The organism is Burkholderia sp. D-99, assembly GCF_011605345.1.
In the GTDB taxonomy this organism is placed as follows: Bacteria; Pseudomonadota; Gammaproteobacteria; order Burkholderiales; family Burkholderiaceae; genus Burkholderia.
The window spans coordinates 112,845-170,515 of the sequence record NZ_JAAOXM010000001.1; the positions used below are offsets into that span (position 1 = coordinate 112,845).

The window sequence follows — 57,671 nt, forward strand, 5'->3', positions numbered from 1 at the left end:
CGCGCGGTGCAGCACACGCTGATCGAGGCCGTCGTGCTGGTCGTGCTCGTCGTGATCCTGTTCCTGCAGACGTGGCGCGCCTCGATCATTCCGCTCGTCGCTGTGCCCGTCTCGGTGGTAGGCACGTTCGCGTGGCTCTACCTGCTCGGCTATTCGATCAACACGCTGACGCTGTTCGGGCTCGTGCTCGCGATCGGGATCGTCGTCGACGATGCGATCGTGGTCGTCGAGAACGTCGAGCGCAACATCGCGCAGGGCTTGAGCCCGCGCGACGCCGCGCACCAGGCGATGCGCGAGGTGTCGGGGCCGATCGTCGCGATCGCGCTCGTGCTGTGCGCGGTGTTCGTGCCGATGGCGTTCATGTCGGGCGTCACCGGGCAGTTCTACCGGCAGTTCGCGGTGACGATCGCGATCTCGACGGTGATCTCCGCGATCAACTCGCTGACGCTGTCGCCCGCGCTTGCCGCGAAGCTGCTGCGTCCGCACGACGCGCCGAAGGATGCGCTCACGCGCGGGCTCGACCGTGCGTTCGGCTGGCTGTTCCATCCGTTCAACCGCTTCTTCGACCGTAGTTCCGATCGTTATCACGGCGTCGTCTCGCGCACGCTGAAGCGGCGCGGGGTGGTGTTCGCGGTCTATGCGGCGCTGCTCGGGGCAACCGCGCTGCTGCTCAATGCGGTGCCGGGCGGCTTCATCCCGGTGCAGGACAAGCTGTACCTGTTCGCGGGCGCGAAGCTGCCGGAAGGCGCGTCGCTTGCGCGCACCAGCGAGGTGACCGAGCAGATGACGAAGATCGCGCTCGGCACCGACGGTGTCGAGATGGTGCCGGCGTTTGCCGGGCTGAATGCGCTGCAGGGCGTGAACACGCCGAACATCACGAACTCGTACGTGATCCTGAAGCCGTTCGACCAGCGCCACCGCAGCGCGGCGCAGATCAACGCGGACCTGAACGCGCGCTTCGCGGCCATCGGCGGCGGTATTACCTATGCGCTGATGCCGCCGCCGATCCAGGGCCTCGGCAACGGCTCGGGGTATTCGCTGTACCTGGAGGATCGCGGCGGGCTCGGCTACGGCGCATTGCAGAACGCGCTCACCGCGTTCCAGGCCGCGGTCGCGAAGACGCCGGGGATGAGCTACCCCGTCAGCTCGTACCAGGCGAACATCCCGCAGCTCGAGGTGAAGGTCGACCGGTTGAAGGCGAAGGCGCAGGGCGTTGCGCTGACCGACCTGTTCAGCACACTGCAGGTCTATCTCGGCTCGATGTACGTGAACGACTTCAACCTGTTCGGCCGCGTGTATCGCGTGATGGCGCAGGCGGATGCCGGCCACCGGCAGACGGCCGCCGACATCGCGAACCTGCGCACGCGCAACGCGAAGGGCGAGATGGTGCCGATCGGCTCGATGGTGACGGTGGTGCCCGCGTACGGGCCCGACCCGGTCGTCCGCTACAACGGCTATCCGGCCGCCAACCTGATCGGCGACGCCGATCCGAAGGTGATGTCGTCGTCGCAGGCGATCGAGAAGCTGCAGCAGATCGCGAAGGAAGTGCTGCCGCCGGGGATCGTGCTCGAGTGGACCGATCTCAGCTATCAGCAGGTCACGCAGAGCAACGCGGCGATCGTCGTGTTCCCGCTCGCGGTGATGCTCGTGTTCCTCGTGCTCGCGTCGCTGTACGAGAGCTGGACGCTGCCGCTCGCGGTGATCCTGATCGTGCCCGTGTGCATCTGTGCGGCACTGTTCGGTGTGTGGCTGTCGGGAGGCGACAACAACGTGTTCGTGCAGGTCGGTCTCGTCGTGCTGATGGGGTTGGCGTGCAAGAACGCGATCCTGATCGTCGAGTTCGCGCGCGAGCTGGAAATCCAGGGCAAGGGCGTGATCGAATCCGCGCTGGAAGCGTGCAAGCTGCGGCTGCGTCCGATCGTGATGACGTCGGTCGCGTTCATCGCGGGTTCGGTGCCGCTCCTGATCGGCGGCGGCGCGGGCAGCGAAGTGCGGGCGGCCACCGGCATCACCGTGTTCGCGGGGATGCTGGGCGTCACGCTGTTCGGGCTGTTCCTGACGCCTGTGTTCTATGTGGCGATCCGCAAGCTCGCGGGCGGCACACCGGCCGTGTGGAGCGAACACCACGGCACCCTCGAAGGAGAAAACCGATGAGCGCCGCTTTCCGTCTTTCCGCGCTCGCGATGTCGGTGACGCTCGCTGCATGCGCGGTCGGCCCCGATTTCAAGCGACCCGACACGGCTACGACCGCGCGGTTCGCCCGCGATGCGCATCCGGCAGCGCAGCGCGATGCGTCGCCGTCCGGTACGACGCGGGATACGCCGCCCGACGCGTCGGCCGATGCCGATGCCGCGTTCTGGCGCGGTTTCGGCGATCCGCAACTGACGCAGCTGATCGACACGGCACTCGCGGCGAACCAGGACCTGCAGGTCGCCGTGTCGCGCTACGACGCATCGAATGCGCTGCTGTCGCAGGCCACGTTCGACCGCTATCCGACTATCACCGCGAGCGGGACGATCGGCCATCAGCTGATGAGCAAGGACCAGGCGTTCGGTGCGCCGCGCAGCCAGCGCGATACGCCGACGTCCAGCGTCGGGATCAATGCGGCGTGGGAGCTCGACCTGTTCGGCCGCGTGCGTCGTTCGATCGAGTCGCAGCGTGCGGAAACGGCTGCCAGCGCGGCGGACGTGCGCGCGGTGCGCGTTGCGATCGCCGGCGAGGTGGCGAGCACGTACGTCGATCTGCGCGGCTCGCAGGAGCGGCTGCGGATCGCGCGCGAGAACGCCGACAACCAGAAGCAGACGCTCGCGCTGATCAATGCGCGCGTCGGCGCGGGGCGCGGCTCCGAACTCGATGCGGCGCGGGCGCGCGCGCAGTACGAATCGACGACGTCGCGGATCGCGGTGTACGAAGCGGCGATCGGCGTCGACGAGCATCGGCTCGCGGTGCTGACCGGGCAGACGCCGGATGCGCTGATCGGCCGCTTCGATCTCCCGAAGGCAGCCGCGCCGGCGGGCACACCCGTGCCGCTGCCGGCGCTGGCAGCCGACATCGATCCCGGCACGCCGGGCGACCTGCTGCGCCGGCGTCCCGATGTCGCAGCCGCCGAGGCACGGCTGCACGCGGCGACCGCGCGCGTCGGCGTCGCGACGGCGGACCTGTTCCCGCGCTTCACGCTGTCGGGCCTGCTCGGCAGCGCGACGAGCAGCTACGGGTTCTTCCGCGCGGGCAGCGACACGAACCTGATCGCGCTCGGCATCGACTGGTCGTTCCTCGACGTCGGCCGCGTGCGTGCGCGGATTGCCGCGAGCGACGCGGAAGCGGCCGGGCAACTCGCGCAGTACCGGCAGACCGTGCTCGGGGCGCTGGAGGAAACGGAGAACGCGCTGCTGCGCGCGGCACGCACGCGTGACGAGACGGACCATCTCGTGCGGGCCGCGACCGACAGCGCGCGTGCCGCGCAACTGGCGCAGGCGCGGTTTTCGGCGGGCGCGATCGACTACTACGAAGTGCTCGACGCGCAACGCACGCTGCTGCAGGCGCAAGATGCGGCGGCCGACGGGCAGATGCGCAGTGCGGCGTCGACGGTGGCGCTGTACAAGGCGCTGGCGGGCGGCTGGCCGTCGGGAACGGCGCAGGGTTCGCAAGGCCCGCTCGCGCAAGCGGGGCAGTAGTAGTCCGGGTACGGCGGCGCGGCAGGCCGGAGCATTCTTGCCTGCCGCCTGCCGCCTGCCGCCTGCCGCCTGCCGCCCGCCACCCGCCACCCGCCACCCGCCACCCGCCACCCGCCGGGTGACTACACGCTGGCCGGATCGATCTTGTCGATGTCGATGCCGTAGCGCCGGATGGCTTCGCCTACGCGAACACGCGGTATCGCGCCGTCGTCGGCGAGCGCCTTCAGCGCCGCGATCACGATGAAGTGCCGGTCGACCTCGAAGAACGTGCGCAGCGCGTCGCGCGTATCCGAGCGGCCGAAACCGTCGGTGCCTAGCGACACGAAGCGCCGGCCGTCGACGAACGCGCGGATCTGGTCGCCGACGATCTTCATGTAATCGGTCGCGACGACCACCGGCCCCGTGCGGCCGTCGAGGCATTGCTGCACGTACGGCACGCGCGGCGCCTGCTCGGGATGCAGCAAGTTCCAGCGTTCCGCGGCCAGCCCGTCGCGGCGCAGTTCGTTCAGGCTCGTCGCGCTCCACACGTCGCTCGACACGCCGAAGTCCTGTGCGAGCAGGTCGCTCGCGGCGATCACTTCGCGCAGGATCGCGCCGCTACCCATCAACTGCACATGCGGCACATCGGCCGCGCGCGACGCGCCTTCGCGCAGCAGGTAAAGCCCCTTGAGAATGCCGGCCTCCGCGTTATCGGGCAGTGCCGGATGCGGGTAGTTCTCGTTGAGCAGCGTGATGTAGTAGTAGATGTCCTCCTGTTCCGCGAACATCCGCCGCAGGCCGTCGCGCACGATCACCGCGAGTTCGTACGCATAGGTCGGGTCGTACGACACGCAGTTCGGAATCACTGACGACAGCACGTGGCTGTGTCCGTCGTCGTGCTGCAGCCCTTCGCCCATCAGCGTCGTACGGCCCGACGTCGCACCGAGCAGGAAGCCGCGCGTACGCGCGTCGCCGGCCGCCCACGCGAGATCGCCGACGCGCTGCAGCCCGAACATCGAATAGAAGATGTAGAACGGGATCGCTGGCAGCCCGTGATTGCTGTACGCGGTGCCGGCCGCGATCCACGACGCGATCGCGCCCGATTCGTTGATGCCTTCCTGCAGGATCTGCCCGTCCTTCGCTTCCTTGTAGTAGCTGAGCTGGCCCGCGTCCTGAGGCGTATAGAGCTGGCCGAGATGCGAGTGGATACCGATCTGGCGGAACAGGCCCTCCATCCCGAACGTACGCGATTCGTCCGGCACGATCGGCACGACGAGCTTGCCGAGCGCCGGATCCTTCAGCAGCGTGCCGAGGATGCGCACGAACGCCATCGTCGTCGACAGCCCGCGCTCGCCGCTGTCCTTGAGCTGCACGTCGAATGCGGCGAGCGGGGGCACCGGCAGCGGCGCCACACGGCTGAAGCGGGCCGGCACGTGGCCGCCGAGCGCGGCACGGCGTTCCGCGAAGTAGCGTGCCTCGGCGCCGCCGGGTTCGGGTCTCAGGTACGGCAGGTCGTCGAGCTGCGCATCGCTGACCGGCAGCGCGAAGCGGTCGCGGAACGCGCGGATGGCGTCCGCGCTCATCTTCTTCAACTGGTGGTTCACGTTCTGGCCTTCGCCGGCTTCGCCCATCCCGAAGCCCTTGACCGTCTTCGCGAGCACGACGGTCGGCCGCCCGTCCGCGCGCATCGCCTGCGCATAAGCCGCATGCACCTTTTCCGGATCGTGGCCGCCGCGCGCCAGTTTCCAGATGTCGTCGTCGGACAGGTCGGCGACGAGTTCGAGCAGCTCGGGGTACTTGCCGAAGAAATGCTCGCGCACGTACGCGCCGCTCTGCGACTTGAAGGTCTGGTAGTCGCCGTCGACGCATTCCATCATGCGCTGACGCAGCAGGCCCGTTGTGTCGCGCTCGAGCAGGCGATCCCAGCCGCCGCCCCAGATCACCTTGATGACGTTCCAGCCCGCCGCACGGAACGTGCCTTCGAGTTCCTGGATGACCTTGCCGTTGCCGCGTACCGGGCCGTCGAGGCGCTGCAGGTTGCAGTTGACGACGAAGATCAGGTTGTCGAGCCGTTCGCGCCCGGCGAGCGAGATCGCGGCGAGCGATTCGGGCTGGTCCATTTCGCCGTCGCCGAGAAATGCCCAGACCTTGCGGCCCTGGTGCGCTTTCAGCCCGCGATATTCGAGGTAGCGCATGAAGCGCGCCTGATACGCGGCCGTGAGCGGCCCGAGCCCCATCGACACGGTGGGGAATTGCCAGAAATCCGGCATCAGCCGCGGATGCGGATACGACGACAGCCCGTCGCGTCCCGCTTCGCGGCCGGTCTCGCGGCGGAAGTTGTCGAGTTGCGCATCCGTGATGCGACCTTCCAGATACGCGCGGCCATAGATGCCGGGCGCCGAATGACCCTGGATGTAGACCATGTCGCCGTCGAAGGCATCGGTGCGGCCGCGGAAGAAGTGATCGAAACCGACGTCGTACAGCACCGCGGCCGACTGGTAGGTCGCGATATGGCCGCCGACGTTCGAATGCCGGCCGGCACGCAGCACCATCACCATCGCGTTCCAGCGGATCATCGCATTCAGGCGGCGTTCGAGCGCGAGATCGCCCGGGTAGGCCGGTTGCCGCTCGCGCGGCACCGTGTTCACGTACGCGGTCGTCACGCGGCCGTGCAGGTCGCCGTGGCGCGCCGCGTCGAGATCGGAAAGCTGGTCGAGCAGGTAGTGCGCGCGCGGACGGCCTTCGAGCGCGATCACGGATTCGAGCGCATCGAGCCATTCGCGGGTTTCCTGCGGGTCGATGTCGGGTAACGCGAGAGGTGCGGTCATGCAGTGTCTCCAGAAGCATCAGGCTGCGCGTGGCGACGGTCGTGGCGCCGCGTCGCGCGACGGAACGCCCGCCGATCGGCGGGCAAAGAAATGATTGCAATTGCAATCGTATTGAGGGGCATTGTTATCGAGGTAAAATTTAATTGCAACTGCAATTCAACGAAAGGAACGACCTGACATGAGCGCACCCGAACCCGATCTGTGGTTCTCGTTCGTCCGCGCGCACCGGACGATGATTCGCGAGATCGAGCGCCGCCTCGCGGCTGCCGGCCTTCCCGCCTATGCGTGGTACGACGCGTTGTGGGGGCTCGAAAGCGGGCCCGACGGCACGCGCCGCATGCACGAACTGGCCGATGTGCTCGCGATCGAGCGTTACAACCTGACGCGGCTCGTCGACCGGCTCGAACAGGAAGGGCTCGTCATGCGCGCGCGGTCGGCCGACGACGGTCGCGCCGCGTTTGCGAGCATCACCGACAAGGGGCGCACGCTGCGCAAGAAGATGTGGAAGGTGTACCAGTCGACGGTCGCGGAACTCTTTCTCGACCAGTTCACCGGCAAGGAGCAGGCGGCGATGGCCGCCGCGCTCGATCGCGCGACGGCCGTGGCGCGCGACGCGACCGCCGACGCGAAGTAACGGCAGCCGGCGCGCGCATCAGCCGCGCGCATAACGGTGCATCGCATGCGCGGCCCAGTCGGCCGGCACGCAGCCGTCGTCGGCCAGCAGGCGAAGCGCGACCGCGGCGATCCAGCGCGCATTCGGCGCGCGTGTGCCGGCGCCCGGGCCGGCCGAGTCCGCACCGAGCGCCGCGAAGCGGGCCGGGACAAATGCGCCGATCTGCGCGGCGACGTGCCGCGCATAGCCCGTCACCGCGAGCACCGGCGTGCGGCTGTCGCCGATGCATCGGCGCACATGCGCGATCTGCGGCTTGTCGTGCGGGTGCAGCAGGTTCCACCGGTCGGCCGCGTGACCGTCGCGGGCGAGCTGCGTGTAGCTCGGGCAGCTCCAGATCGTCGAATCGACGCGCCATTCGTCGTGCAGCAGATCGGCCGCCTCCTTCACCTGCGCGAGCGTGCTGCCCGCGCCGCACAGCCGGATTCGGGCGGCCGCGCCGGCCGCCGCGCGCCGGCCGGCCCGCACCATGCCGCTGAACGCATCGCGGGCCGCCGTGGCCGATAGCGGCTTCGCATCGGGCACGGGGTCGTCGTGGCTCGCGAGGTAGCAGAATCCCGGCTGGCCGGCGACATAAAGCGTGCGCAGCGCGTGGCGCAGGATCGCGATCGCCTCATGGCCCGATGCCGGATCGTACGGCGTGCACGCGGGGTTCGCGGCCAGCCAGTGCGGGACGTCGGGCGTCACGCCTTTCGGCCAGGACGAAGCGACCGTTTCGGCATCGTTCACGAAGATCCCGCGATCGACGGTTTCGATCGACGCCAGCCGCAGCCGGTCGGTCGCGCGCGCATGCAGCAGGTACAGCAGCGGCTGCTCGAACCGCTTGCGCGCATCGAGAAACCGCAGCGGCCATGCGCTGATGCGGCGATGTGCACCCGCGTCTGCACAGGGCTCACGCGTATCGGCTCGCACGATCCATACGCGTTCCGCTGTTGCCGCATCGCGTTCGAGGCAATCGGCGGCCGCGCGCATCGCGTCGAGCGGCGATATCGCACGGCCGCGCGGTGCGAGCCGCTGCGTCAGCAGCCTTTCGAGGCAGGCCGCCGCGGCGCGGCGGGTGTCGGGCGTCCGCACGGGCGGACCGGATCGCGCAGTCTGCATGTCCCTCCTTCTGGTATTGGCATGTCGCCGGGGCGTCGGTTCCGGCATAGGATTGCAATTGCAACGATTGTAGTTGCAACAATAACCGAATGACAAGGACCGACATGACCTCGACGCATTCCCTCACGTTCTATACGGCCGATACGCCGAACGGGCACAAGATCGCGATCTACCTGGAGGAGGCCGGGCTCGCGCATGACCGCGTGCACGTGAACCTGTCCGCCGGCGAGCAGCGCAGCCCGGCGTTTCTCGCGATCAACCCGAACGGCAAGATCCCGGCCATCGTCGACCACGACACCGGGCTGGCCGTGTTCGAATCCGGCGCGATCCTCGGCTATCTCGCTACGAAGACGGGCTTTCTGCAGCCCGAAACGCTGGCCGAGCGCACGGCGGTGCAGCAATGGCTGCACTTCCAGATCGGCGGGATCGGGCCGATGCTCGGCCAGCTCTGGTGGTTCCTGCATGCATCGAAGACGGTCAATGCGCAAGCGCTCGAGCGTTACCGGAACGAAGTGCGGCGCCTCTACGGGGTCGTGAACGGCCGATTGGCGGAATCGGCGTATCTCGCGTCGTCGCGGTACTCGATCGCCGACATCGCCGCGTTCCCGTGGCTGCGCGCGGCGGCCGAACTCGAGCTCGACCTTGCCGGCTACCCGCACGTCGAGCGCTGGCTCGCCGGCATCGAGGCGCGGCAAGCCGTTCAGCGGGGCCTGATTGCATGCCGCGCGCCGGCGGCGGAGAACGCGCACTGACATCACATCGCCCGCGCCGGACGGATGGCGCGGGCGTCGGCCGCCGGCCTGCCGGGAAACATCGTTCTCCTTCGTCGTAAACGTCTCGAATGCGTGATATTTGCGCCGCGCGATCCGGTTTAGAGTGGCCGCGAATCGATGACGATGTGTCGTACCGCCGCAGTCCCGGGCCGTACAGATGCACCAGAGGAGTGGGAGACAAATGAGTGAAGGCAGGATTACGCAGGTCGAGTCGTTCGGTTTCGAGCGCATTCCCGATGCATCGCGCTATGCGCGGCCGATCGACCTGTTCAGGTTGCTGTTCGGCGGTTGCAATACGTTTTCCACCTCGGTGCTCGGCAGCTTTCCCGTGCTGGTCGGGCTGTCGTTCAAGGCGGGAGTCTGCGCGATCGTGCTCGGCGTGCTCGCCGGCACCTGCATCCTCGCGCCGATGAGCCTGTTCGGCCCGCGCAACGGCACGAGCGACCCCGTGTCGTCCGGCGCGCATTTCGGCATTCACGGCCGGATCGTCGGCTCGTTCCTCGCGCTGCTTACTTCGATCGCGTTCTTCTCGCTCGCGGTATGGAGCTCGGGCGATGCGCTCGTCGGCGGCGCGCACAACATGGTCGGCGTACCGGTCAACGGCTTCACGCTCGGTGCGGCGTACATGGTGTTCGCGGTGCTCGTGCTGATCGTCTGCATCTACGGCTTCCGCTTCATGCTGTGGGTCAACAAGATCGCCGTGTGGGCCGCGAGCGTGCTGTTCGTCGCGGGCCTGTTCGCGTTCGCGGGCCTGTTCGACACGAATTACGCCGGCACGGTGCAGCAGGGCAGCGCGGGCTTCTGGGCCGCGTTCGTCGGCGCGGTGCTGGTTGCGCTGAGCAACCCGGTGTCGTTCGCGTCGACACTCGGCGACTGGGCACGCTACATCCCGCAGCGCACGCCGAAGCATCGCGTGATGGGCGCCGTGTTCGCCGCGCAGATCGCGACCTTCGTGCCGTTCTTCTTCGGCCTCGCGACCGCGACGATCATCGCGACGCAGGCGCCCGCATTCATTGCGTCGAACGACTACGTCGGCGGCCTGCTCGCGATCTCGCCGCGCTGGTTCCTGCTGCCGATGTGCCTGATCGCGATCATCGGCGGGATGTCGACCGGCACGACCGCGCTGTACGGCACCGGCCTCGACGTGTCGAGCATGTTCCCGCGCCTCCTGAATCGCGTGCGTGCGACGCTGCTGATCGGCACGATTGCGATCGCGTTCATCTTCGTGGGCCGCTTCTGGTTCAACCTCGTCGAAAGCGTCGCGACGTTCTCGACGCTGATCGATACGTTCAGCTGCCCGTGGATGGCGATCATGGTGATCGGCTACGTGACGCGGCGCGGCTACTATCTCGCCGACGACCTGCAGGTGTTCAACCGCGGGCTGCACGGTGGCCATTACTGGTTCACGCATGGCTGGAACGTGCGCGCGATGGGCGCGTGGCTGCCGGCCGCGTTCGTCGGGTTGTCGTTCGTGAACCTGCCGGGGCAGTTCGTCGGGCCGCTCGGCAACCTCGCGGGCGGGCTCGACCTGAGCGTGCCGGTGTCGCTGGCGGTCGGCGGCGTGCTGTATTTCGTGCTGCTGACGCTGTATCCGGAACCGGACGGCGTGTACGGCCCGCACGGGCGCCGCTTCGTGCGCGGCGGTGGGCAGGCGGCACGCGGTAACGGTGCGCCGGCGATCCAGCCGAGGGGATAAGAGCGGCGCGCGGTATGTCGCTGCGCAAATGACGATGCCGCCGCGCGGGAGAGCCGCTGGCGGCATTGCCGCTTCCGGGTGTGTGATCGCCAGAGGGGGACGCCTGATCTTCCACGTGCCGCCCCCTCAAACGAAAACGCCTGCCGGGTTGGCAGGCGCGCGTCGACTTCGATGCGTGTCAGTGGAATGTGCTGCCCGCCAGCATCCCGCCGTCAACGATGAATTCCGACCCCGTGCAGTACGCGGATTCGTCGGACGCGAGGAACAGCACGAGACTGGCGACTTCGTCGGGCTTGCCGATGCGCGCGATCGGCAGGCCGCTGTAGATCGACGACGGATCGAAATCCGCGAACTCGGGCGGGCGCGCCATCACGGTATCGATGCCGCCCGGGTGCACCGAGTTCACGCGAATGCCGTAGCGGCCGAATTCGAGTGCGGCGGCCTTCGTCATCCCGCGCACCGCGAACTTGCTCGACACGTACGCGCTGCCGCCCGCGACGCCTTCCATCCCGGCCGTCGACGATACGTTGACGATCGAGCCGCCGCCGGCTTCCTTCAGCGCGGCCACTGCCGACTTCATGCCGAGCCAGCAGCCGACCTGGTTCACGTCGATCACCTTGCGATAGTCGTCGAGCGAACACGCTTCGATCGGCACGAGCTTCAGGATTGCCGCGTTGTTCACGAGGATGTCGAGCCGGCCGAACTGCGCGAGCGTTGCATCGACGGCAGCTTGCCAGTCGGCTTCGCTTGTCACGTCGAGGTGCTGGAATCGTGCGGCGTCGCCGAGTTCGGCGGCGACGCGCCGGCCGGCGTCGTCCAGCACGTCGGCGATCACCACGCGTGCGCCTTCGGCGACGAACCGTCGCGCTTCCGCTTCGCCCTGGCCGCGGGCACCGCCCGTGATCAGTGCCACCTTGCCTTCGAGTCGTTTCATGCTGCTTGCTCCTTTAGTGAGAGGGGCGCGCACGGCCGCTCACGCGGAGAGGGCCGCCGCGTCGATGATGCGAAGCGGATCGGCGCCGTCCCATGCGCGGGCTTCGGCGATGCCGTGCGCGATCATGTCGCGCATGCCGGCGCCCTCGATGACTTCGACGCGCACGCCGGGATCGTCGATGTCGTCGAGATACGCGACGCGTGTGGCCGGGTTGCGCGCTTCGAATACGACACGCAGGCCGCGAGCCGTAAGCTGCGCGAGCGCGGCATCGAGATCGTCGACGACCCACGCGACGTGATGCAGCCCGACGAGCGGTTGCCCATGCACGTCGCGGTACGGCGACGACGTGTCGTTCGTCACGTGAATCAGTTCGATCTGCAGATCGCCGCGATACGCGAGCCCGACGTCCATCGTGACCGTCACCGGTTCGCCGAGATGATGGCCATCGAGGCGCACGTTGCGGAATACGGTCCACGGGCCGACGTCGTGGCGTTCGCGCCAGCGCGCGATGCTGCGGTCGAGATCGGCGACGACGTAGCCGATCTGGTCGATGGGGCCGAGGACTGGGTCGTTCATGGCGTCTCCGTGGCGGACGCACGTGTGCGCGCCGCGCGTTGAATGACGGCCATGATCGCAACAAAGCGTGCGCTTCGTGCCATCCAAACGGATGAGTACGCACGCTTCTTTTTGGCGTGACGGGTGGGCGCGCGTGGCCGCGACGATGCAGGTGCGTGAAGCGGAAAGGAAAGGGCGCGCCGCCAGGCGAGCCGCGCGTTACCGCGTGTTCGGCGCCTTGACCGTGAGCCGGCACACGGTCGCGAGCGCGAGCAGGTTCGGGTCGCGCTCGCGCCGGTGCAGGAAACTCAGGCCGATCGTCTGGCGGATCGTGGGCCCGGCGAGCGGCACGAGCGCGATCTTGTGCGCGAACAGGTCGCGCACGCGGCCGGGCAGCAGCGAGCAGCCGATGCCGCCTGACACGAGGTTGATCAGCGAGAAGATGTCGCCCACCCGCATCACCACGTTCGGCGTGACGCCGGCCGCGCGAAACGCTTCCGTGAAGCCGTGATGCGTCGCGAAGCCTTCGCCGAGCGATACGAACGGTGCGTCGCCGCACGTGTGAAGATCGATGGCGTCGTGCCGCGCGTACGGCGAGTCGATCGGCGCGGCGAAGAACATCTCGTCCTCGAACAGCGCGATCGATTCGATCTCGGCGTCCGGTTCGGGCAGCGCCATCAGCGTCGCGTCGATCGCGCCCTGGCGGAGCTTGTCGAGCAGGTCGGCGTTCGAGCCGAGCACGAGCTCGGCCTGCAGCTCGGGGCGGCGCTCCTTCAACGCGATCACGACTTCGGGCACGGTGCGGATCGTCAGCGAGTAGAGCGAACCGATCTTCAACTGGCCGGCGCCGTAGCCGGCCGCCTCGCGCGTCGAGCGGATCCCGTCCGTCATCGTCTTGAGCACTTCGCCCGCGACCTCGGCGAGCACCTGCGCGGCGTCGGTCGGAATCAGGTTCCGCCCCTCGTGGCGAAACAGCGCGCAGTGCATTCCTTCCTCGAGCGTGTGCAGTGCGCGGTGCACGCTGACCGTGCTGACGCCCAGCGCCTCGGCGGCCTTCGCGAGGCTGCCGGCTTCCATGAAGGCGAGCAGCACCTCGAGCTTGCGGAACGTGATCTCTTCGTTGATGCGGTTGCGCATGGTGCGGACGACGGGAAGGGCGGCCGACGATTCTGCCGCAGAACCCGTGCTCCAACAATGCGCGAATTTCCGGGGTCCTCGTGTGGCAGAGCCCGGCGGGGAAACATTTAATCTCCGGCTAATCATCTGCCGCGGGCATTAATTGATACGGGTTTTCGGCGTCCCTATGATCGTTTCACGCCGGTCGTGCGTGCGGGGCGAGAGGTTCCGATGGTGCGGGCCCGCGCCTCACCGGCCGGCGATACGAACAGCCGGTTCGCCCATGTTTGCCACGGAACGCGGCACGCATGCGGCGCGGCGCCATGAGACAGCAGGAGACAAGCATGCGCGACACACGTCGGAACTCGCGGCATCGGCAAGTGATTGCCGCTGTCGTCGGCAACACCCTCGAGTGGTACGACTTCATCGTTTACGGTTTCTTCTCCGGCATCATCGCGCGGCTGTTCTTTCCCGCCGAGAGCCAGTACGCGTCGCTGCTGATGTCGCTCGCGACCTTCGGCGTCGGCTTCTTCATGCGCCCGGTGGGCGGCATCCTGCTCGGGCTCTATGCGGACCGCAAGGGCCGCAAGGCCGCGATGCAGCTCATCATCTTCCTGATGACGCTGTCGATCGCGCTGATCACGTTCGCGCCGTCGTACGCGACGATCGGCGCGGCGGCACCCGTTCTGATCGTCGTCGCGCGGTTGCTGCAGGGTTTCGCCACCGGCGGCGAATACGCGAGCGCGACCGCGTTCCTCGTGGAAAGCGCGCCCGAGAACCGGCGCGGGCTGTACGGATCGTGGCAACTGATCGGCCAGTGTCTCGCGGTGTTCTCGGGTGCCGCGATGGGGGCGTGGGCCACGCAGTCGCTGTCGGACGCGGCGCTGCATAGCTGGGGCTGGCGTGTGCCGTTCGCGCTCGGGCTGTTGATCGGGCCGGTCGGCCTGTGGATCCGCCGGCACATGGAGGAGACCGACGCGTTTCTCGACGCGAGCAAGTCGGCCGTCGAGCCGCCGGCGAGCGTGTCGCGCGTGCTGCGCGACAACCTGCGCGGCGTGCTGGTGTCGATGGGGCAGACGATCACCGGCACGGCCGTGTTCTACGTGATGCTCGTGAACATGCCGACGTTCGTGCACAAGACCTTCGGGCTGCCGCTCGACCAGGTATTCAAGGTGCAGATGGCGGCGGTCGCGCTGCTGACGGTGACGATTCCGGTCGCGGCGCTCGTGTCGGACCGCATCGGCCGGCGGCCCGTGCTGATCGCCGGCACGCTTGCGCTGCTGACGGTGACGTACCCGCTGTTCTCGTGGCTGGCCGCTGCGCCGGGCATCGGGCGCCTGCTCGTGATGCAGTTCGTGATCTGCGCGATCATCGGCATCTGCTACGGGCCTGCTCCGACCACGCTCGCCGAACAGTTCGCGACGCGCTCGCGTTCGACCGGTATCGCGCTCGCGTACAACGTCGCGGTGATGATCTTCGGCGGCTTCGCGCCGTTCATCGTCACGTGGCTGACGCACGCGAGCGGGTCGCCCGTCGCGCCCGCCTGGTACGTGCTGTTCGCGGCGTCGTTCGGGCTGCTCGCGAGCGTGTTCATGCATGACGGCGCGCCGTGCGTGCTCGCGCGGCGGCAGTTTCAGGGCGAGCCGTTGAGCGTCAAGTAGCGGCGGCCGCCCGCCGCCCGCCGCCAGCGGCCCATCGGCGCGGGCGGCATGCAGGGTATCGGTTCTGCCGATGGTCAGCATCGCGGGCGGCGGCCTACCGCGGCCGCCGCCCGGTCGTTACGCTTGGGCGATCATCCACTCTGTCCGGAAGGTCGCCATGTCCCGGCTCGATTACAAGTTGCTCGGCCCCTGCCTGCTCGCGATCGCGATCGACGCGATGGGATTCGGGCTCGTTTATCCGATGATGTCCGCAATCTTCAGCGATCCGCACGCGGGCATCCTGCCGGCCGACGCCGGCGCGCACGCGCGCAATTTCTACCTCGGTCTCGGCTACGGGATCTACCCGTTGTGCATGTTCTTCGGCTCGTCGCTGATGGGCGACCTGTCCGATCGCTACGGCCGCCGCAGGATCCTGCTGCTGTGCGTGACCGGCCTCGCAGCCGGCTACGCGATGATGGCGGCCGGCGCATGGCATGCAAGTGTCGTGCTGCTGCTCGCCGGCCGCGGGCTCACCGGGCTGATGGCCGGCTGCCAGGGCATCGCGCAGGCGGCCATCACCGACCTGAGCACGCCGGAGAACAAGGCGTATAACATGAGCATCATGTCGCTCGCGTTCAGCGCGGGCGTGATCGTCGGCCCCGTGCTCGGCGGCGTCACGTCCGACCGCACGATTTCGCCGCTGTTCGACTACGGCACGCCGTTCGTGCTGGTGGCCGTGCTGTCGCTGATCGGCGCGTTCTGGACCTGGGCTTCGTATCGCGACTCGGCCGCGCCGCGCGGCGGCACGCGCATCGATCCGCTGCTGCCGCTGCGAATCATCGGGGAGGCCGCGCGCCAGCGCAACGTCGCGTTCCTGTCGGTGGTGTTCTTCCTGATGCAGGTCGGCTACGGGCTCTACCTGCAGACCATCATGCTGCTGCTGCAGGCGAAATTCGGCTATACGAGCGCGCGGCTCGGGCTGTTCAGCGGCGTGATCGGCCTCTGCTTCGTGTTCGGCCTGCTGTTCGTCGTGCGGCTGATGCTGCGCGTGTGGCGTGTGGTCGACATCGCGAAGACGGGCCTGCTCGTCGCGGGCGTCGGCCAGGTCCTGTCCGCGCTGCTTCCGCACGAGCCGGTGTTGTGGGCGCTCGCGATGGTCGTCGGCTGCTTCGACATGGTCGCGTATACGACGATGTATACGGCGTTCTCCGATGCGGTCAGCGAGGACCGGCAAGGCTGGGTACTCGGCGTCGCGGGCTCGGTGATGGCCGTCGCGTGGGTCGTCACGGGGGCGCTCACGAACCTGCTGCCCGTGTTCGGCGAGATCGGCCTGCTACTGATTGGCGGCGCGGGTTTCCTGCTCAGCTTCGCGATGATGGCCGCGTACGGTCGCACGCAGCCGGGGGCGCGAACGGCCGCGCTGTCATAGGCGGTATGAACGTTGGCCCGATCCTGTCGGACGTTGTCCCGCACGCCGCTGTCGCGCAAGGCCGCGCGGCCCGACACTGGCGCCTCGCGGCCGGGGAACGTCCGGGCCGCGTCCGGCGGCGCCGGCTGGCCCGGCGCGCCGATCCTTCGATAGGCCAACCGAGAGAGCGACCCATGCAACATCCGACCATCCGTACCCTGGCGGGCGCGACCGCGCCGACGTCGATCACCGCCGCCCGCACCGCGCTGCTGGTGATCGATTTCCAGAATGAATACTTCAGCGGCCGCCTGCCGATTCCGGAGGGGCCGCGTGCGCTGGGCAATGCGCAGCGCGTGATCGCGTTCGCCGATCGCGCGGGCATTCCGGTGTTTCACGTCCAGCACGTCGATGCGGCCGACGGCCCGATCTTCGCGGACGGCAGCGACGGCTTCCGCTTTCACGCGGACCTGCAGCCGGCGCCGCATCACGCAGTCGTGAAGAAAACGTCGGTGAGCGTGTTCCCGACGACGGACATCGATGCGCGCCTGAAGGCGGCCGGTATCGATACGCTGATCGTCACGGGCTTGATGACGCACGCATGCGTCGCCGGCGCGGCACGCGATGCGGTGCCGCTCGGCTACGGGGTGATCGTCGTCGACGACGCCTGCGCGACGCGCGACCTCGACATCGCGGATGGCGGCACGGTATCGCACCGCGACCTCCATCGCGCAACGCTGGCCGCGCTGTCGGACACGTTCGGCGACGTGCTGACGACCGAGCAGGTGCTGGCGCTCGGCGTCGCCTGACGGCCGCCGGGTTCGTGCTTCAGGCGGCCCAGCCCGGCGCGGCGTACACGACTTCGCCGCGGAAGCACGTCTCGATCGCGCGGGTTTGCGCGAACGTCTCGACCGGGTGCGCGAACGGATTGCGGTCGAGGATCGCGAAGCTCGCATCCTTGCCCGCTTCGAGCGAACCCGTGCAGTCGTCGAAGCGCAGCGCGTACGCGGTATTCACCGTATAGGCCTCGAGCATCGTGAGCAGGTCGAGGCGTTCGTGCGGATTCCACGGCGGGCTGTCGGGCTGGTCGATCAGCAGGTGCGTGACGCCCGTCTGGATGATCTGCATCGGATCCATCGTGCTGACCGACCAGTCGGAGCCGGCCGCGAGCATCGCGCCCGCGTTGCGCAGGCTGCGGAACGGATAGTTGCGCGCGGTGCGTTCGGCGCCGAGCAGGTCGCGATAGAGCTGCTGCTGCTCCTCGCGCGCGGCCGTCCACAGCGTCTGCACGCTGGCGATCGCGCCGAGCCGGTTGAAGCGGCTCATGTCGGCCGGATCGACGAGTTGCAGGTGCGCGAGCTGTGCGCGGCGGTCGCGCATGCCGTTGCGGATCTGGACATATTCGAGCGCATCGAGCGTCATGCGCACCGCGCGGTCGGCGAGCGTGTGGAAGTGCAGGTCGAAGCCGGCGGTATCGGCGAGCAGGCAGATCTCGTTCAGTGCATCCTGGCTCCACAGCGCGAGGCCGCAGTCGTCGGTGCCGGCGTACGGCTCTAGCAGCGCGGCGGTTTTCGATTCGGGCACGCCGTCGACGAAGATCTTTACCGTATGCAGGCGCAGGTTGTCGCATTCGTACTCGCGACGCCATGCGGCGAAGCGCTCGATCTGCTCGCGCGGATCGCGGCGCGGGTTCGCATAGAGGCCGGCGCTCATGTACACCTTCAGCGTGCCCGCGCGCTGCGCATCGGCATAAGCCTTGAGTTCGGCCTCCTCGACGCGCGCGTCGAACCACCCGGTGATGCCGTAACCGTGCGCCATCGCGTGCGCCTTAGCGAGCGACTTCGGGTAGCCGGCGGGGCTCAGTTGCGGAATGATCGGGCAGACGCGATAGAACGCCGCTTCGTGCACGACACCGTTCGGCGCGCCGGATGCATCCCTTTCGTAAACACCGCCGGCCGGGTCGGGCGTGTCGGCGTGGATCCCGGCCGCTTCGAGGCCCTTCGTGTTGAGGCAGCCGCTGTGCACGTCGAAGCCGACCACGAGCAGCGGCCGGTCGGGCACGATCCGGTCGAGCAGTTCGCGGGTCGGATACGCGCCGAATGCGGCCAGGTTGGCGCCGCCGAGATAGACCCACGGTTCGTTCGGCGTCGCATCGGCGCATGCGCCGATGCGCTGCAGGATCGCGTCGGGATCGTTGATGCCGGACAGGTCGAAGTCACCGAGGATCTGGTGGCCTTCGAGCGGGTGCACGTGGCCATCGATCAGGCCCGGCAGCATCAGCCTGCCGGCCAGGTCGACGGTGCGCGTCGCGGGGCCGGCCAGCGGGCGGATATCGTCGTCGCGTCCGATGGCGACGATCTTGCCGTCCTGGACGGCGAGTGCCTGCGCGAAGCGGCGCTGCGCGTCGCCCGTGTAAAGCAGACCGTTCAGATAGACGGTGTCGGCGTGTTGCATGTGTCTCCTCCGGATGGGGGCTGTTCGACGGGCGCACGTGTCCGGCGGGCGGGCCGTGAGGCTCGTCCGGTCGCGTGAACCCGGTCGGGTTGGAATGGGCTGGGGGAGCGGCTATGTGCCGGTACTGCGCGGCAGGCGCGGCGATGCGTCGTGGTGAAGGCCGGCCGCCGCCGGAGCGTCATGCCGATTCCGCCGCCGGGACTGAATCGGCAGGTCGATGGGCGACGCGCGGGCGGCCGTGCGGGCCGGCGTCCATCCGGTATTCGGCATTCGGTGTCTCCGTGGCATCCGACGCGTTCCCGTCGTCGGGTGAGTCAGATACTAGGAGCGGGGCGACCGGCTGTCTGTCATCGTTTTGAGGACAACGCGCGACAAAGGCGGCGGGGGGATGGGTGTTGCAGCGATGCGAGGTGTCGTCTAGCGGCCGCGGTCCTCAGGAGGTCCCTCCTCGGTCACGCACCACGCGAACAGCCCGGCCCGGTTTGCAACACCGAGCTTCGCGAGCGCGCGCCCGAGATAGGTGCGTACGCTGCTCGGCTTGAGCGCGAGCGTGTCGGCGATCTGCGGGACGGGCTGGCCTTGCAGCACCGCGCGGCACACGAGCCGTTCGCGCTGCGACAGCGCCGCGCCGCAGGCCGACAGGCGCTGCTCGAACCGCTGCAGCAGCGCGCCGTCGTCAGAGCGTGGGGTCAGGCGTGCGAGCCGCGCGTGCTGGATCAGGAGCGGCAGCACGAAATCGCCGAGCTGCCGCAGCAGCGCCAGTTCGGCCAGCGTATAGGACGGCTGGCCGCGCCGGCGGAACAGCGAGAACGCATAGACATAGTCGCGCTCGCTGCCGAGCAGCGTGCAGTCTTCGCCGAGTTCGCCGAGCGCGAACTGGCGGCCGTATTCGGTCGCCGTGTCGACGTCCTCGTTGCACGAGAACACGAGCTGCGAATCGGTGGCGCGCTCGATATGCGGGAGCAGCGTGTCGGTGCGCCACTCGCCCTGTGTATACAGATCGAGCGCGTGGCGCGTGCCGTCGGGATCGTCGCCGCCCGCGAAGAACAGCACGTCGACGCTGTCGACCGACTGCGACGGCGCATCGCGACGGTAGCGCGTCGCGACGCTGTAATGGGACTGCGGATCGACGGTTTCGCGCAGCCACGCCCAAAGCCGGGCGGGAAACTGCGGACTGCCGAGGCTGGCGACCAGGTCGCCGGCATTGCTGAGGGAAATATGGGCGGGGCTCATCGTTGACACCGTCTGCGCGAACGGCCGCCCGTGCCGGCCGTGTTTCGCGTACGACGGCGAGCCGGCGGCGCGGCGGCCGGCGGTGCGGTCATGCGGGACGGCGGCCGGCGCGGCGGCGAAGCTCGATTGTAGGGGACTTCGCCGGCGCGAGGCATGCTCGCTTGCCCGGCGGCCGGGCGATCGCCCGTCGACGGGCGACGCGCATCGTTGCGTACCGCGTAGTGCCCCGCGCGTCAGAACATCGTGTTCGTGTTCGCGGACGTTTCGGGTACCGGCTGGATCACGTCCCAGTGTTCGACGATCTTGCCGTCCTTGACGCGGAAGATGTCGACGACGGCTTCGCCGCGGTCGCCCGGGCGCTCGGTCGCATGCACGTGCAGGTAGACGAGGTCGCCGTCGGTTGCGCTGCGCACGATGCGCGCGCGCGACGCCGGGTTCTTCTGGAACGCGCCGACGAAGTACGACACGAACGGCTTCTTGCCGTCCGGTACGTGCGGGTTGTGCTGTTTGTAGTCGTCCGCGACGACGACGGCGGCCTCGACCGCTTCGTGCTTGTTGAAGAAGCGGTCGTAGAACGTCAGCACGAGCTGGCGGTTGGTTTCCTCGGCGGCCAGGTCGCGCGTGGCCGGGCCGGCGGCCAGCGTGGCCGTCGACGCGGCCAGCAGGACGAGCGCGGCAACGGCGCGAACGGGGGGGCGGAGCGATGACATGTAGCGGGTTCCTTGTCTGACGAAGCGTGGGTTGGCGCGCGTTGCGCGACGGCGGGTCGAGCCGGCCATGACGATCGGCGGGCGACGGGGTAGAGCCGCGGATGCACGTGCGTGGTCGACGCGACGGATTCGCCGCGCAGTTCGTATCGCCACGATACGGACTGGGCGAGGCCGCGCGTCGTCGTCATGCTTCGTTGAACTGGCGAATCCGCGCGGCTGCCGGGCCGATCGAATGGTACAGTTGCCGCGAACCCGTCACAAGAAGTCAGCGCGGTGTGAACAGGTCACACCGCGCTGACCACGCGCTGCCCTTGAAAGAGAATCCCGTCATGCCGTTCCCGCCTGCCGATGAAACCGTCGAACTCGATCAGCCATGCCCGATCCGCGATGTGCTCGACCGCATCGGCGACCAGTGGAGCCTGCTCGTGCTCGAAGTGCTGTCCGGCGGGACGATGCGATTCAACGAACTTGGCCGTGCGATCGGCGACGTGTCGAACCAGATGCTGTCGCGCACGCTCAAGCGGCTCGAGCAGGACGGCTTCGTCAGTCGCACGCTGTTCGCCGAAGTGCCGCCGCGTGTCGAATATGCGCTGACCGACCTCGGGCGTTCGTTCCTGACGCCGATGCAGGCGATGATCCGGTGGGCTGACGAACATCATCGCGCGATCTGCGCGGCGCGACGCCGGGCACGGGGGCTGGAGGGCGGCGGGCGCTGAGCGGGAGGTGCGTGCCGTTTTGTCGATGGACGGTGTACTGAGTCGAGTGCGATGCGACGAGGCATGTCGCGACTGCATATGCATTGCTGCGCGTGATTTCGTTATCCGAATGATCTCTGGTGGGGGTGGGCGGGGTCGCCGATGCTTCGATGTGTTGTGTTCCGATCGTCCCGAATGCGGCAATGCGCTGGCGGTGCTCCGCTTACGGGGCACCCGCCGGGGCGAACGAAACGGCGGTTTTCCTCTGCATGGCGCACAAGCCGCGCGGCAGGGTCCGGTCGGGCCGGGATGGCGCACCGCAGATCGACGGGCATGTCGGCGGCCGAGGTTGCCTGACCTGATGGACGCCTCGACACCGGTTTGGACGCCGGCACCGGGGCGAGGTCGGGCAGGGCGCGCGGGGCCGCCTGCCAGGTATCACGATGTCGGGGCCGAATAGCGCGGGTTCGCCCCGCTGCCTGATCCCGGGCCTGCCATCGGTCGGGTGCCAGGCGCCGGGTGCCTGCCTATCGCCATGTACCGTCGACGTAGATCCACACGTGTCCCTGGCGACGCCAGTAGCCGGGCACCCACCGACGTCCGGGGCGCCGTGAGACCCAGCGGCCGGACACCCATATATAGCGGCCACGCTGCCAGCGCCAGTAGCCGTCCGTCCAAATATAGCCGTGCGGCCGTGGCGGCGGCGGGCGGCGGTCGTGTCGGGCCGCCGGCGGCGCGAATCCCGGGCGGTCCGCATAGGGCGGCCCGCCGGGCACGCGATTCGGGCCGGACGGCCGGTACACGGGCGGTGCGGGCTGGGCCGAGGCGGCGCGGAGCCAGCTGCCGGTGCCGACGAAGGCGGCGGTCAATCCGATGGCGCGTAACAAGGAGCGTCGATTCATGGCGTGTCCTGTTTTGTTCAGTATTCGAGGCTGCCTTACATTAGCCTGCCAGTCCGCCGACCGGGTTACGCGCGCGGTTAAGGCTGTTACCGTGTGTCACGGCAGGCAGGCGAGCCGCCGGCGGGCGCAGGCCGACCTTTCTGTTTTGCTGCGGCTGACGGGTGGAGGTTGTCCGTTGTACGAACGTCGCGCCCTGTTTACTGGCTGACGGATGCGTTTTAGGTGCTCGGAGCCTGAAATTCGAGACTGAATTGGGTAAAATTTGCCGATTCCGGGGTGGTGTGCCGAATCCGTTTGTTGTTTCTATGCAACCGTCAAGACGATGACATGAAAGAATGGTGCGATGGAAGCCTCCAAAAAGCCCCCGTCAAGAAGTCAAAAACAAACGTTAAAACAAATACTTATAACTCGGCCCCACTTTCATTATTTCTAGTTCTGGAAAAGCTTATTTCTTTATTTGCGGATCGCTCCCCTAGGGTACACCCCTAAACTCACGGTTCCCAAACGGGCAACTATCCGGGCGCGGCCAGCAGGATCGATGGCGCTCCCGGGCGGTTGCAGACCGTTTATGAACAAGGTCGCGAGACCTGCCTCTTTTTAGAAGGGAGCTCCACGAATGAACAAGACTCTGATCGTTGCAGCAGCTGCAGCATCGTTTGCTACCGTCGCTCACGCGCAAAGCAGCGTCACGCTGTACGGCGTGCTGGACGCAGGCATCACCTACACGAGCAACGTCCAACCGGCACTGGGCCAAGCTGGCAAGTCGCGCTTTGCGATGGGTTCGGGCATTGACCAGAGCCGTTTCGGCCTGCGTGGCTCGGAAGACCTGGGTGGCGGCCTGAAGGCAATCTTCACGTTGGAAAGCGGCTTCAACATCGGTAACGGCAAGTTCGCGAACGGCAACGGCGGCATGTTCAACCGTCAAGCTTTCGTCGGCCTGTCGAGCCAGTACGGCACGGTCACGCTGGGTAAGCAATACGACGCAACGCAAGACTACCTGGCGCCGCTGACGGCAACGGGCTCGTGGGGCGGCACGTACTTCGCGCACCCGCTGAACCTTGACCGTCTGAGCACGAACGGTGATGTCGCACAGAACAACACGATCAAGTTCACGAGCGCAAACTACGCTGGCCTGCAATTCGGCGGCACGTACTCGTTCTCGAACAACACGAACTTCGGCAACAACCGTGCGTACAGCGCGGGTGCTGCATACCAGTTCCAAGGTCTGAAGCTGGCTGCTGCATACTCGCAAGCGAACCTGGGTGACGGCACGAACGCAAACGGCGCAACGTCGTCGGCAATCGGTGGCATCGCTAGCCAAGGCCGCGTCCGCACGTACGGTGCTGCTGCTGGTTATGCATTCGGTCCGGCACAAGTCGGCGCCGCATGGACGCAAGCGCGTCTCGACAACAATGCAGTCGGTAGCCTGGGTTCGGTGCGCACCGACAACTACGAAGTCAACGCAAAGTACAACCTGACGCCGGCTCTCGGCCTGGGTGCTGCTTACACGTACACGAACGCGAAGATCAACAACGGCAGCACGCACTGGAACCAGTTCGGCCTGCAAGCTGACTACGCACTGTCGAAGCGCACGGACGTCTACGCACAAGCTGTGTACCAGCGTGCAGCGAAGAACGGTGTTGGCGCATCGATCTACAACGGCGACAGCTTCAGCAACAACCTGCCGAGCTCGTCGATCAACCAAACCGCAGCAACGGTTGGTCTGCGTCACCGCTTCTAAGCGTGACGGCGGGGTAACCCGCTTCGCAGCATCGAAAAAGGCGCCTTCGGGCGCCTTTTTTTTCGTCTGTGGAATGTGATGTCGACGATTCGCGTCGTCCGGATGCAAAAAAAGCGAGGCCTGTGCCTCGCTTTTTCGTTGTGCGCCGCTACGGGGCGATACCCGCGGCAGATAGCTCAGCGCGTGTATTCGCCGTTGGCTTCCGGCTGGAACACGATCGCGGCGACCTTCATCAGCTTTTCGGCGCCGCTCGGCTGCATCACCTTGACCATCTGGCCGCGCTGGGTACCCAGCAGCGCCATGCCGACGGGCGAGAAGACGTTCAGGCGGCCGAGTTCGAGATTGGCGGCATCCGGATAAACAATCGTCCAGGTGGCTTGTTCCTGGGTCGCTTCGTCGAGCAGCGTGATCTGCGAGTTCATCGTGACGACGTTCGCCTTGATGGCATCGGGCTGGACGATGTCGGCGCGCTCGAGCAGCGTATCGAGCATCGTCTGGAAGCGCGGGTTGTGTTCGGCGTGCTTCTCGAGGCGGGCAACGTCGAGTTCGGTCAACTGGTAAAGGCGTTGTTTCATGGCAGTTCTCCAAATGATCGGCAGGGGCAGGCGTGGCGTGCCTATGAGGATCGCCCGGAGCCTGTCTGACTGGCTCCGGGAGGAGACCGAGCCGTCAGATCAGGCGCCGGGCAGGGGCGAGCGGCGTCTGGGCCGTGCGTCGAGCGAGGGGATTCGCCGGATGGCCGGCGCGCGCGCGCACGCCGGCCGGGCCGGGCGGCGAAACCGAAAGGGGCGTGAGCGCGTACATGGTGGATGGAATATCGACTAGCGAATAAAACCTTACGATTCTACAACACAACCTTTGGGATATGTGATTTGGCCGTCGGCATTTCGTCAGCGATTGTTGTGCCGGTGAAGCAAGTTGCGGCGATATCGTCCGGGAAAGGCGGGTTATTCTTGTCAAAATCGCAACGCTGTATGTTCAAACTAAGGGTTTACCCTCGGAGTGGCGAGAACTACACTGCATTCAATCGCTTCAGACAGTCCTGCCGAGGCGACGTCATAAGAGAACATATTCCGGAGGTAAATCATGAAGTCGATCATCTACGCAGCCATCGCCGCATCCGTCCTTGCCGCCCCGATCGCATCGTTTGCGCAGTCGGAGCAGGGGCTGACCCGCGACCAGGTCAAGGCCGAGCTCGTGCAACTCGAACAGAACGGCTACAAGCCGCTGGCGACCGATTCGCAGTATCCGGACAACATCCAGGCCGCCGAACAACGCATTCAACCGAACCAGCCGACGCTCGCGCAGGCTGATACGAGCGGCTACGGTGCCGTGGCGACGGGTGCCGGGCAAGCCGGCCGTCGCATGACGCGTGAAGCACCGAACCCCGTGAACTCGGTCTACTTCGGCAACTGAACGCCCCCGGGTCTGCCGAGCGCACCGCTTAATCGACGAGACGCGCGCCAGTTGCCCGCGTCATTCGCCCGCAGGAGCAGAACCTCCGTCGCCGCATTCCGGCGGCTTTCCGCCCAGACGCTCGCGCGTTTGGGCCTTTTTTGCTGGGGCGGGTCAGGCGGACGTGACCGCGGGTGTGCCGTGGATATAGTGTTCAAGCTGGCTGATCGTGAACTGCTGATCGGCAATCACGCTCTTGACGAGGTCGCCGATCGAGATGAGGCCGACCAGCTTGCCGCCGTCGAGGACGGGCAGGTGGCGCATCCGGTGCTCGGTCATCAGCGCCATGCACTCGTCGGTCGATTGCGACGGTTCGACGTAACGCACCTTCGCCGTCATGATTTCCTCGACGCGGGTGGCTTTCGATGAGCGATCCTGCAGGACGACCTTGCGCGCGTAGTCGCGCTCGGTGACGATGCCCGCGATATCGTCGCCGTCCACGACCAGCAGCGCGCCGATGCCCTTTTCCGCCATCAGCTTGATGGCGTCGTAGACGAGATCGGTTTTCGTGACGGTGTAGATGGTGCGGCCCGAATCCGGCTTGGCCTTGAGAATCTGCGCGACAGTCGTGCTCATTCGCTTTCTCCGTGTGCAGGTCGATGCTGGGCAGGCAGGGCGTGATGCGTGTCACCCGACGAGCCCAGTATAGCCGCGCAGGTGGCGGCAGTCGCGTGACGATTCCAGATTAGCGGTAAACTCCCGTCACGTACTATCCACACAACTCCTACATTCCTGAACGTTTCGATTGAATTCATGATGTCTTCGCGTCCCCAATCGCCCACGAAGGGCAATGGCCAGGCCGACGAGTGCGTGACGCTCGTCGCCACGGCGTCGCTGCCCACGCGCTACGGTACGTTCACGTCGTACGCTTTCCGCGTATCGGGCAGCGATGCCGAACATCTCGCGCTCGTGATGGGCGACGTCGCCGGCGAGCAGTCCGTGCTGACGCGGCTGCATTCCGAATGCCTGACCGGCGACGTGTTCGGCTCGTACCGCTGCGACTGCGGCGAGCAGCTCGATCTCGCGTTGCGCTACATCGCGGCCGAAGACCGCGGCGTGCTGCTGTATCTGCGCGGCCATGAAGGGCGCGGGATCGGCCTGAGCAACAAGATTCGCGCATACGCGCTGCAGGAGCAGGGGCGCGACACGGTCGAAGCGAACCTCGACCTCGGCCTGCCCGACGACGCCCGCGAATACGACTCGGCCGCCGCGATCCTCCGGATCCTCGGTGTGACGTCGGTGCGGCTGATGAGCAACAACCCCGCGAAGTTCGACACGCTCGCGAAGCACGGCATCCCCGTCTGCGAACGCGTGGCGCTTGCGGTGCCCGTGCGCGAGGAAAACGAGCGTTATATCCGCACGAAGCAGACGAAGTTCGGGCATTACTTCGAAGAGAACGAGTAATCGCCGCGGGCGCGCCGGCGCCCGTTTCTCGTCATCTGTTCCCGTGATCGTCGCCGGCAGAAGCGACGATCACGATTTCCTCTTCGTCCATTCCGCTTTCGGGTATGTGAAGGCGCTCGCGTTACACCGCCTGAACGATCCGTCTCCCCCATGTCCACACCGTCGAAGATCGAAACCGGGCGTCTGACGCTGCGTCGCTGGCAGCCGGCGGATGCGGGCGCGCTGTCGGCGCTGCATGCGGACCCGGAAGTGACTGCGTGGCTCGCGCGCGGTCCGATGTCCGTTGACGAGGCGAGCGACGTCATCGCGCGCTTCGACGTGCATTTCAATGCGCACGGCTTCGGCCCATGGGCAGTCGAGCGCCGCGCCGACGCGATGTTGATCGGCGTGTGCGGGCTATCGCACGAAGTGCGTGCAACGCATCCGATGGCACAGTGCGTCGAGATCATGTGGCGGCAGGCTCGCCACGCCTGGGGGCATGGCTACGTCGCCGAAGCGGCCGCCGCCGCATTGGCCGACGGGTTCGACCGGATCGGGCTCGACGAGATTCTCGCGTGGACGGCCGACACCAACCTGCGATCGCAGCATGTGATGCAGCGGCTCGGCATGCAGCGTCAGCCCGCGCGCGATTTCGACCACCCTGCGTTGCCGGAAGGACACGCGCTGCGTCGGCACGTCGTCTATGCCGCCCGCGCCGCCGGCCTGGCCGGCGCGTAACGGCTCACACGGATTCGCCCGTCAGCGCCACGTGCCGTTCTGCAGCACGATCCGGTAGCCGTCGGCATCCTCGAAGGTCTGGCCGGATATTTCCCAGTACGGATTGAACGACGTGACAGGCATGAAACCATGCGCTGTGGCGCTCGCGCAGGCAGCTTCCCATTCCGGCCGATCGGGCAGGTAGAACACGATCAGGTCTTCCGGCGTCGGCGACGGCGCGATCGGGTGGTCGGGGCAGTGCGTGAATTCGAAGTGATAGTCGAGGCCGTCGCGTCCGAGCATCACGCCGGAAAAGCCGTCGTGATCTTCAAAGCGTGCAAGGACGGACAGGCCGAGGCCGTCGCGATACATGCGTTCGGTTCGGGCGAGGTTGCTGACCGGGCGGGCAATGCGCAGATGGGCGTGCAAGATGGCCTCGGGGGAGCGTGGCAGACCCGCCGATGATAGTCGATTCGGATTGTGGCGTGCCTGACTGTATGCGCAGGCAACCGATGAAGGCGGGCGGTGGTATGGCCCCGCAATTCGAACAGGCAAGAAAAAGCCCGCTGCATCGCAGCGGGCTGAATCCATGTTTGGAGACATGGAGGAGACAGACGTAAATTTAAGGGAAAACCCGAGGCATGGCAAGCCCTAGTTGTATCGATACAACTTCTTGCTGCATTGCATTCACATGCCGCCGGCCCGAGCGTGCGCCGCAAACGCGCTGAACCGCTCCTGCGCGACAGGCAACGCGAACTTGTCGCGCATCTCCGTCTCGATCCATGCACAGGCCTCGCGCGCGCAGTCGGTCAGCGCGTGGCGCGTTGCATGCCCGTCGATGTCGTAGACGAAGCGCACGCCGACTTCGTCGTCGGCGACCTGGCGCTCGAGCTGGTTGAGCTGCAGTTGCGGCCCGTGCTGTTGCGACAGCGCGCGCAATTCGTCGAAGTGATATTCGAGCCAGTCGGCAAAGAACAGCGCGTCGCTGTGGCACGGCAGCCGGAAGGCCGCGCTGCGCGACGGGCGCGCCCCGGCTTCGCCCGCCGATGCATGCGGTTCGCTGTCGGCGGCGATGGACGTGTCGACAGGGGCGAGCGGGTGCTGAATCCGGCGGTAGGGTTCGCGGTCGCGCAGCGCATGCCACAGCAATTCGTCACCGGCGGCGCCGGACGGCTGCATTGTCAGGTCATGCCGGCCTTCGCCGGCCGGCGCGATGTCGCGGATCACGAGGCGCAGCGAGCAGAGCGGCTCGTCCGCGACCAGCAGCGTCGCTGCACGCGGCAGCCCGCAGACGAGCGGCGCGGCGCCAGCGGCACGGAACACGAGGCCGCGCCGGTCGAGCCGCACGAGCGGCAGCGGCCGGGGAAACGACGGGTAGGCGACCGCGATGCGGGCGCCGTTGGGGCTCGTCAACCCGGGCATCATCGCGCGAAAGACCTGAGACTGGTCCACGTTGATTCTCCTTCGTTACGATGCCGCCTGAACAGGAACGCGTGTTCCGGATCAGGCGGCGATGGCTTGCCGGGCAGCCTGCCCCGGCTCGATTCCTAGTGCAGCAAACGTTTGCGAGTCGATATCGATCCAGCACGCGACCACCAGGCGTCCGTCCACCTGCTTCGGCGGGCCTGCGCGGTGCGCGTGTATGCCGATCCGGCGGAACAGCCGCTCCATGCTCGCGAACGTCACGCCGATCAACTGCCGCGCGCCAAGCTGCGCCGCGCACTCGACGACGGCCGCGAGCATCGGGCGCACGGCCCATTCGGCATTGCCCGGCCCGCCTTCGTCGTCGGTCGCCGCGAACCGGGAGAGCTCCCAGACGGCGGCCGATTGCGGCAGCGGCATGTCTTCGGCGATCAGGTCGGCGAACAGCGACTTCAGCAGATACGGGCGCGTGGTCGGCAGCAGGCGCGCACATCCGCACATGTCGCCGCCGGCGTTTCGCGCGAACACGTACACGGTATCGTCGCGATCGAACTGGTCGCGCTCGAAGCTTTCGTTCGCCGACGGGAGCGCCCAACCGAGCTGTTCGACGAACACACGGCGCCGATAGCGCCCGAGATCCGCTGCTAGTTCGTGCGGCAACCGCCCTTCCTCGTGAACGAAGGTCTGCATGGTGTCCTCGGATCTGTGCTTTTGTATGTGCGCATTACATCGCGCAGCACGAGGAGGCTGTAACTGGTAACTCTTACAGGGTGGCGGTGGAACGACGCCGATCAGGAGGTGGTAACGGTTTCTTGATCAACGGGATTGAAAACCGTGCCGCTTTTGCTTATAAAGAGCGCCAGCATCGCGGAAATCGTCAGAGGAATGCGCGGCCAGTTGTCACTGGAGCGTCGGACCGGCATGATAGGCGTCGTTGTGCCCGAGCAGGGCCGACGCGACCGCTGCGGGCCAGTCGATGCACGCGAGCCGCGCGGCGAGCGCGGCGGCCGTGCGGAACATGCCGATGTCGGTGCCCGTGGCGTCGACGGCCATCACGTTGCTGCGGACGTCGCCGCCCGCGATCACGAACGTGCCCGTCGCGCGTTCGAGATACCAGTCCCAGCCGATCGTCACGTACGCGACGCCGGCACTGGCCGGGCGATGCCATTCGGTATAGCCGGCGAGGCGTGCGTCGATTGCGCTGTCGCGCAATTCCGCAAGCAGCGATGCGTCGAGGCCGCTTGCGACATGGTCGAGCGCAAGCACGGCCAGTGCGCTTTCTGACAGGCGTACGTAGCCGTCCGGGGACGGGCCGAGGACCGGGTGCAGCAAAGGTGAAGTCATGCGCGGAATGTATCAGCGTCGAACGGGTGCTGGAACCTGACAAGTATGACAGCGTGACGTTGTCGGAGAATGAATGGAACTGCGCTGGCAGGATGCCTATCAACAATTCAGCGCCGCGGAAGACGAGCAGCAGCTCTTCCAGCGGATTGCCGCCTATTCCAAACGGCTGGGATTCGAATATTGCTGTTATGGAATTCGCGTGCCGCTGCCCGTATCGAAGCCATCGGTAGCGATCTTCAATACCTATCCAGACGGATGGATGGCGCATTACCAGGCGCAGAACTACATCGAGATCGACTCGACGGTTCGCGACGGCGCGCTCAGCACCAACATGATCGTCTGGCCGGACGTCGACCGGATCGAACCGTGCCCGCTGTGGCAGGACGCGCGTGAGTTCGGGCTGTCGGTGGGCATCGCGCAGTCGAGCTGGGCGGCTCGCGGTGCGTTCGGCCTGCTGAGCATCGCACGCCATGCCGACCCCCTGACACCGGCGGAAATCAACATGCTGACGCTGCAGACGAACTGGCTCGCGAACCTGTCGCACTCACTGATGAGCCGCTTCATGGTGCCGAAGCTGTCGCCGGCAGCGGGCGTCACGCTGACCGCGCGCGAGCGCGAGGTACTGTGCTGGACGGCCGAGGGCAAGACCGCGTGTGAAATCGGCCAGATCCTCAGCATCTCGGAGCGGACGGTCAACTTCCACGTCAACAACATCCTCGAGAAGCTGGGTGCGACGAACAAGGTCCAGGCGGTCGTCAAGGCAATCTCGGCCGGTCTGATCGAGACGCCCTGACCCGGAATGAGGGCGGGCGCGGGCGGCAGCGCGACACGCGGCTGCCGCCGGGCCGCTCACTCCATCAGCGGCTCCGCTTCCTTCGCGGTCCAGCTCACGCTGGAAATGCTCTTCTCCATGCTCATCCGGCTCGCGATCTGCTCGAGCTTCTGCTGATCCTTCGGATGCAGCTTCAGTGTCGCGGTCACCTTCAGCCGGTCCGGCTGGTCGGGCACATCTTCGCTCGTGAGGCTCTGGAACGACAGCGGCTTGGCATACATCGAGTTCGACAGCAGCGTGCGGATGTGCACTTCGTCGACGGTCAGGCAGATCACGGTGATCTGGTATTCGCGCACGAGATCGGCGTTCGACACGGGTGTGGCGTTGATCGCCTGGCTGACGCCGCGCAGCACCGTATTGGTGAGCAGCACGACGCCCGTGCCGGCAAGCGCAGGTACGAAATGACCGGAGCCGGCCAGCACGCCGACGGCGGCCGAACACCACAGTGTCGCGGCCGTGTTGATGCCCTGGATCGAGCCCTTGTCGCGCATGATCACGCCGCCGCCGAGAAAGCCGACGCCCGACACGACGTAAGCGGCGATCTGCGTGACGCCCGCGACGCCGTTGCCGGTCAGCACGCCGAGCGTGACGAACAGGCATGCGCCGCTCGCGACGAGCGTGATCGTGCGCAGGCCGGCCGTGCGCTGGCGCATCTGGCGCTCGAGGCCGATGGCGACGCCGCAGGCGAATGCGGTGAAAAGACGAAGTGCGAAATCGAAAGTCATGGTTGTCCTGCCGTGCAAGGAGCGCGTGCCGTTTCGCGTCGCTGCGGCGCAATGCCGAAAGCGACGCGAAGATAGCCGTCATCGCGCGGTACTGTACCGCGCGAATGCGTCATTCAGTGTGAAACGGTAGGCGTGCGGCTCGCGGAACGCGAGCCGGGCAGGAGAACTGCGTCGGACAGGCGTTCAGGCGGCAAGCGGCGCACGCAACGGAGTGCTGCAACTGTCCACGATGGTTCCTGAAGGAAGAATGGGCGGCATTCTAGTGGGGGGCGAGCGCATGCGTCAACCGCCTCGCGGTGGTCGGGCTACTGCGCCGAGCCGATTGTCCCCGTCGCAAGCGCGAGCGCGGCAGCGGCCGACAGCGCGCCGGCATAGCTGTCGACCTCCGCGTTGCGGGCGGCGAGCAACTGGCTTTGCGCGATCGTCGCATCGGTGACCGAACCGACGCCGTTCCGGTACGCGGTCAGCGCCGCGTCGTAGCTCGTCTGCGCGGCATCGACGAGCGCCTTCGCGGCGTCGTGCGACGCAAGGCTCGTCTGCACCGCGTTCTGCGCGGCGACGACCTGGCGGACGGCTTCCTCCTTGGTCCGCGTGAGTCGCGCGGAGGCGCTTTCCGCATCGTTGCGCGCCTGCATCAGCACGGCCGAGCGCAGGCCGCCGTCGTACAGCGGAATCGTCACACCGAGGAACACGCCGCCACCGTAGCGGCTGCCGTTCAGGTTGACGGTCGGTGCCTGGTCGCCGATCGCGGGCAGCGCGGAGATGGACGTGCCGCCGCTCGCGTACGACGTCGACGCGGACAGGAAGATCTTCGGCATGAACGCGGCTTCCGCGGCCTTGATCTTCGCGCGATTGGCTTTTTCAAGCGCGAACGCACCCTGCAGGTCGGGGCGGCGCGCGATTGCATCCGACACGATCGCGTCGACCGACGAGCCGAGTGCGGGTGGCAGCGGCCGCTTCGGCAGCGCGGCGATGGTCGGTTTCGACAGCGGCGAGATGCCGAGCGCGGAGACGAGGGCGAGGTAGCTGTCGCTCTCCGTGCCGTTCGCCTGCACGAGCGCAAGGTTTGCCTGCGCGCGGTTCTGTGTCGCCTGCGCGAGCTCGACGACCGTGCCGACGCCGTGCTTGAGCCGCGCGCGGGAGGCCGCGAGGATCGCGTCCGCGTTTGCGAGGCCCTGCCGGGCGCTGAGGGCGCGCGAGCGCGCGGCGTCGTAACGGTAATACGCGACGGTCACGTCGTGGATCACCTGCTGGTGCACGGCCGTGAACGCGACGTTCGACGCGATCGACGCCTGCTCGGCCGCTTCGACGCGCGCCGCGCGGCCGCCGAAGTCGAACAGCAGCCATTGCAGCGACAGCGCCGAGATGGTGCCGTGAGCGGTGGTGTCGCTCGACGAGTCGCCGAGGATCGTCGACGTCGAGCCGTGGTTTGCCTGGTACGCACCCATGGCCGTCGCGGACAGCCTTGGCAGGTAGGCGGACTTGGCCAGGCCGACCGCGAGCGCCGCGTTGCGTGCATCGTTCCAGGCGATGCGGGTCAGCGGATTCGCCGATTCGGCGAGATCGATCAGCTCGGGCAGCGTGTATGCGTGCGCGGTGTCGAGCGCGGCCGGCGGCGAGACTGACGCGAGTGCGGGCGAGGCGGGCAGCGTGTAGTCGTGCGAACCTTGCGCGGACGTGCGCGGCGGGCCCGGCACGATGTCGCCAGCAGTCGACGTTTGCGGCTGCCACGGGCGGTCGGACGCCTCCGGCGCCAGATCGATCGACGACGTCGCGCAGCCCGCCAGCGCGACGGCGGTCGCGAGGGCGGCGGCGGCGATCGAGGCGGCCGGCGGTTCAGGTAGGCGCATGGGGGGCAGGCTCCTTCGGTGTGGCTTGACGGGCGGCGTCGGCGATGTGCGCGAGCCGCGTGTCGATCAGGTTCAGCAGCGCGTCGCGCGCGGAGTCGGCAGTCGCGGCACCCGGCGGAGTGGCTTGCGGCGCGGGCGAATCGGTATGACGCGCGGCTTCGTCGTCGCGCGGTTCGGTCACGCGGGCGAGCTGTGCGGCGATCGCCGCGTCGCCGGGCTTGCGTTCGGCGAGCAGGAACAGCGGGCCCTCGAGCGCGCCGAGTTCCGCGAGCGTGCGCCGCCGCGTGGCGAGCCACGTGGCGGCCGGCCGCACCCACGACGGTTCGTAGTGAACCAGCCCGAGCGCCTGCGCGATCGCGCCGTGGCGGGCGAACGCCTCAGCTGCGAGCGCACGCCGCTCGGCCGGCTGCGCGACCTGCACGAGGCGCCGCCACTGGTCGGTCAGCGCCGCGAGCCCGGCGTCGATCTGCTTGCCGATGCTGACGGGCCAGATGCGCGTGAACACGAGATACACGACGACGTTGCCGAGCAGGATGCCGATCGTGCGGTCGCGCGCGATCGTCAGGTCGAAACCGGGGCCAGCACCCTGGATCACGCACAGGAAAAACGCGAACGCGATCTGGAAGCCGGCATACGCGATGCGCGGCGAGCCGAATGCGACCCACGCGGCGAGCCACCCGCCGGCGAACACCAGCGCCATCAGGTGACCGACCGACGACAACGACGGCACGACGAAGACGAGTGCCGCCGTGCCGAGTAGCGCGCCGACGATGCAGCCGAAGATTCGCAGCGTGAGCTTCTCGACCGTCTCGGCCGTCGAGCCGAGCGACACGATGTAGCAGGTGACGACGCACGTATGGATGCCCGACCAGTCGAGCTGCGAATACAGCAGGTAGCAGAAGATCGCCGCGGCGGTTGTCTTCAGCGCGTAGCGGATGTGGTCGGGATTGGTGCGCGCGTCGGGCAGGAAAAAGCCGCCGCGCGGTGCGGGCGGCGTGGCTGCTTCCGCGGCAGCAGGCGCTTCGGGGGCGGCCGCCGGCGCGTTGGCCGCGGCGGCCGATGCATCCGTCGTGGCTTCAACCGCTGCGGCCGGTTCCGCGAAGCGCGTGATCGCCGCATGGATATCCGTGACAGCGACACGCGCGAGCGGCGGCAGTGAGTCGGCCGGCGGCAGTGCGAGCGTCACGTCGACGGGGTAGCCGCCCTGGTCGAGGATGTCGGCCATCTCGTCGAGCGTCGCGGCAATCGGGGTGGCGTACGTGTCGGGCAGCCGCGCGCCCGGTTCGCGATCGGCCAGCGCGACGCCGACGAGCAGCGCGGTGCTCGATGCCACGGCCTGCCGCAATGCCGCGAAGTCGGCGGCGGACGACGAGCCTTCGAGTGTCGACAGCTTGAGCCACGTGAGCAACTGCTTGTCGCCTTCGTGAAGGCTGGCATCGAATGCGTCGCGTGCCGCATCGTCGCCGCGCAGCCGCTGTGCGGCGAGCCGCAGGCGCTTCGCGAGCTGCGCGTGCGCGAGCTTGCGCGGCGACGGCGCGATCAGCAGGTTGACGACGATCGCGACACCGACCGGGATCGCGATCGTCAGCCAGATGTACAGCAGCGCGCGCGTCGCGGCTTCGCCGAACGGCGCGAGGCCGAGCTGGTCGAGCCCGAAGCCGACGATCATCGCGAGGATCGCGCCGACCGGGCGCAGCTTGCTGGCCGAGGTCAGGTACAGGAGGGCGACCGACAGCACGGCCATGCACGCAACCCGCAGGATCGAATAGTCGATGCTGAAGATCGCGATGCCGAGCACGAGCCCGATCACGATCGTGACGATCAGCAGCAGCGCGGCCGCGAGCACGACGCTCGTCACGCGGTCGGCACGGATCATGAAGAACACGACGTACGCGGACAGCGCGGCTTCGGGCGTGCCGTATGCGGCCGTCACAAACGCGGTCAGTGCGCAGATCAGCGCGACCCGCACGGCAATCGACGCACGCCCCGGAAACGGCGCGAGCAGCCGCAGGACTTCGCGCGGGCCCGGCGAGCGAACCTCAGCGGCAGGCAGTGCCATGCCGGACCTCGACGATCGCGCTGGCGCCGACGCGCACGAGCGTGCCGTCGGGTTCGTCGAGCTTCACGCGCACGGGGAAGCGCTGTGCGACGTGCACCCAGTTCACCGAGTTCTGCACGATCGGCAGCGTGCGCGGCAGGTTGATGCGAGCGCTGTCGGCGACGCCGGCGCCAATGCCGACGACCTTGCCCGTCAGCGGGCGGCTGCGGTCGATCATCGAATAGACGGTCGCGCAGTCGCCGACCGCGATGCGGCTCAGCGACGTCTCGCGGAAGTTGCCGACGGCGAACCATTCGCTCGCGTCGATCAGCGTGAAGATCGACTGGTTCGGCGCCAGGGTTTCACCGGTCAGTACCGTCAGGCCCGTGACGAGGCCGTCGTGCGGCGCACGCACGACGGTGTCGTCGAGGGCATGCTGCGCGCGCGCCAGCGCGGCCTCGCGCGCATGCAGCGTCGCGATCGCATCGGCTTCGTCGCCGATCGTCTGCGCGGACGCGCGCTGCTGTTCCTGTGCCTGCGTGAGCGACACGGCTGCGTCGCGCTGGCGGACCTTCGCCTGGTCGAACTGCTGCGCGCTGACGTAACCCTGCGCGGCGAGCGGTGCGAGCCGGTTCACGTCGCGCGTCGCAAGGTCGTGGTTCTGCGTCGCGCGCTTGACCTGCTCGGCGGCCACGGCCGCGTTCGAGCGCTCGCCGATCAGCGAACGGCGGCGCGTGTCGAGCGAGGCGCGCGCGAGCTCGAGGTCGGCCTGCGCCTGCGCAACCGTCAGACGGTACGGCACGGGATCGATGACGTACAGCAGGTCGCCCTTCGCGACACGCTGGTTTTCATGCACCGCGAGCTGCACGATGCGGCCGCCGACCGGTGACGCGACATGCACGACGTCTGCGTCGATCGACGCGTCGTCGGTGGACGGGTAGGCCGTCGTGCGGTAGTACGCGTACACGAGCGCAGCGATGCCGAGCGCGACGATCGCCAGTGCGATCACGCGGCCTTTGATCGAGGGGCGGGCGATGCCGGCGGCCTTCATGCGAACGGCCCCGTGCCGGTGAGCCACACGATTACGGCGACCACGAGCCCGATCGCCGTGCAGACGGCAAGCTGGTAGGGCACCGTGGCGGCCCAGCCGGTCGCGACGAATACGCGGTGCGCGACGATCGCGCCGACGACGCCGACGATCGCACTGACGAGCCAAAGCGGGAAATACGCGCCGAACAGGACGTACGACGGTGCGCCGCGCGATGCGCAGCCCGCGAGCGGCAGGGCGGGCGCCAGGACGGCGGCGACGCGCAACGGCGCGCGCGGCGTTGTTTTTCTCATGGTGTGACGAGCTCGACGTTGGGGGTGGATGCCGGGCGCGGCGCAATGCGGATCGTCGCCGCGACGACGATTCCAGGATACGGAGCCGATAATAAATCAGCGTGATGCGGACCGCCAGCGATCCGCCTTGCGCACCGTGGGGGGCGTTGCCGGTCGGGGAGCGCATCCACTCGTCCGGCATCGCGTTTCGGCAACCGAGGGCAACCGGGACCGGACCGTCGCGATTCTGCCAGTGCAAGCTCGCGTAGGGTTGCTAACGGACTGTAAAGGATCGTCAGACGAACGAAGGGTGGCTGAATTTGCCTTGGCGACAGGGCGGAATCGGCGTGGAAATGGTCGATTGCCACTCGAGCGCATGGGAATCCGGTGGGCCCGGCAGGCCGGGGGGCGATGTTGACGAGTCGGTCGACGGGATGTCGTGCGAAGCGCGCAGTGCGTCGAGATCGGCCACGCAGATCTGCAGCGGGCGTTCGGCGAGAGTCGTCTGCTCGTCTGCGATGGCGATGGCGATGGCGATGGCGATGGCGATGGCGATGGCGATGGCAACGGCAACCGCAACGGCAACCGCAACCGCAACCGCAACCGCAACCGCAACCGCAACCGCAACCGCAACCGCAACCGCAACGACGCGCAGCGCCATCGGCTTCGCATGCCGACGCGCAGCGCCTTCGGGCAAGCCGCGGATGCTCCCATCGATCATCCGGCAGACTGATCGAAGTAGCTGACCTGGATGTGCAGGCGCAGCGTGCGTTTCATGCCGGTAGCGGGGGCGCTTCAAGAAGTCGTCGATCGCGTTCACTTCGGGCAGGCCGATGAGGGCGCGGCCTCGCGCTGTGTCGAGCGGCAGCGACGCCATGCCGGCGACCGGTCGTCGCCGCCGCGATCTGTGTACCATCGTACGTCTGGTGCGACGCGCGGAACGGAGCCTCACGGCCCCGTGCGACGCGCGACGCGGAAGCGGTAAAGCAGCATCGCAACGAAGGTGAGCGTTCCATGCGAAGTTTTTTTGTCCGGTTCATTGCAATCGGCGTGCTGTTCCATCTGTACGTCGGGATGCGGATCATTCCCGATGCGTTCGGGTCGCCGGTCGCGCGCACGATCGCGGCGCTCGTGCTGGCGAGCTTCGTCGTGCTGATCCCGGTCGGCATGTTCTCGCGCCGCTTCGACGAAGGCTGGGCCGCGACGCTGGCCGGCTGGGCCGGCTCGCTCGTAATGGGATTCTTCTCGTCGCTGCTCCTGCTGACGTTCCTCCGCGAATTCGTGCTGCTCGGCGTGTTTGCATGGCGGCATCTCGGGCACGACGGCGCATGGCCCGGCGCGGCGACCGACACGGCGCTCGGCGTGCTGGCCGGTGCGGTGCTTGTCACCGTGATCGGGTTCGTCGGTGCGCGCCGCACGGCCGCGGTCAAGCGCGTGTCGATCCCGGTCGCGGGGCTGCCGGCCGGGCTCGACGGGCTGACGATCGTGCAACTGTCCGACATTCACGTCGGGCCGACGATCAAGCGGCCTTATGTCGAACGGATCGTGCGCGCGGTCAATGCGCTCGATGCCGACCTCGTCGTCGTGACCGGCGACGTGGTCGACGGCTCGGTCAAGCGCCTGCGCGAGCACACGGCGCCGCTCGGCCGCATGCAGTCGCGGCACGGCAGCTTCCTGGTGACGGGCAACCACGAGTATTACGCGGGCGCGCATGCGTGGATCGACGAATTCCGGCGCATCGGGCTGACGGTGCTGCTCAACGAGCACGTGCTGATCGAGCATGACGGCGCGCACGCGGTGCTCGCGGGCGTCACCGATTTCACGGCGGGCGGGTTCGATCCCGCCCATCGCAGCGACCCGGAGCAGGCGCTGGCGGGGGCGCCGCACGAGGTGGCAACGAAGATCCTGCTCGCGCACCAGCCGCGCAGCGCGGAAGCGGCGAACCGCGCGGGGTTTACCGTGCAGTTGTCGGGGCACACGCACGGCGGCCAGTTCCTGCCGTGGCCGCCGTTCGTGCGGTTGCAGCAGCCGGTGATCGGCGGGCTGAGCCGCTTCGGCGATCTGTGGCTCTATACGAGCCGCGGCACCGGGTACTGGGGGCCGCCGAACCGCTTCGGTGTGCCGTCCGAGATCACGCTGATCCGGCTGACGCGCGGCGGGTAGCGCACGTTCCCCCGTCTGGGAAAAATCATTCGCGGGACCGGGGCAAGCCCGCCATCGGCGGGGGAAGGGAGGGCGGCAGCTTTCTTCATCTGCGAATGACAGCGCATGGCGGCGTGCGACGCCGTTGGCTAGTATGCAGGCATGCACTATTCGCTTTGCCCATCGCCCGTTCCTCTCGACATGTCGACACCCGATCTCTTCGCTGACACGCCCGCCCCCGACGTGGACTGGTACCCGGACTGGCTGGCGCCGCCCGATGCCGATCGCGCGCTGGCCGCGCTGATCGACGAGGTCGCGTGGCGCCAGGACACGATCCGCACGCCGCGCGGACGCATTCCGCTGCCGCGGCTCACCGCATGGCAGGGCGAGCCGGATGCCGTCTACGTGTATTCGGGGATCCGCAACGAGCCGGCGCCGTGGACGCCGGCCGTGTTCGACCTGAAGTGCGCGGTCGAGGCGACGTGCGGCGCGCGTTTCAACAGTGTGCTGCTCAATCGCTACCGCAACGGGCAGGACAGCCTCGGCTGGCACGCGGACAACGAGCCCGAGCTTGGCGATGCGCCGGTGATCGCGTCGGTGAGCCTCGGTGCGATGCGCGTATTCGATCTTCGCCATCGCGCGACCGGTGTCACGCATGCGTACCGGCTCGCGCATGGCAGCCTGCTCGTGATGCGCGGGCGCACGCAGGCCGAATGGCAGCATCGCGTGCCGAAGGCGCCGAGCGTGCAGGGCGAGCGGGTGAACCTGACGTTCCGGCGTGTGATGTCGGCTGGAACGGGCCGGTAACGACCCTCGCCACCGCGGTGCCCGGAGCGCCGGGCGATTCGCGCCCCGTTTTTGCAACTCACGCGCGACCGACGCAGGCAAGCAGTCGCGTATGCGGCACGTTGCCGCATGAGCACGGAACCGCGCGCTATAAAACGGCGCTGAGGCCCGTCCCATATGGATTTCAGGAAAATTCGATCGACCGATCGGTTCCGATAGATGAGTGAAACCTCTGATGGTGCGTCGCAACAATCCTTGACTAGACTGTCGAATGGCAGAAGCGCGTCGTATCCCGGCGCGACCCTTTCGACATGCCCCAAGCGTCGCCGATGCGGCGCGCAAGGGGGCAGGAGCAAAACGCGTGACCGTACTCGACCCTTCCTTCGAACCCTCGCTGCACGTCTTTGAACAAGACGGCGGATGGCAATGGGCGCTGACGGTGAAGCGGGCGACCGGCGTTGGCGTGAAAGTCGTTGCGTTCAGCCGGGAAGGCTTTCGCGGCGAGGCCGAGGCTTATGCCGCCGGCCAGCTTGCCCGCGCCGAGTATGACGCCGCCGTGACGGCCTGACGCCGTCGCGTCGATCCCGCTCGAGGATCACCTTCACCGCCCGCCGTTCACCGCCCGCCGCCGGGTGGTTTTTCCCGATCGTTTTCCGTCTGCCTGTCCGCCGCGCCGAGCTGCGCTGCGTCCATCGCGCGATAGCGCATGCGGCGCGCGTGGGCGCATGTCCGTCCGGGCCCCCGCGCCAAATGGTCCGTACCATTCGACACGTGTGTGCCATACGCCGCGCTTAACGTCCCTGCACGGCGTCCGTCGCGCCGGCGATGCGGCTTCGCGCCGCGCTTTGAACGCCGGATGCCGGACGCCGACCCATCGACAAGAATGCAGGTCATGTGCGACGACAGAACCGACTACAACCGCCATGCGCGCGGCGGATCGCGCACGGCGCGGGAGCCGCAACGGGGATTCACGCTGATCGAGGTGCTGATCGCGCTGGCGATCGTCGCGGTGGCGCTGGGTGCCGTGATGCGCGCGATCGGCGCGCTCGCGTCGGATACCGACATGGCGCGCATGCGCCTGCTCGCGTTGTGGAGCGCCGACAACGCGCTTGGCGAGATCCGCATCGCTTCGACCTGGCCGTCCGTCGGCACGAACACGTTTGCATGCCCGCAGGGCCGCTACCGGTTCGTGTGCCGCCAGTCGGTGGCCGCGTTGCCGAGCCCGCTCGTGCGTCGCGTGACGGTGAGCGTGTATCCGTCCGCGTCGAGCCGCAACGTGCTCGCCGAAGTCGTCACGGTGATCCAGAATGAAGCGCGCCGCTGAACCGCGCGCGGCGGCGCGCGCCCGCGGCTTCACGCTGATCGAGATGCTGGTCGCGATCGCGCTGCTCGCCGTGATCGCGCTGCTGTCGTGGCGCGGCCTCGACGCGACGATCCGCGGCCGCGACGATATCGCGTCGAATCTGGCGCAAACGCGTCTGCTCGGCCGCTACTTCTCCCAGTTGCAGTTCGACCTGACGAACCTCGTCACGCCCGACGAAGTGTTCGGGCCACCGCTGCGCATTCGTCCGGGCGAGCTCGTGATGGTGCGCCATCTCGGCGTCGGCGGCGGACCGACGCAGATGCAGGTCGTGCGCTACCAGCTCAAGGGGCGCGAACTCGTGCGCAGCGCGTCGCAGCCGCTCGCGTCGCTCGCCGACGTGGAGGACGCGCTGCAACACATGGACGCGTTCGCGCGCGTGGTGGTCAGCAATGATGCGCGCTCGATGCAGCTTTCCGTATGGATCCCGCCCGATGGATGGACGACGAGCCAGGCCGCCATCGAACAGTCCTATGCGCAATTTCTCGCGCAGCACGGCATCAGCAACTCGACGTCGATCGGCGTACCGGTGCCGCGGGGGATCCGCTTCACGGTCACGATGGGCGCGCCGGCGGTCGAATACGTGCGGACGATCCCGATCGGCCAGTGAGCGCGCAAGGTCGTCCGGCGTGCGCATCCACGCGCGGAAAGGCGTTCCGTCCCCCGGGCAAAATGGTCCGTAACTTTCGTCATACGTCTGTTATTGGCCGTCCGTTAGTCTCGTGCCGAGCATGACCGCCGCGACCGGTTCCATCGACCGGTTCAGCGGCGGCATCGGCAAACGGGAAGGGGGCGAACGTGACGGTCGAGCACCGGCATGATGCACACGCGGGCGCGTCGGGACACGACGCGCGCGGGCAATGGCAATCGGCGGCGATGCTGGGCCGCGCACAGCAGTGGCACGGCGCGGGTCGCTTCGACGACGCGGCACGGGAATACCTCGCGGTGCTCGCGAAGGAGCCCGACCATCCGCAGGCGCTGCATCTGTACGGCGTGCTGCAATTCCAGCGCGGTGCGGCCGAACAGGCCGAAGCGCTGCTGCGCCAGTCGATCGCGATCGCGCCGGACGTGCGCGCGCTGTCGGATCTCGGCGCGATCGTCGGCGAGGGCGGCCGCATTGACGAAGCCCTCGGCCATTTCGAGAACGCGCTGCGCGCGGCGCCCGACGACGTGCAGACGCTCGTGCGCCACGGCAACACGTTGATCAGCCTGCGCCGCTACGACGACGCGCTTGCGTCGTTCGACCGTGCGCTCGCGGTGTCGCCGCTCGTGCTCGACGCGCTCTGCAATCGCGGCGGCGCGCTGCGTGCGCTTGGCCGTCTCGACGACGCGCTCGACACCTACGACCGTGCATTGATGGTCGATCCGCATTCGTTCGAATCGTGGTTCAACCGCGGGCTCGTGCTGCGTGAGTTGCAGCGCGCGGCCGATGCGCTGCATTGCTTCGATCGCGCGAACGCGATCCGGCCGGGCATCGCCGCGATCATGGCCGAGCGTGGCCGAACGCTTGCCGGGCTCGACCGTCTCAACGAAGCCCTTGCCGCCTTTAACGACGCACTCGCGGCCGATCCCGCGCGGCTCGACACGCTCTGCGACAGCGCAGCCGTGCTCGAACGGCTCGGCCGTGCGGACGAGGCGCTCGCGCGGTGCGAACGTGTGCTGGCGCTCGATCCGGATCACGCCCGCGCCCTCGCGGGCCGTGGCAATGCACTGCTGCAACTCGAGCGCCACGACGACGCACTCGACAGCCATGACCGTGCGCTCGCCATCGATCCGCGCGCGGCCGACACACTGTGCAATCGCGGCACCGTGCTGCGTGACCTGCAGCGCTTCGATGCGGCGCTCGCCAGCTACGACGCCGCGCTGGCACTCGACGCGCGTTTTGCCGAAGCGTGGACGAACCGCGGCAACGTGCTGCGGGACCTGTATCGCTACGAAGAAGCGATTGCGTCGCTCGATCATGCGCTCGAGCTGCGCCCCGATCTGGCGACGAACTGGCTGGCCCACGGCAACCTGCTTGCCGAAATGGGGAAGGCGGAGGACGCCTTCACCGCCTACGATCGCGCGCTCGCGCTGCAACCCGACTTCGCCGCCGCACACTGCGCGCGTGCAGCGCTGCACCTGATGGAAGGCGATTTCGCGCGCGGCTGGCGCGGGTATGAATGGCGGTTGCGCGATCCGCAACTCGCGCGCGATGCACGGTCGTTCACGCAGCCGGTGTGGCGCGGCGACGAACCGCTCGAAGGCAAGACGATCCTGATCCATACGGAACCGGGCGTCGACGACACGCTGCAGTTCTGCCGTTATGTCCCGCTTGTCGCGGAGCGCGGCGCGCGCGTGGTGCTCGAGGTGCAGCCGTCGTTGCGCATGCTGATGGCGTCGCTCACCGGTGCGGCCCGCGTGATCGCACGGGGCGAGCCGCTGCCGGCCTTCGACTGCCATGTGCCGCTGTCGAGCCTGCCGCATGCGTTCGGCACGGAAGCGCACACGATTCCGCACACGGCCGCGTACCTGCATGCGGACCCGCAGCGCACGCGCCAGTGGGACGCGCTGCTGGGCGAACGGCGCAGGCTGCGCGTCGGATTCGCGTGGGCGAGCGATTCGGCACGACGAAACGACGCCGGCCGGTCGATCGATTTCGCGCGGCTCGCGCCGCTGTTCGATCTCGACGTCGACTGGATCAGCCTGCAGAAACCGGTGCATGAGCGCGACGCCGCGTGGCTGGCCGATGCGCCGGTACGTCGTGTCGACGACGAGCTAGGCGATTTCGCGGACAGGGCCGCATTGATCGGCGCGCTGGATCTCGTGATCGCGGCCGATTCCGCGGTCGCGCATCTGGCGGGTGCGCTGGGCAAGCGCGTGTGGGTGCTGCTGCCCAACTCGCCGGCATGGCGCTGGATGCGTACGCGTGACGACAGCCCGTGGTATCCGTCCGCGCGGCTGTTTCGCCAGCCGGCACCCGGCAACTGGGCCGATGCGATCGACGCGGTGCGTGCTGCGCTCGAACCGATGACACGTTAGACACGACACGCGATACGAACAGCGATAAGTGAGGGCCACACGATGACACCGAACGGGGAAGGGACGACACTTGTGAGCGCGCCGGTCGCGCCGGATCGCCGCCCGCCCGACACCATGCAGCTCGAACGGCTGCTCGTGCGTGCGCGCAAGGCGCATCATGAGGGCGCGCTGCAGCACGCGGAGCATGCCTATGCCGAGCTGCTGGCGCTCGATCCCGAGCATCCGGAGGCGCTGCATCTGCTCGGCGCGGTACGTTTCCAGCAGGGGCGCCTCGACGATGCCGAGCCGCTGATGCGGCGCTCGGTCGAGCGCCAGCCGGTGCCGCTCGCGCTCGCGAACTACTCGGCGGTGCTGGCCGGGCTCGGTCGCGAGCACGATGCGCTCGCGCGGCTCGACGAGGCGCTCGCGATCAATCCCGTGCATCAGCGCGTGCTGTTTCAGCGGGCCGGGCTGCTCGCGCAACTCGCGCGGTACGACGAAGCCTGCGCGGTCTACGATCGCCTTCTCGAACTGACGCCCGGGTTCGCCGACGGTTACGTGAAGCGCAGCGACATGCTGCGCGCGCTCGGCCGCTGCGACGACGCGCTCGCCGATTGCGATCGCGCGATCGCACTCGCGGGCCGCACGTTCGACGCGATGCGCGCGCGCGGGCTCGCGCTGCGTGAGCTCGGCCGCTACCGCGAGGCGGCGGACAGCTATGGTCATGCGCTCGCGTTGCGGCCGGGTAGCGCCGACGCGCTGTTTCTGCGTGGCGTCGCGTATCTCGACCTGCACGATCCCGAATACGCGCTGGCGGATTTCAACGCGGCGATCGCGGCGAGCCCCACGTTCGTCGATGCGATCTTCAACAGCTCGATCGCACTCGAACAGCTCGGCCGGCACGACGAAGCGCTGGTGCGCTGCGACCGCGCGCTCGCGATCGACCCGCGCCATGCACGCTCGCACGCGAATCGCGGCAATGCGGCGAGCCACCTGGGCCGCTTTGCGGATGCGGTCGACAGCTATGCGCGCGCGCTCGACGCCGAGCCGGGCAGCACGGGCGTGCTGTGCAACTACGCGAGCGCGCTGATGCAGGTGGCTCGTCACGACGATGCGCACGACATGTGTGACCGCGCGCTGGCGATCGATCCACACTATGCGCCCGCGTCGTTCACGCGTGCGCGGGTTCGACTCGAAACGCATCGCTACGACGACGCGCTCGACGATCTCGCCAACGTGATCGCCGCGACGCCACGCGACAAGCTCGCGCACTTCCATCGCGGCAGCGCGTTGCGCGCGCTTCGGCGGCACGAGGATGCGTTGCGCGCATATGCGGAAGCGATCGACATCGACCCGGACTATGCGCACGCGCACTGCATGCGTTCGTTCCTGTGCCTGTCGATCGGCGACTTCGAGGCTGGCTGGGCCGAATACGAATGGCGCTGGCGCGACAGCCAGCTCGACGGCAGCCGGCGCGATTTTGCGCAGCCGCGCTGGACGCACGGCATGCCGCTCGACGGGCAGACGATCCTGCTGTATCCGGAGCAGGGGCTCGGCGACACGTTGCAGTTCTGCCGCTACGTGCCGCTCGTGAAGGCGCTCGGCGCGCGCGTCGTGGTCGAGGCGCCGGTCGAGCTGAAGGCGCTGTTCGCGACGCTCGACGGCGTCGACGTGCTCGTCGCGCGCGGCGACCCGCTGCCGCCGTTCGACCTGCATTGCCCGCTGTTGAGCCTGCCGCTCGAATTCCGCACCGATCTCGCGTCGATTCCGGCGAGTGTGCCGTACCTGCGCGCCGATCCTGCGCGGGTCGGGCACTGGCGCGCGCGGCTGGGCGCAGCCGACCGGCCGCGCGTCGGCCTCGTGTGGTCCGGCAACCCGCTGCACCTGAACGACCGCAACCGCTCGATCACGCTCGCCGACCTGACGCCGCTGCTCGACGACCGTTACGAATGGATCAGCCTGCAGAAGGTGATCCGCGACGAGGATCGTCCTGCGCTCGATGCGAGCCCGATCCGCTTCGTCGGCGACGAACTGACGGATTTCGCGGAAACGGCCGCGCTGACGGAGGCAATGGACGCGGTGATCAGCGTCGATACGTCGGTCGCGCACCTGGCCGGCGCGCTCGGCCGGCCGCTCGCGGTGATGCTGCCGCACACGCCCGACTTCCGCTGGCTGCTCGATCGCGACGACAGCCCGTGGTATCCGGGCGCGCGTTTGTTTCGCCAGCCGGACGGTGGACAGTGGGCACCGGTCGTCGAGCGGCTCCGCGACGCGTTGCCGGCGCTGGTGGCGGGAGCGTCGCGATGAGCACGGCGCAGGCACCGGCGTTCGGCGCGGGTGCCGCGCCGCTGCGGGCCGCCGTCGACGATGCGCTGCGCAACGCTCGCGTGAAACTCGAGCAACGCGACTTCGCGGGGGCGGGGCGGCTTTACGACGGGGTGCTGGCGATGCTGCCCGACCACGTCGAGGCGCTGCATCTGCTCGGGTTCGTGCATCTCCAGCTGGGCGATCCCGTGCGCGCGGAGCCGCTGATTGCGCGATCGATGCGCTCCGGGCTGAATCAACCGTGGAATTTCGTGAATCATGCGCAGGCACTGACACGCACCGGCCGTCCTCGTGAAGCGCTTGACGCGGCCGCGCAGGCGCTCGCGCGCGATCCCGGCCATGCGCCGGCGTACGCGGCGCGCGGCGACGCGCTGCATGCGCTCGGCCGGCATGGCGAAGCGGTCGGCGCGTACGATCTTGCGCTGACGCGTGAGCCGGGCCGCACGGAGTCGTGGGTCCGGCGCGGGGAGGCATTGCGCGCGCTCGACCGGCCTGCCGACGCACTGATCAGCATCGAGCGTGCGCTGCGGATCGATCCCGACGACCCGGCTGCGCTCGCCGAACGCGGCCATGCGTTGCGCGCGCTCGGCCGCGGCGACGAAGCGCTGCATTGCTTTCAGCTCGCGATGGTGGTGCGCGGCAAGACGCCCGATCTCGTCTACGCGTGCGGCTATACGCTGATCGAACTGGGGCGTCCGGCCGAAGCGCTGGCGTGTCTCGACGAAGCGCTGGCGCGGACGCCGGACGACATGCAGCTGCTGTTCGTGAGTTGTGTCGCGCTCGATCTGCTGCATTTGCGCGACGAACTGCTCAAGCGTAGCGACCGGCTGCTGGCGCGCGACCGCGACAACGTCGGCGCGTGGGTCGGCCGTGGCAACGCGCTGCTCGGGCTGAGGCGGCACGAGGAAGCCGCGCATGCGTACGGCGAGGCCCTCGCGCGCGCGCCGACGGATTTCGACGCGCTGCGCAACCGGGCCGGTGCGCTGCGGGCATTCGGTGCCTGCGACGAAGCGCTCGCGCATTACGACCGTGCGCTCGACGCGCGCGGCCCGCACGCGGAAGTGCTGTGCAATCGCGCGATCGCGCTGCAACTGCTCGGCCGCTACGACGATGCGCTCGCGAGCTATGCCGCGGCGGCTGGCGCGCCGGGACGGACCGCGCAGGAGATCTACACGCGCGCAGTCGCACGCCAGCAACTCGGCGACTACGACGCCGCGCTTGCCGATTTCGCGCTGGCCACCGTGCGCGATCCGAATCACGGCATCGCACGCCGGTCCGAGGCGTTCTGCCGCCTGGTGATGGGCGACTTCGATGCAGGCTGGCGGCAGCATGAAGCGCGCTGGGATGCCGCTGACGTAATGCTGCACCGGCGCCATGCCGGCCGCCCGCAATGGACGGGCGACGAACCGCTCGCCGGCCGCACACTGCTGCTGCACGCTGAACAGGGCTTCGGCGACACGCTGCAGTTCTGCCGCTATGCGAGCCTTGCGCACGATCGCGGCGCGACCGTGCTGATCGACGCACCGGCCGCGCTAGCTGGCCTGCTCGGCACTTTGAGCGGCGTGAGCCGCGTCGTCGCCGACGGCCAGCCCGCGCCGGCGTTCGATCTTCATTGCCCGATGATGAGCCTGCCTTTCGCGTTTCGGACGACGCTCGATACGGTGCCGGCCGACGTGCCGTACCTGCATGCCGACCCGCAGCGGCGCGCCGCGTGGATCGACCGGCTCGATGCGGCCGCACCGGCGCGGCGGTTGCGAGTGGGGCTCGCATGGTCGGGCAATCCGGATCACGCGAACGATGAAAACCGGTCGATGACGTTCACCGCGCTCGCGCCGCTGGTCGCGCTCGACGCGACGTTCGTCAGCCTGCAGGTGGGCGTGCGCTCGCGCGATGCCGACGCATTCGCGGCAAGCGGCGTGCTGTCGTTCGAGGCGGAGCTGAGGGATTTCGCGGAAACGGCGGCGCTCGTCGATGCGCTGGACCTCGTGATCGCCGTCGATACCTCGGTTGTGCATTTGGCCGGCGCGCTCGGGCGTCCCGTGTGGGTGCTGTTGCCGCGCGTGCCGGACTGGCGCTGGCTGCTCGAACGTGACGACAGTCCGTGGTACCCGAGCGCGATGCTGTTCCGGCAGGGGCTGCCCGGCGACTGGCCGGCGCTGATCGAGCGTGTGGCGCAGGCGCTCGCGGACCGCATCCGCACGCACCGCGAAACCGCGTGACCGGCCGACTGTGACAAAAGCTACGGACCTTTCGCGTGCGGCCCGAATGGTCCGTAACACCCGCCATGCCGTTGCCATCGGGCCTTCGTATGTTCGTGTGATTCCAGTGACCGGGTTCGATCCCGGTCGCAACGACCCAGCGCGGCGACGGCTCGGTGCCGTTTTCGGCGCGAGCGTCGTCAAGCGCAATTTCATAGGATTCGGGGTGAAGAATGGCAGCACGCGCACGCACGGCACGACAACCTGACGCGACGGGCTTGCGCCCGGTCCTGAAATCGGAACTGCGGCCGCTGGTCCGGGCCGTGGCCTTGATGCTGCTGGCGGGCGCGTCCGCGCACGTGCAGGCGGCCGGCATCATGAACCTCGGGGCGGCGGCCGCGCGTGCGTCCGGCGGCGGCGCGGGTGGCGCCGGTGGCGCGCCGGGCATGCCGAATCTCGGCGTGTCGGCGCAGCAGGCGCTGCAGGCGAGCCAGCCGTCGATCCGCAACCTCGGGTATGCCGCACATGCGATCGCCGCGCAGATTGCCGCGCAGCAGAATGCGGCCGCGGCGGCGGCGAAGCTGCCTTCGACCGTGCCGAACGGGCTCGCGCCGGGCGGGCTGCAGGTGGCGAACGGCGTGACCTTCGTGACGGACGGCAACGGCAACCAGATCAGCCAGAACACGGATACCGGCAACCCGCTGCTGTGGGTCAACGCGAACGGACCGAAGCAGACCGTCGACAGCAGCGGCCACGTGAACGTCGACGTCAAGCAGACCGGGCAGAACGCAGTGCTGACGTGGGAGACGATGAACGTCGGCCGGCAGACGACGCTGAATTTCGACCAGTCGGCCGGCAACCAGACGAACGGTGCGAACAACTGGGCCGTGCTGAACCGGATCAACGACCCGAGCGGGCGGCCGAGCCAGATTCTTGGCAACATCACAGCGCAGGGGGCCGTGTATGTGATCAACCGCAACGGTGTGCTGTTCGGTGCGGGGTCGCAGGTCAACGTGCATTCGCTGGTCGCGTCGTCGCTGAACCTGCTCGACATGAAGAACCAGCTGGTGCCGACGCCGGCGGGCATCGTCGCGAGCAATCAGCAGTTCCTGAGCTTGCCGGCGGGGACGACCGGCGGGCTCGCTTATCCGGAGTCGGGGAGTTCGAGCGGGACGGTCGGGCCGGGGGGCAAGCCGAACGAGGTGCTGGGGCTCGGTAATCAGGCGCTGCTGATCGGGACGTATCAGGCGCCGGGCGACGTGACGATCGAGCAGGGGGCGTCGATCACGACGCATACCAACGGTACGGCGAGCGACGGCGGGTTTGTGCTGGTTGCGGCGCCGAACGTGACGAACGCGGGCAGCATTTCGGCGACGTCTGGGCAGGTCGTGCTCGCGGCGGGCGTGGGGGTGAGTCTGCGGCCGAACGGAGCCGGGACGACGGGCAACCCGCAAGTCCTGCTGCCGGAGTTGAGCGGGCAGATCGTGACGACGGATCTTCAGACCGGCAGTACGATCGACGTCACGCCGGCCGGTACGTTGACCAATACGGGCATCGTCCAGGCTGCCCGCGGCAACGTGAACCTGCTCGGCAGCCGCGTCGCGCAGAACGGCGTGGTGGGCGTGACGACGAGCGTGAACACGCCGGGCACGATCACGATCTCGACGGCTGACGAGTTTGCGTCGAACAATCCGCTGGGCAATCCGTATACGGGCACGATCCCGGTCACGGGCAACACCGGCGGCGCTGACAACATCAATCGCGCCGGTCTGCTGAGCTTCGGGCCGGGATCGGTGACGACCGTGCTGCCCGACAACAACGGCCAGACCGCGACGTCGACGCCGGGCACGACGTTCACGCCGGGCGGCATCACGATGACGGCCGGCTCTGTCTGGTTCCAGGGCGGTTCGCTGATCGAGGCACCGGGCTCGAACGTATCGGTGACGGCTTATGTACCGTCGATCGTGGCGAACAAGGTGCCGGGCCAGACCGCGGTGCCCGGCCGGATCTACGTGGACGACGGCGCGACGATCGACGTGTCGGGGCTGGCAAACGTGCAGGCGCCGATCTCGCAGACGCTCGTCACGATCGACCGGATCGGCCAGAACGAGCTGGCCGATTCGCCGCTGCTGCGCAACAGCTTCCTGTTCGGGCTGAAAGGCGCGGTCGTCGACAGCACGCTGTCGGGTACGCGCAGCGACGGCGTGCAGTGGGTCGGCAGCCCGATCCTGAACCTGTCGGGCTACGTGAACCTGATTCCGCGTACCGTCGACCAGTTGCTGACCAACGGCGGCACGATCACGCTGTCCGGCAACGAGGTGATGACCGCAGCGGGTTCGTCGATGAACCTGAACGGCGGGTATGTGCATTACAACGGCGGGATGGTCAACACGACGCGGCTCGTCGACGCCAACGGCGCGATCGTGCCGATCGGGCAGGCGAGCCCGTACGACAACTATGTCGGTATCGCCGGGCAGTTCGTCGAAAACCATCCGCGCTGGGGCGTGACGAAGTCCTGGTACAACCCGCTGCTGACGAGCGGCACTTACCAGTCCGACTATATCGTCGGCGGCAATGCGGGCACGCTCGACCTGTTCGCGTCGCAGGCGCTGGTGCTCGATGGCGACATCAGTGCGCAGTCGTTCGGTGGCGCGAAGCAGATGCAGGGCAATAGCCTGCCGTCCGGCGGCACGTTCAACCTCGGTGCGGATCCGAAACTGGCGGGTGGCGCGCTGGCCGGGATGACGTGGAACACCGTCGCCAACCCGACGATGACGTTCACCGGCATCTCGGGCTTCGCGATCCTGCAGGACAACGCGCCGCAACTCGGCGCGCTGATGCCGGGCTTCTCGATCGGTACGCCGATCGACAAGACCGCGTACCAGTCGCTGGCCGCCAACGATCCGAACAACCTGCTGACGACGCAGGTCGTGCCCGTTGCGAAGCTGAACAACGGCGGCTTCGCGAACCTGAACGTGGCGGAGGACAAGAACACCGGCAAAGGCATCGTGGTCGCGCAGGGCACGCAACTGAACCTGCAGCCGGGCGGGTCGATCTCGCTCAACAGCCCGGCGGCCGGTGCCGACGTGAACGTCGCGGGACGGCTGTCCGCGCCGTCCGGTTCGATTTCGATCACGAGCGGCGGCAATGTCGTCGTCGGGCCGCAGGGCGCGATCAATGCTGCAGGGCAGTGGGTGAACAACGACGTGCAGGCCGCGCCGGGCACGACGCCCGGCAACAGCCAGTTCATCAACGGCGGCAGCATTTCGTTGTCGGCGAAGCAGAATGCGACCTTCGTGAACGGCGTCGCCGTGGACGCGACGGGATCGATCCTGCTCCAACCGGGCAGCGTGCTCGATGTATCGGGCGGCGGCGAAATGCTCGCGAACGGCCAGTTGCTGATGCAGAACGGTGTGCCTGCAGGGCGCGGCGGCAACGTGGCGTTGCAGACCTATGCGGTACCGGCGGGGGGCGCGCAGTTCGGCGATACGGCTGACGGCGGCGCGAACATGCCGAATGCTCAGCCGACAGCCGGCACGATCGCGATGAACGGCGCGATCCTGAGCGAGGGCTTTTCCGGTGGCGGCACGATGACGCTGGGCGCGCTCGGCTTCAGGATCGGCGGAGCGCCGTCCGCGGCATCTCCGTGGGATGTGTACCTGCCCGAGAACTTCTTTTCCCGGCAGGGCTTCGGCAAGTATGTGCTGAGTGCGTACTACGACTCGACCGTCGCACCGGGCGCGACAGTTGCGCTGACACAACTGAACCGTATTCCGGACGTGCTGGCACTCCAGCAGACAGGCTCGGGCGCAAACCTGACGACGGCCGGCCTGACGACGATCGGCCAGCTGGACGCGTATCACCGGCAGCCCACGAGTCTGGCGGTGACGGGCGGTGGTTACGTGGCATGGCCGAACGCGGGAGGCACGGGATCGGTGTCGTATCCGGGCGTGACGGGCTCGGTCACGCTGTCGTCCGGTGCGTCGATCGACGCGGATGCCGGTGCGAGCGTCGCTTTGTCGTCGCCAACGCAGGTCACGGTGCTCGGGTCGGTGGTCGCGCCGGGCGGGGCGATCTCGCTGGGCGCGAACGCGGGCGGCATTGCGGCCGGGCAGAGCAGCCGGTCCGTCTGGCTTGGCCCGGATGCCACGCTCGATGTATCCGGTGTCGCGCTCGCCAATCCGCTCGCCGCGCCGGTCAAAGTTGGTGGAACGACTGTCGTGCCCAATTCCGGCAAGGTTCTGCCGGGCGGTTCGGTGACGCTGTCGAGCGATTCGGGCTACGTCGTTGCACAAGCCGGTTCGACGATCGATGTGTCGGGTGCGTCGGCGAACTTCGATCGTTTGCAGGCGAACGGCACCTATGCGTCACAGCCCGTCTGGAGCGATGCCGGCTCGATCACGCTGTCCGCCGCGTACGGCCTCTTCTCGGACGCGACGCTGGCCGGCCACGGTGGTGCGTCGCAGGCACGCGGCGGCACGCTGACGATCCTGCCGCATCAGAACAGCGGCTCGGCCGGCGCGACGGCACTCGTCGTGCGGCAGAGCGGGACGCTCGTACCCGCCGGACTTGCGCCGGGCCAGGATTTCTCGACCGCGATCGATCCGACCACCGGGCAGCCGATCGGCCAGCCGACGGGCGTGATCCAGTTCGCCGCCGATCGCCTGAACGGTTCGGGAATCGCGAATCTCGTGCTGGGCGACAGCACGCCGTCCCCGATTCCCGTGTCGGTGCCGCCGATCGTGTTTGCCGGTGATGTGAATCTGACGTTACCCGAATCGGTGACGCTGAATACCGGGCGAATCGCGGCAATCGGAATGGATCAGCTCTCGACGCTGTTGTCGACTCCGGCCCAGCCGGCTGGCGGCAATTCGGTGCTGGTGAACCTGCTCGCGCAGCCGCCGGCCCATCCTCTCGGCACGACGGTGACGATCAACGCGCCTTATGTCGCGCTTGCAGGCCCGATCGTAACCCCGTCAACGCCCGCATTCGTACCGGTCGCGACGCTGTCCGATGCGACGCTGAACGTCAACGCGTCGTTCCTCGACCTGCGCAATCAGTTCCAGCTGAACAACATCGGTCAGGCGAATCTGGCGAGCAGCGGCGATATCCGGCTGAGTTCGACCAGTGTGTCGCAGACCAGCAACGTGCTGCTGCCGGGCGAGCTGTACATGCCCGGCAATGTGACGCTCAACGCCGCGAGCCTGTATCCGGCCACCGGCAACACCTTCATCATCGACGCAGTCGGCCCGGTCGATTCGACCACCGGCAAGCCCGCGCCGACCACCGTCACGTTCGGCACGACCGGTTCGTCCGGCACGCCGCTGTCGGCCGGCGGCACGCTGCTTGTCGATGCAACGAACATCGTGCAGGGCGGTAACGTACGTGCGCCGTCGGGTACGCTCGTGTTCGGCGTCGGCGATCCGACGAACGCCGCGACACAGAAGCAGTTCGGCAACCTGCCGCTCGTCGCGACCGATTCGGTGACGTTCGCGAACGGCAGCGTAACGTCGGTTTCGAACGGCAGGTCGATCATTCCGTACGGCACGACGATCGACGGCGTCGAATGGCAGTTCAATCCGCTCGCGGGCACGACGGCATCGGACCTGAATGGGCCGCCCGCGAAGTACATCGGCGTGAACGGCACCAGCGTCGCGCTCAACAAGGGCGCGACGATCGATCTCTCCGGCGGCGGCGACCTGCAGGCCGCCGAATGGGTGCCGGGCACGGGCGGCACGCGCGACGTGCTGTCGCAATACAACGTGAGCTACGCGAGCGGCAAGGGTGCGACGGCGGTGCCGGTCAACGCGGGTGCCGGAAACGTCTATGCAATCGTGCCGGGCACACAATCGCCGGTGGCCGCATACGATCCGCTGTTCGCCCAGACCGTGCAGCCGGACGTCGGCAGCAACGGCACGCCGACGACGAAGACCTCGACACTCGGCGTCGGTCAGGCCGGGTTGAACGACGCGATCGGCAAGGCCGTGTACCTGTCCGGCGTGCCGGGCCTGGCGCCTGGCTATTACACGCTGCTGCCGGGCAAGTACGCGACGCTGCCGGGCGCGTACCGCGTGACCGTGTCGTCGGCGACGGGCAACGTCGTGCCGGGCGCGTCGCAGGTGCTGCCGGACGGCACGGTGATGGCGGCCGGGTACTTCGCCGATGCGGTGACGGGCGGCCGCAGCGCGACGCCGACGCTCTTCAACGTGCAGTCGGGTGCGACGTGGCAACAGTATTCGCAGTACACGCTGAAGGGCGCGAACGCCTTCTTCACCGCGCAGGCCGCGAAACAGGGTAACGTGACGCCGCCGCTGCCGGTGGACGGCGGCCAGCTCGTGCTGGCCGCGACGAAGGCGCTGACGCTCGGTGCGACGCTGAACGCCGCGGCTGGTACAGGCGGCGCACCGGCCGAGGTCGACGTCGCGTCGCAGGACATCCAGATCACCGGCAACGGCAGCGCGGCGCTGCCCGGTTATCTGCAGATCGGCGGCGACGCGCTCGATTCGCTGAACGCGGGCAGCCTGCTGATCGGTGGCACGCGCGCGGCGACAACGAAGGGCGTGACGATCACGCCGATCGCGAACAGCGTGGTGGTGTCGAACGATGCGAACTCGTCGCTGAAGGGCCCCGAAATCCTGCTCGTGACGAAGACCGACGCGAGCGGTACGGACCTGAATGCGGCGAACGGCTTGCGTGTCGACGCGGGTGCGTCGATCGTAGCGGCAGGCGATTATCCGGCGGCGAAGGATCAGCCGATCACGATCGCCGGCGACGGTGCGCTGCTGCGCGTGTCAAACGGCGCGATGGCGCCGCTCACGCGCACGGGCGGCACCGGCACGGGGCTGTTGACGGTCGGCGCAGGTGCGACGCTGTCGGGCGGTCAAGCGCTGATGCTTGATTCGTCGGGCAACCTGAAAGTTGACCCGAGCGCGGTGCTGTCGGCGAAGGCGATCACGGCGGACGGTTCGGCGATCACGTTCACCAATGCGAGTGGCGCGGCTGCTGCGAACCTGCCGGGCTTCGTGATCGATCAGGCGGGACTTGCGCAGCTTGCCAATGCGGATCTCGTGTCGCTGCGCAGCTACGGCGTGATGGGCTTCGTCGGCGACGTGAACGCGACGTTCGGCAAGAGCGTCGACCTGAGCGCAGGCACGTTCACGAGCGACGGCGGCCGCGTGACGCTGAACGGGCAGCAGATCGCGTTCACGAACGAGACGGGTGCGCCTAATGGCACGGTCACGCCGGGTAACGGCACGCTGACGGTCAACGCGAAGGAGATCGATTTCGGCACGGGCGCGAAGACGTTGAGCGGCTTCTCGTCGGCGAACATGACTGCAAGCGGCGGCATCGTCGGGCAGGGCACGGGGACGTTCGATTTCGGTGCGCTGCCGGTGACGCTCAATGCGCCGGTGTATCTCGCCGATACGAGTTCCGCGTCGACCGTGAAGACGACCGGCGCGCTGACACTGAACGGCGCGGCGGGCACGGCGTTGACGAAGACGCCGGTGGGCGGGGCGTGGAAATTCGTGGGCGGCACGCTCGCCGACAACGGTGCGACGATCGCCGCACCGGCCGGCAACGTGAGCCTCGAAGCGACCACCGGCAACCTGACGATCGGCGGCGGGTCGACGGTCAGTTCGGCCGGCGTCTCGAAGCAGTTCTTCGACGTCACGCAATACGCACCGGCCGGTTCGATCGTGCTGACTGCCGATGCAGGGACGGTCGATGTGCAGTCAGGCACGACGCTCGACTTCTCGGGCGCGAAGGGCGGGGGCGCGGCGGGCAGCCTGACGCTGTCGGCGCCGAAGCAGGTCGTGAATTTGAACGGCACGATCAAGGGTGGTGCGACGAACGGCTACGCGGGCGGTTCGCTGTCGCTCGACACCGCCGGCGCGGCCGATCTCGATTCGCTCGCGAAGACGCTCGCATCGAGCGGCGTGAACCAGTCGATTGCCGTTCACACGAAGTCGGGCAACCTGACGCTGTCGGCCGGCAACGCGCTGACCGCGCGCTCGGTGCAGCTGACGGCCGACGGCGGCGCGGGCAATGCGTCGGATACGGCAAACGGCAACGTGAACGTGCTGGGGACGATCGACGCGTCGGGCAAGGCGGGCGGGCAGATCAACCTGTACGGGCGCAGCGGCGTCGATGTCGAGGGCACGCTGCTCGCGCGCGGCTCCGATCCGACGCAGCGCGGCGGCAATGTGAATATCGGCACGAGCGCGGTGTTCGATCCGACCATCGCGAATCCGTACAACACGACTTATGGTTACGAGAATATCGACCCGTCGCGTTCGGGGCTGATCCGGGTAGGCGCGAATGCACTGATCGACGTATCGGGCGGAACGGCCGGCGGGTTGTCCGGCGGCACCGTGAATTTCCGCGCGCCGTTGCTTGCGGACGGCAGCGTCGACGTGCAGTTGCCGAATACGTTCAACAGCGGCAAGGGCATCGTCGGTTCCCGTGCAACAACGCTCGAGGCGTATGCGACGTGGAGCACGACCGACGCGACGTCGGGCGCGCAGCACTTCGACGGCATCGTCGATCCGGCCGGCTGGTACGACGGCAACGGGCATTTGCTGGGCGGCACGTTCACCGCGCAAGGCGCCAACCCGCCGACCTTCACGTTCGCACCGAACGCGAACGGCGACGGTGGCGGTACGCTGAC

The 57,671-nt window shown here is 67.8% G+C and carries 44 protein-coding genes (2 of these 44 cut by a window edge); 23 read left to right on the forward strand and 21 right to left on the reverse strand.

Translation table 11 applies throughout. From position 1 onward, the window contains the following. Positions 1-2,154: the 3' portion of an efflux RND transporter permease subunit gene (locus HAV18_RS00520; RefSeq protein ID WP_166951245.1), read on the forward strand. The gene continues 1,020 nt to the left of window position 1, outside the view; only the last 2,154 of its 3,174 coding nucleotides appear in the window; its start codon lies beyond the left edge, outside the window; the stop codon is at positions 2,152-2,154. Then, positions 2,151-3,674: an efflux transporter outer membrane subunit gene (locus HAV18_RS00525; RefSeq protein ID WP_166951250.1), complete on the forward strand. Its 1,524-nt coding sequence runs from the start codon at positions 2,151-2,153 to the stop codon at positions 3,672-3,674. The genes HAV18_RS00520 and HAV18_RS00525 overlap by 4 nt, the downstream gene beginning before the upstream one ends. A gap of 122 nt (positions 3,675-3,796) precedes the next feature. Here HAV18_RS00525 and aceE read toward each other — a convergent pair whose 3' ends face one another. Next, positions 3,797-6,481 carry a pyruvate dehydrogenase (acetyl-transferring), homodimeric type gene (gene aceE / locus HAV18_RS00530; RefSeq protein WP_166951253.1) on the reverse strand — a complete coding sequence of 895 codons (2,685 nt, stop codon included), beginning with the start codon at positions 6,479-6,481 and terminating at the stop codon, positions 3,797-3,799. Positions 6,482-6,659: 178 nt separating this feature from the next. Between aceE and HAV18_RS00535 the strand changes: the two genes are divergently transcribed. Beyond that, on the forward strand, positions 6,660-7,115 hold the full coding sequence (locus HAV18_RS00535) for a MarR family winged helix-turn-helix transcriptional regulator (RefSeq protein ID WP_166951256.1): 456 nt from the start codon (positions 6,660-6,662) through the stop codon (positions 7,113-7,115). An 18-nt stretch (positions 7,116-7,133) separates the two neighbouring features. Here the strand turns inward: HAV18_RS00535 and HAV18_RS00540 are convergent, their stop codons facing one another. Continuing rightward, positions 7,134-8,252: a transketolase-like TK C-terminal-containing protein gene (locus tag HAV18_RS00540; protein ID WP_166951259.1), complete on the reverse strand. Its 1,119-nt coding sequence runs from the start codon at positions 8,250-8,252 to the stop codon at positions 7,134-7,136. A 104-nt stretch (positions 8,253-8,356) separates the two neighbouring features. Here HAV18_RS00540 and HAV18_RS00545 point away from each other — a divergent pair, with 104 nt between their 5' ends. Both HAV18_RS00545 and HAV18_RS00550 read left to right on the forward strand, forming a co-directional pair. Next, the gene (locus HAV18_RS00545) at positions 8,357-9,004 is read left to right on the forward strand and encodes a glutathione S-transferase family protein (RefSeq protein WP_166951263.1); all 648 of its coding nucleotides are present in this window, start codon (positions 8,357-8,359) and stop codon (positions 9,002-9,004) included. Positions 9,005-9,206: 202 nt separating this feature from the next. Continuing rightward, complete coding sequence (locus HAV18_RS00550) at positions 9,207-10,721, forward strand: cytosine permease (RefSeq protein ID WP_243771510.1); 1,515 nt, start codon at positions 9,207-9,209, stop codon at positions 10,719-10,721. 178 nt (positions 10,722-10,899) lie between these two features. Here the strand turns inward: HAV18_RS00550 and HAV18_RS00555 are convergent, their stop codons facing one another. The 3 genes from HAV18_RS00555 to HAV18_RS00565 form a co-directional block, all read right to left on the reverse strand. Next, a complete protein-coding gene (locus tag HAV18_RS00555) occupies positions 10,900-11,655 on the reverse strand; it encodes a glucose 1-dehydrogenase (RefSeq protein WP_166951270.1) in 756 nt (251 codons plus the stop codon). Between the two features lie 39 nt (positions 11,656-11,694). Next, on the reverse strand, positions 11,695-12,231 hold the full coding sequence (locus HAV18_RS00560; protein ID WP_166951273.1) for a VOC family protein: 537 nt from the start codon (positions 12,229-12,231) through the stop codon (positions 11,695-11,697). A 198-nt stretch (positions 12,232-12,429) separates the two neighbouring features. Further along, positions 12,430-13,347 (reverse strand): LysR family transcriptional regulator, encoded by a 918-nt coding sequence (locus tag HAV18_RS00565; protein ID WP_166951276.1) that lies wholly within the window; start codon positions 13,345-13,347, stop codon positions 12,430-12,432. 323 nt (positions 13,348-13,670) lie between these two features. On the opposite strand from HAV18_RS00565, the gene HAV18_RS00570 reads away from it, so the two are divergent. The 3 genes from HAV18_RS00570 (at position 13,671) to HAV18_RS00580 (ending at position 17,180) form a co-directional block, all read left to right on the forward strand. After that, on the forward strand, positions 13,671-14,987 hold the full coding sequence (locus tag HAV18_RS00570; protein WP_166951278.1) for an MFS transporter: 1,317 nt from the start codon (positions 13,671-13,673) through the stop codon (positions 14,985-14,987). A gap of 157 nt (positions 14,988-15,144) precedes the next feature. Continuing rightward, entirely contained in the window at positions 15,145-16,395 is a 1,251-nt protein-coding gene (locus HAV18_RS00575; RefSeq protein WP_166951279.1) for an MFS transporter, read from the forward strand. Positions 16,396-16,568: 173 nt separating this feature from the next. Next, on the forward strand, positions 16,569-17,180 hold the full coding sequence (locus HAV18_RS00580) for a cysteine hydrolase family protein (protein WP_166951280.1): 612 nt from the start codon (positions 16,569-16,571) through the stop codon (positions 17,178-17,180). Between the two features lie 19 nt (positions 17,181-17,199). Here HAV18_RS00580 and HAV18_RS00585 read toward each other — a convergent pair whose 3' ends face one another. The 3 genes from HAV18_RS00585 to HAV18_RS00595 form a co-directional block, all read right to left on the reverse strand. Continuing rightward, complete coding sequence (locus HAV18_RS00585; protein ID WP_166951282.1) at positions 17,200-18,825, reverse strand: amidohydrolase; 1,626 nt, start codon at positions 18,823-18,825, stop codon at positions 17,200-17,202. Positions 18,826-19,242: 417 nt separating this feature from the next. Continuing rightward, positions 19,243-20,058 (reverse strand): helix-turn-helix transcriptional regulator, encoded by an 816-nt coding sequence (locus HAV18_RS00590; protein ID WP_166951284.1) that lies wholly within the window; start codon positions 20,056-20,058, stop codon positions 19,243-19,245. Positions 20,059-20,291: 233 nt separating this feature from the next. Next, the gene (locus tag HAV18_RS00595) at positions 20,292-20,768 is read right to left on the reverse strand and encodes a nuclear transport factor 2 family protein (protein WP_166951286.1); all 477 of its coding nucleotides are present in this window, start codon (positions 20,766-20,768) and stop codon (positions 20,292-20,294) included. A 329-nt stretch (positions 20,769-21,097) separates the two neighbouring features. On the opposite strand from HAV18_RS00595, the gene HAV18_RS00600 reads away from it, so the two are divergent. Next, positions 21,098-21,484 carry a helix-turn-helix domain-containing protein gene (locus tag HAV18_RS00600; protein ID WP_166951289.1) on the forward strand — a complete coding sequence of 129 codons (387 nt, stop codon included), beginning with the start codon at positions 21,098-21,100 and terminating at the stop codon, positions 21,482-21,484. Positions 21,485-21,990: 506 nt separating this feature from the next. Here the strand turns inward: HAV18_RS00600 and HAV18_RS00605 are convergent. Continuing rightward, on the reverse strand, positions 21,991-22,365 hold the full coding sequence (locus HAV18_RS00605) for a YXWGXW repeat-containing protein (RefSeq protein WP_166951292.1): 375 nt from the start codon (positions 22,363-22,365) through the stop codon (positions 21,991-21,993). Between the two features lie 616 nt (positions 22,366-22,981). On the opposite strand from HAV18_RS00605, the gene HAV18_RS00610 reads away from it, so the two are divergent. After that, the gene (locus tag HAV18_RS00610; protein ID WP_166951295.1) at positions 22,982-24,106 is read left to right on the forward strand and encodes a porin; all 1,125 of its coding nucleotides are present in this window, start codon (positions 22,982-22,984) and stop codon (positions 24,104-24,106) included. 176 nt (positions 24,107-24,282) lie between these two features. Here HAV18_RS00610 and HAV18_RS00615 read toward each other — a convergent pair whose 3' ends face one another. Next, positions 24,283-24,681, reverse strand: a complete 399-nt coding sequence (locus HAV18_RS00615) for a GreA/GreB family elongation factor (RefSeq protein ID WP_006486027.1) — start codon at positions 24,679-24,681, stop codon at positions 24,283-24,285. 511 nt (positions 24,682-25,192) lie between these two features. On the opposite strand from HAV18_RS00615, the gene HAV18_RS00620 reads away from it, so the two are divergent. Further along, complete coding sequence (locus tag HAV18_RS00620) at positions 25,193-25,522, forward strand: DUF4148 domain-containing protein (RefSeq protein ID WP_166951298.1); 330 nt, start codon at positions 25,193-25,195, stop codon at positions 25,520-25,522. 153 nt (positions 25,523-25,675) lie between these two features. Here HAV18_RS00620 and HAV18_RS00625 read toward each other — a convergent pair whose 3' ends face one another. Next, positions 25,676-26,137, reverse strand: coding sequence for a CBS domain-containing protein (locus HAV18_RS00625; protein WP_021162297.1), 462 nt, complete (start codon positions 26,135-26,137; stop codon positions 25,676-25,678). Positions 26,138-26,314: 177 nt separating this feature from the next. Here HAV18_RS00625 and ribA point away from each other — a divergent pair, with 177 nt between their 5' ends. Next, positions 26,315-26,965, forward strand: a complete 651-nt coding sequence (gene ribA, locus HAV18_RS00630) for a GTP cyclohydrolase II (protein WP_166951301.1) — start codon at positions 26,315-26,317, stop codon at positions 26,963-26,965. Positions 26,966-27,115: 150 nt separating this feature from the next. Further along, on the forward strand, positions 27,116-27,682 hold the full coding sequence (locus HAV18_RS00635) for a GNAT family N-acetyltransferase (RefSeq protein ID WP_166951304.1): 567 nt from the start codon (positions 27,116-27,118) through the stop codon (positions 27,680-27,682). A 21-nt stretch (positions 27,683-27,703) separates the two neighbouring features. Here the strand turns inward: HAV18_RS00635 and HAV18_RS00640 are convergent, their stop codons facing one another. From HAV18_RS00640 to HAV18_RS00655, 4 genes are all read right to left on the reverse strand, one after another. Then, the gene (locus HAV18_RS00640) at positions 27,704-28,090 is read right to left on the reverse strand and encodes a VOC family protein (protein ID WP_166951307.1); all 387 of its coding nucleotides are present in this window, start codon (positions 28,088-28,090) and stop codon (positions 27,704-27,706) included. Between the two features lie 258 nt (positions 28,091-28,348). Further along, complete coding sequence (locus tag HAV18_RS00645; RefSeq protein WP_166951310.1) at positions 28,349-29,113, reverse strand: hypothetical protein; 765 nt, start codon at positions 29,111-29,113, stop codon at positions 28,349-28,351. A 51-nt stretch (positions 29,114-29,164) separates the two neighbouring features. Next, positions 29,165-29,773, reverse strand: coding sequence for an acyl-homoserine-lactone synthase (locus HAV18_RS00650; RefSeq protein ID WP_166951313.1), 609 nt, complete (start codon positions 29,771-29,773; stop codon positions 29,165-29,167). Between the two features lie 210 nt (positions 29,774-29,983). Next, positions 29,984-30,427 (reverse strand): DUF4902 domain-containing protein, encoded by a 444-nt coding sequence (locus HAV18_RS00655; RefSeq protein ID WP_166951316.1) that lies wholly within the window; start codon positions 30,425-30,427, stop codon positions 29,984-29,986. A gap of 73 nt (positions 30,428-30,500) precedes the next feature. Between HAV18_RS00655 and HAV18_RS00660 the strand changes: the two genes are divergently transcribed. Beyond that, positions 30,501-31,220, forward strand: a complete 720-nt coding sequence (locus HAV18_RS00660; RefSeq protein ID WP_166951319.1) for an autoinducer binding domain-containing protein — start codon at positions 30,501-30,503, stop codon at positions 31,218-31,220. Between the two features lie 56 nt (positions 31,221-31,276). On the opposite strand, the gene HAV18_RS00665 is transcribed toward HAV18_RS00660, so the two are convergent. The 6 genes from HAV18_RS00665 to HAV18_RS00690 all read right to left on the reverse strand — a co-directional run bounded on the left by HAV18_RS00665 (position 31,277) and on the right by HAV18_RS00690 (position 38,069). Further along, positions 31,277-31,984 (reverse strand): MgtC/SapB family protein, encoded by a 708-nt coding sequence (locus HAV18_RS00665; protein ID WP_166951322.1) that lies wholly within the window; start codon positions 31,982-31,984, stop codon positions 31,277-31,279. 305 nt (positions 31,985-32,289) lie between these two features. Continuing rightward, positions 32,290-33,834 (reverse strand): TolC family protein, encoded by a 1,545-nt coding sequence (locus HAV18_RS00670; RefSeq protein WP_166951325.1) that lies wholly within the window; start codon positions 33,832-33,834, stop codon positions 32,290-32,292. After that, entirely contained in the window at positions 33,821-35,893 is a 2,073-nt protein-coding gene (locus HAV18_RS00675) for an FUSC family protein (RefSeq protein ID WP_166951328.1), read from the reverse strand. Before HAV18_RS00675 ends, HAV18_RS00670 begins: the two co-directional genes overlap by 14 nt. Then, a complete protein-coding gene (gene mdtN / locus HAV18_RS00680) occupies positions 35,874-36,923 on the reverse strand; it encodes a multidrug transporter subunit MdtN (RefSeq protein WP_166951331.1) in 1,050 nt (349 codons plus the stop codon). The genes HAV18_RS00675 and mdtN overlap by 20 nt, the downstream gene beginning before the upstream one ends. Further along, positions 36,920-37,213 carry a hypothetical protein gene (locus HAV18_RS00685; protein ID WP_011547413.1) on the reverse strand — a complete coding sequence of 98 codons (294 nt, stop codon included), beginning with the start codon at positions 37,211-37,213 and terminating at the stop codon, positions 36,920-36,922. Before HAV18_RS00685 ends, mdtN begins: the two co-directional genes overlap by 4 nt. A gap of 274 nt (positions 37,214-37,487) precedes the next feature. Further along, positions 37,488-38,069 (reverse strand): hypothetical protein, encoded by a 582-nt coding sequence (locus HAV18_RS00690; protein WP_166950848.1) that lies wholly within the window; start codon positions 38,067-38,069, stop codon positions 37,488-37,490. A gap of 137 nt (positions 38,070-38,206) precedes the next feature. On the opposite strand from HAV18_RS00690, the gene HAV18_RS00695 reads away from it, so the two are divergent. The 9 genes from HAV18_RS00695 to HAV18_RS00735 all read left to right on the forward strand — a co-directional run. After that, positions 38,207-39,355 carry a metallophosphoesterase gene (locus tag HAV18_RS00695; protein WP_166951334.1) on the forward strand — a complete coding sequence of 383 codons (1,149 nt, stop codon included), beginning with the start codon at positions 38,207-38,209 and terminating at the stop codon, positions 39,353-39,355. A 180-nt stretch (positions 39,356-39,535) separates the two neighbouring features. Beyond that, positions 39,536-40,141 carry an alpha-ketoglutarate-dependent dioxygenase AlkB gene (locus HAV18_RS00700; RefSeq protein ID WP_166951338.1) on the forward strand — a complete coding sequence of 202 codons (606 nt, stop codon included), beginning with the start codon at positions 39,536-39,538 and terminating at the stop codon, positions 40,139-40,141. A 340-nt stretch (positions 40,142-40,481) separates the two neighbouring features. After that, entirely contained in the window at positions 40,482-40,688 is a 207-nt protein-coding gene (locus tag HAV18_RS00705) for a hypothetical protein (protein ID WP_034180396.1), read from the forward strand. A gap of 324 nt (positions 40,689-41,012) precedes the next feature. Next, entirely contained in the window at positions 41,013-41,444 is a 432-nt protein-coding gene (gene gspI, locus HAV18_RS00710; protein WP_208101622.1) for a type II secretion system minor pseudopilin GspI, read from the forward strand. Beyond that, positions 41,428-42,090, forward strand: coding sequence for a type II secretion system protein J (locus tag HAV18_RS00715; protein ID WP_166951346.1), 663 nt, complete (start codon positions 41,428-41,430; stop codon positions 42,088-42,090). The genes gspI and HAV18_RS00715 overlap by 17 nt, the downstream gene beginning before the upstream one ends. 188 nt (positions 42,091-42,278) lie before the next feature. Beyond that, positions 42,279-44,501 carry a tetratricopeptide repeat protein gene (locus HAV18_RS00720; RefSeq protein ID WP_166951351.1) on the forward strand — a complete coding sequence of 741 codons (2,223 nt, stop codon included), beginning with the start codon at positions 42,279-42,281 and terminating at the stop codon, positions 44,499-44,501. Positions 44,502-44,543: 42 nt separating this feature from the next. Then, complete coding sequence (locus HAV18_RS00725) at positions 44,544-46,787, forward strand: tetratricopeptide repeat protein (protein WP_166951354.1); 2,244 nt, start codon at positions 44,544-44,546, stop codon at positions 46,785-46,787. Further along, positions 46,784-49,024 (forward strand): tetratricopeptide repeat protein, encoded by a 2,241-nt coding sequence (locus HAV18_RS00730; protein ID WP_166951357.1) that lies wholly within the window; start codon positions 46,784-46,786, stop codon positions 49,022-49,024. The genes HAV18_RS00725 and HAV18_RS00730 overlap by 4 nt, the downstream gene beginning before the upstream one ends. Positions 49,025-49,236: 212 nt before the next feature. Next, a protein-coding gene (locus HAV18_RS00735; RefSeq protein WP_166951361.1) for a filamentous haemagglutinin family protein crosses the window boundary here: on the forward strand, positions 49,237-57,671 show its 5' portion. 4,441 nt of this gene lie beyond the right edge of the window; 8,435 of the gene's 12,876 nt are visible here — the first part of the coding sequence; the start codon lies at positions 49,237-49,239; its stop codon lies beyond the right edge, outside the window.

What these genes read in the sequence shown, in the direction of transcription:
- HAV18_RS00545 (WP_166951263.1), top strand. Translation starts at nt 8,357, where the DNA reads ATGACCTCGACGCATTCCCTCACGTTCTATACGGCCGATACGCCGAAC.
- HAV18_RS00575 (WP_166951279.1), top strand. Translation starts at nt 15,145, where the DNA reads ATGTCCCGGCTCGATTACAAGTTGCTCGGCCCCTGCCTGCTCGCGATC.
- HAV18_RS00660 (WP_166951319.1), top strand. Translation starts at nt 30,501, where the DNA reads ATGGAACTGCGCTGGCAGGATGCCTATCAACAATTCAGCGCCGCGGAA.
- HAV18_RS00650 (WP_166951313.1), bottom strand. Translation starts at nt 29,773, where the DNA reads ATGCAGACCTTCGTTCACGAGGAAGGGCGGTTGCCGCACGAACTAGCA.
- HAV18_RS00700 (WP_166951338.1), top strand. Translation starts at nt 39,536, where the DNA reads ATGTCGACACCCGATCTCTTCGCTGACACGCCCGCCCCCGACGTGGAC.
- HAV18_RS00555 (WP_166951270.1), bottom strand. Translation starts at nt 11,655, where the DNA reads ATGAAACGACTCGAAGGCAAGGTGGCACTGATCACGGGCGGTGCCCGC.
- gspI (WP_208101622.1), top strand. Translation starts at nt 41,013, where the DNA reads ATGTGCGACGACAGAACCGACTACAACCGCCATGCGCGCGGCGGATCG.
- HAV18_RS00570 (WP_166951278.1), top strand. Translation starts at nt 13,671, where the DNA reads ATGCGCGACACACGTCGGAACTCGCGGCATCGGCAAGTGATTGCCGCT.
- HAV18_RS00665 (WP_166951322.1), bottom strand. Translation starts at nt 31,984, where the DNA reads ATGACTTTCGATTTCGCACTTCGTCTTTTCACCGCATTCGCCTGCGGC.
- HAV18_RS00590 (WP_166951284.1), bottom strand. Translation starts at nt 20,058, where the DNA reads ATGAGCCCCGCCCATATTTCCCTCAGCAATGCCGGCGACCTGGTCGCC.
- HAV18_RS00730 (WP_166951357.1), top strand. Translation starts at nt 46,784, where the DNA reads ATGAGCACGGCGCAGGCACCGGCGTTCGGCGCGGGTGCCGCGCCGCTG.
- HAV18_RS00675 (WP_166951328.1), bottom strand. Translation starts at nt 35,893, where the DNA reads ATGGCACTGCCTGCCGCTGAGGTTCGCTCGCCGGGCCCGCGCGAAGTC.
- HAV18_RS00595 (WP_166951286.1), bottom strand. Translation starts at nt 20,768, where the DNA reads ATGTCATCGCTCCGCCCCCCCGTTCGCGCCGTTGCCGCGCTCGTCCTG.
- HAV18_RS00610 (WP_166951295.1), top strand. Translation starts at nt 22,982, where the DNA reads ATGAACAAGACTCTGATCGTTGCAGCAGCTGCAGCATCGTTTGCTACC.
- HAV18_RS00695 (WP_166951334.1), top strand. Translation starts at nt 38,207, where the DNA reads ATGCGAAGTTTTTTTGTCCGGTTCATTGCAATCGGCGTGCTGTTCCAT.
- HAV18_RS00725 (WP_166951354.1), top strand. Translation starts at nt 44,544, where the DNA reads ATGACACCGAACGGGGAAGGGACGACACTTGTGAGCGCGCCGGTCGCG.
- HAV18_RS00600 (WP_166951289.1), top strand. Translation starts at nt 21,098, where the DNA reads ATGCCGTTCCCGCCTGCCGATGAAACCGTCGAACTCGATCAGCCATGC.
- HAV18_RS00525 (WP_166951250.1), top strand. Translation starts at nt 2,151, where the DNA reads ATGAGCGCCGCTTTCCGTCTTTCCGCGCTCGCGATGTCGGTGACGCTC.
- aceE (WP_166951253.1), bottom strand. Translation starts at nt 6,481, where the DNA reads ATGACCGCACCTCTCGCGTTACCCGACATCGACCCGCAGGAAACCCGC.
- HAV18_RS00625 (WP_021162297.1), bottom strand. Translation starts at nt 26,137, where the DNA reads ATGAGCACGACTGTCGCGCAGATTCTCAAGGCCAAGCCGGATTCGGGC.
- ribA (WP_166951301.1), top strand. Translation starts at nt 26,315, where the DNA reads ATGATGTCTTCGCGTCCCCAATCGCCCACGAAGGGCAATGGCCAGGCC.
- HAV18_RS00585 (WP_166951282.1), bottom strand. Translation starts at nt 18,825, where the DNA reads ATGCAACACGCCGACACCGTCTATCTGAACGGTCTGCTTTACACGGGC.
- HAV18_RS00560 (WP_166951273.1), bottom strand. Translation starts at nt 12,231, where the DNA reads ATGAACGACCCAGTCCTCGGCCCCATCGACCAGATCGGCTACGTCGTC.
- HAV18_RS00535 (WP_166951256.1), top strand. Translation starts at nt 6,660, where the DNA reads ATGAGCGCACCCGAACCCGATCTGTGGTTCTCGTTCGTCCGCGCGCAC.
- HAV18_RS00635 (WP_166951304.1), top strand. Translation starts at nt 27,116, where the DNA reads ATGTCCACACCGTCGAAGATCGAAACCGGGCGTCTGACGCTGCGTCGC.
- HAV18_RS00620 (WP_166951298.1), top strand. Translation starts at nt 25,193, where the DNA reads ATGAAGTCGATCATCTACGCAGCCATCGCCGCATCCGTCCTTGCCGCC.
- HAV18_RS00685 (WP_011547413.1), bottom strand. Translation starts at nt 37,213, where the DNA reads ATGAGAAAAACAACGCCGCGCGCGCCGTTGCGCGTCGCCGCCGTCCTG.
- HAV18_RS00670 (WP_166951325.1), bottom strand. Translation starts at nt 33,834, where the DNA reads ATGCGCCTACCTGAACCGCCGGCCGCCTCGATCGCCGCCGCCGCCCTC.
- HAV18_RS00605 (WP_166951292.1), bottom strand. Translation starts at nt 22,365, where the DNA reads ATGAATCGACGCTCCTTGTTACGCGCCATCGGATTGACCGCCGCCTTC.
- HAV18_RS00580 (WP_166951280.1), top strand. Translation starts at nt 16,569, where the DNA reads ATGCAACATCCGACCATCCGTACCCTGGCGGGCGCGACCGCGCCGACG.
- mdtN (WP_166951331.1), bottom strand. Translation starts at nt 36,923, where the DNA reads ATGAAGGCCGCCGGCATCGCCCGCCCCTCGATCAAAGGCCGCGTGATC.
- HAV18_RS00615 (WP_006486027.1), bottom strand. Translation starts at nt 24,681, where the DNA reads ATGAAACAACGCCTTTACCAGTTGACCGAACTCGACGTTGCCCGCCTC.
- HAV18_RS00715 (WP_166951346.1), top strand. Translation starts at nt 41,428, where the DNA reads ATGAAGCGCGCCGCTGAACCGCGCGCGGCGGCGCGCGCCCGCGGCTTC.
- HAV18_RS00565 (WP_166951276.1), bottom strand. Translation starts at nt 13,347, where the DNA reads ATGCGCAACCGCATCAACGAAGAGATCACGTTCCGCAAGCTCGAGGTG.
- HAV18_RS00655 (WP_166951316.1), bottom strand. Translation starts at nt 30,427, where the DNA reads ATGACTTCACCTTTGCTGCACCCGGTCCTCGGCCCGTCCCCGGACGGC.
- HAV18_RS00690 (WP_166950848.1), bottom strand. Translation starts at nt 38,069, where the DNA reads ATGGCGTCGCTGCCGCTCGACACAGCGCGAGGCCGCGCCCTCATCGGC.
- HAV18_RS00550 (WP_243771510.1), top strand. Translation starts at nt 9,207, where the DNA reads ATGAGTGAAGGCAGGATTACGCAGGTCGAGTCGTTCGGTTTCGAGCGC.
- HAV18_RS00540 (WP_166951259.1), bottom strand. Translation starts at nt 8,252, where the DNA reads ATGCAGACTGCGCGATCCGGTCCGCCCGTGCGGACGCCCGACACCCGC.